We start from the raw sequence: 57671 nt of genomic DNA on the forward strand, positions 1-57671 counted from the left end.
TCTGTGATTTTGCACAGCGTATGGGCTTTAGAGGATTTAATTATAACAATACCGGTGAGGTTTATGATGAGTATGCCTCAATGACCAAAGGAACTAATATTGATGTCTCTTTCTTAAATTACGACAGATTAAAAAGCGAAGGAACCTTCCAGTGGCCGGTACCAGAATACAGACATCAGGGAACACCCAGGCTTTTTGAAGATAAGAAATTCTATACACCATCTCAAAAAGCACAATTTAATGTGCCAACTACTATTGAAAACACTTCTGTTAAACCAAATGCCGATTTCCCACTTATTTTAACAACCGGTCGTGTACGTGACCAATGGCATACCATGACAAAAACCGGTAAAGTATCCCGGTTAAAAACGCATTATCCAACTCCGGTATTAGAAATCAATCCTGTAGATGCCTATTTAAGCAAAATCAAAGACGGAGATATAGCGGAGATTACAAGTGAAAATGGTGTAGTAAGGGTTCGTGCCAGTGTTTCTGAAGCTATTAAAAAAGGCGTTGTGTTTTTACCTATGCATTGGGGTAAACAGCTTCAGAGTAATTTAAATAGGGTAAACAATTTAACCAATACGCATCTTGACCCCACTTCAAAAGAACCTGATTTTAAATTTACCAGGGTGTCAGTTTCAAAATATAAGAAACCGGTTGAAAAAATCATCATTGTTGGTGCCGGAGCTGCAGCATTCAGGTTTGTACAAAACTATAGAGAATATAATGAAGATGATGAAATACACGTATTTTCAAAAGAACCCAACCTCTTTTATAACAGGGTTTTATTACCGGAATATGTTACTGAAGAATTAACCTGGGAGCAACTGCTTAAAATAAAGAAAATAGAGCTTAATAAACTTAATATTCATCTGCACCCGGAAACACAGATTTCAAAAATAAATAAAGAAGGTAGAACAGTAACAGGCAGTAATGAAGAGGAACACTATTTTGATAAACTGATATTAGCCACCGGAAGTCGTGCGTTCATTCCCAAAGATGTTCAAATAGATCTACCAGGACGGTTTACAATGCGGAATAAGTTAGATGCAGATAGATTTAAGGCCTATCTTGATGCTACCGGGCTTCCGCCTGAAGAACAACATGTGGTTATAGTTGGTGGTGGTTTATTAGGTTTAGAGCTGGCAGCTGCAATGAAGTATAAAAATGCTAAAATTACTATAATTCAACGGGCCTCTCGTTTAATGGAACGTCAGCTGGATAAAATATCCAGCAAGTTATTGGCATTAGATGTTCAGGAACGTGGTATCCAAATATATTTTGATAATGAGGTAAGCACCGTGTTTGATGATGAAGATACCGGCGAGTTAAACATTACCCTTAAGAGTGGAAAATTTATCACTGCAAATGCTATTGTTTATGCTATAGGAACCATTCCAAATATAGAAATAGCCAAAGCTAATGGTATAGCCTGTAGCAGAGGGGTTAAAGTAAACCAGCATTTACAATCTTCACACCCGGATATTTTTGCCATTGGTGAGATTGCCGAATTCAATAATCAGTTATTTGGAATTACCTCGGCAGCAGAAGAACAAGCTAATATATTAGCCAATTTTATAGCAGGTGATATTAGCTGTGCATACAATGGCTCGGTATTGATGAATATATTGAAATTCAATGATTTGAATTTGTGTAGTATTGGGGATATCAGTGTCCCTGATAACGATGACAGTTACGAGGAAATTATTTTTACAGATATTAAAAAGCGCTATTATAAAAAATGTATTGTTAAAGATGATTTACTGGTTGGGGCAGTTTTAATGGGTGATAAAAATGAATTTGCCGAATTTAAAACCATGATTGAAAGCAAAATAGAAATGGCTGATAAACGCAATACTTTGCTTAGAGGGGCTTCAAATGATGCACCAGTTTTGGGTAAATTGGTGTGTTCATGTAGTCAGGTAGGAGCGGGTAATCTTGAAGAAGCTATAACCAAAGGTTGTACGGATTTTACCGAACTATGTAATAAAACAGGAGCAGGCTTAGGGTGCGGAAGTTGTAAAACAGAGGTTAGGGAAATACTTCATAATTCAGAAGTATTAGTGTCATGAAACCAGCATATTTAAATATCAAAGGTCACATCTGGCCCAAATAAAATAAAAATGAACAGATGAAAGAGCCATATAGATTGAGAATTAACGGGGGAGTTTTATCACCGGGAGAATTGAAATATATTTGCGAAGCAGCAGAAGGTTTGGGGTTAAATGCAATCTCTTTTGGATCCAGGCAGGACATTATTTTTCCGGAGCAGATTGATGAAAGTAAGTGTAATGAATTTGATAAAATTAAGTTTGTAAAACCTAAAAGGGATGGTATTGAAAACATAGCATCATCTTATGTGTCTGCCGAGATCTTACCCAGTACCTCATGGCTTACCAGCGACAAGTATTTATATGTTTTAGAGCAATTTAAGCATAACCCTATGCTACGTATAAATGTTATTGACCCTAAACAGCGTTTGGTTCCGCTATATACAGGTAATGTGAATTTTATTGCTTCAGAACATGAAGATTATTGGTATTTGTATATAAGACTTCCAGGTTGGGAAAAAACAAAGATGTATCCGGCACTCATTTATAGTTGGGACATGGATAAAATAGAACTGGCTATCGAAAATATTTTGATAGAAGAACCGGAAACCATAGAAATGGTTTTTGAATTGGTAAGCGATGCTATAGATACTAATAACAGGACCGTTGATAAGCCTTTAGAAGTACCGTTTTATCCTTTTCCATACTATGAGGGAATGAATAGAATTGGAACCGATAGGTATTGGTTGGGGTTATATTGGAGAAATAATAGGTATGATATTCCTTTTTTAAAGGCCATGTGTGATTTATGTTCGGAAAATAAAATTGGTAAAATCTCTATCACACCATGGAAATCCTTTATTGTTAAGGGGATTCCACTAAAGTCTAAATTGCAATGGGAAAAATTCCTTGGTAAGTTTGGTATCAATGTGCGTCATTCCATGCTGGAAATGAACTGGCATTTACCTGTAAATGATAAAGAAGCTTTAAGCCTTAAAAAATATTTGGTTACAAATTTTGACCAAAATGATATCAGTACTTACGGGCTAACATTCGGAATTACCAGCTATGAAAGTGATACCTATAATTTTACTTCAATAGTTATAGAGAAGAACAAGCAACCGGAGTTAAAAGGGGATTTTAAAGTTAGAGATACTTACAATCTACTTTATGCAAAAAATTTCGATCCTAATACTCGCGAATATATCATGCATGTACAAGATGTTGATAAAGTAGAGCTACCGGGCTTATTGATGGAATTGAGTCAATTGTATTTTGAGCAATTAGGAACAGAAAGAGAAGAAGACGTTAAAGTTATAGTAAAAGAATGTATTGAAGAAGAAGTTTATCAATGTGCAGAATGTTTAACGGTCTATAATGAGATTTATGGAGATATTACTCAAGATATAGCCCCCCATACACCATTTGACAGTTTACCGGAAACCTATGAGTGTTCACTTTGTGAAGCACCAAAAAGCAGTTTTGATAAAAAAGTCTTGGTTAAGTAATGAATATAAAGACACTCTGAAAAGTGTTATTCAGAGCGCCTTTTTTATTCTAACCCATTTGTTTAAACGTGATGCCATTATACTTTAAAGTCTTAGTGGATTGCCCTTTTTTAATTACAATTATATATAGTTTTTTAAGCGTTTTATTATTGGTATAATTTATCTTAAAGACACTTTTTTCAGTGGACCAATTAGGAAATGACTGTGCGATTGAATTTCTGATTTGATCTGGGATTTTAATATTTTTATAAACCTCTTTTGAAGAAAGAATTTCCCCATTATTGTTGTAATTTACCAGAGCTTTTGCATTTGTGCTTTTAAACCTAACCAGGTAGGATGCAGCTTCAGAATTATCATAAATGGATTTGTTTTTTAAATTGTATTCAAGAATTTGTCTCTCCAGTTTACTTACAATTTCTGATGAGTTAGTGTTTACTACTGCTTTATAGTAAGCACCTGAAAATTTAGTTTCTTTTTTAAGGTGTGTTGGTGAACTATAATATTTAAATGTATTAGTATTTAAATAGGCCAGATCATTGTGTTGTGCATGTATTGTATTTATAATAAATACACTTACTAGAGTTAAAATTACATTTTTCATGACATATTGATTTTTAATGATATGCCAAAAGTATGCTTAAACTAAGCTTAAGGATTTTTTTAAAGGGTCAAAAAGTTTGTTTAAAAGTCCAACCACAAAAAATGTTCTAAAAATGATAGTTATTGAGTTAAATGAAGCTTTCTAAATTGATTGGGAGGGTAATTGTATTTTTGTTTAAAGCTATTATTGAAATGTGAAGTGTTCTTAAAACCACTTTCATAGCAAACCTCATTGACGGTTAAATCAGATTCCTGGAGTAAGGTTTTTGCATATTCAAGGCGTTTGTTTGTTAACCATTTACCAGGAGTTTCTTTGAAGTGTTCCTTAAAGTCTCTTTTAAAGGTAGACAAACTTCGTCCGCATAACTGAGCATAGGCTTCCAATTGTAAATCACAATGAAAATTTTTCATCATAACATCATAAATATTGGCTTTCTCAATTTGGTTAAGAGATTGAAAAAAGGATATCAAATCGTTATTGGCAGGGCTTAATGCTATATTAAAAAGTAATTCATTAAACTTAATCTCTACCAATTCTTTAGGAATCTCACTGCCCATATTGAAGTAATTAAATAGGCTTAAAAATAATGCGTTTAATGTATCAGTTACATGAATTGGGAAAATTTGATTATTACTATGTTTTGTATTCTTTTGAGGAATAATATGTGCATTGTCTTTAATAAATTTTCTAATAAAATCTTCTGTCATAAAAAACAAGATGGTGCAGTAATCTTCTTCATAATATTGTTTGGTATTATAAATACCTTTTCTGATGAACAAAGCATCACCTGAATTAAGAGGATAGGTTTTATGAATAGAGGTCCAGTCTTTTTTGCCGCTAATAACATAGGTTATTAAAGGCGTATGGGTCCAAAGCTTAAATTTTTCAACATCAAGGGGACATTTATATTCAACAAACATATAATCATTCCCTATAAGCTTGTTATATTTTGGGCTATTTTGAAAATATTTATAAACATCAAGTGTCATATAACAAATTTACTAAAATGTAAGCTCAAAACCATTCGTCGACACTTATGCGTTATTCAACTATACTAAAATGGGATTAAACGAACAGTGAATATGTTGTGAACAACCTTTAAAACGATGGATACATGCAGACGGGTCTAAATTATCAATGAAAGATTCTATAAAGATCATAATGCAATTAGGGCAGATTATGTGGGAGTATAGAAAGAAAAATAAAGTGGCTAATAGTAGTATAGGTAAGCTATCATTGGTATACAAGAACCTGTGTGCCTTATTTTAATAATTTATCGTGCAATGTGTGCGCAAATTAACTGTCTTAAAGCTATAGGTAAGATTTAAGGAATATTTTAAGACCGTGGTTTATTAACGCCACGGTCATACATTACTATGCTCCCTGCTACTGAGACATTTAAGCTTAATTGCGATTTGAATTTTACTAAAAAGTGACTTTTTTCAATAGCTTTTTTAGACAAACCATGATCTTCAGCACCCAATAGGTACACGCAGCGCCTTGGATGATGGAATGTTTCTAAGTTTTCAGCTTTATCAGTGAGTTCAACACCTACGAGTCTTGCGCCTTTGGGTAAATTTTTAAAGAATTCCTCAAAAGTCTCATAATGAAAATAAGGCATTGATTTAACAGCATTGTGTGTATCGCAGGCTTGTTTGGCATAACGATTACCTATGGTGAAAATAAAACTGGCCCCTAAATTTTGAGCAGAGCGCCAGAGTACACCCAGGTTTTCAGGGGTTTTTCCATTTTGAATTCCAATACCGAAGAACTCATTTTCAAAATTATCATTCATGTGGTCAAAAATAAAACATCTTTTCACTTGATTGAAAATTTAAATCTCTTTTGTTAAGAAATTACTAAGCCCTAATACGTCGCATTTTTTACTTGTTTGCTTTGGTTTAATGTAATTTGTATGGGCTTACCCTCCAATGGTAGTCATGCTTCTGTTTTTAGAATGCAGTTTAGGTTCTTGTAGTTTTTTGATGGTGTTCATACCTCCTCGGACTTTAAATTTAGCCTGAACTGCTTTTTGAATAATAGGAACAATAGATTTGCCAGACCGGAGTGTTGTAAGTAAGTCTGATTCAGTAGCTGAGAACAAACAATTTTTTAACTGCCCGTTAGCTGTTAAACGTAGTCGGTTACAGGAATCACAAAACGGATTGGTTACTGAGCTAATTATTGCAAAAGATCCTTTATAACCTTTTATTTTATAGTTCTTTGCGGTGTCATTGGGAGCATCCTGTAAGCGTTCAATACTATTTTTAGAAAATGCTTTGTTAACGTATTCCATAACTTCTGCATAGGAAACCATTTTACTCATGTCCCATTTATTGCCATCAAAAGGCATAAACTCTATAAAGCGAATAGAAATGGGTAAATCCTTAGTAAAATTGATAAAGTCAATAATTTCGTTATCGTTAAAACCTTTAATTAAGACAGCATTAACCTTAACTGTAAATCCTTCTTTGACAAGCATTAAAATGTTATTATAGACGCTTTTAAACTCATGCCTTCTGGTAATATGCTTAAATTTATTTTCATTTAAAGAGTCTAAACTCACATTAATCTTGTTGATGCCATTAGCTTTAAATATGTCTACAAATCTATCTATAATGACAGCATTTGAGGTAATAGATAATTCAACCGGAAGTGTTGCTAATTTTTCTAAAATGATAGGGATATCTTTTCTAATGAGTGGCTCACCACCTGTTAATCTGATTTTAGTCACACCATGATCTACAAAGGTTTTTGCTATGTCATAAATCTCTTCATAGGTCATCAAGTGGCTTTTTGGAGATAGCTTTACACCTTCTTCAGGCATACAGTAGGTGCAGCGTAAGTTACACCGTTCAATCAATGAAATACGTAAATAAGCATGATCTCTGCCATGTTGATCCCTTAATATTTTTGATTTATTTATCATGTCTTATTTTTTCAACTAACAACTCATTAATCATGCCTGGCGCCTTTTAATATCCTAAAGCTATGAAGTATGGCCGGAAAAATGGCATCCATAGATTCTTTTGCTCCATTTGTAGAACCCGGTAATGCTAAAACTAAAGTGTCTTCAATGGTTCCGGCTACGCTTCTTGAAAGCATGGAAAAAGGGGTGCGTTCCTGGCCATAGGTTCTAATAGCCTCTTCTATGCCTGGTATTCTTCGGTCTAAAATAGGAGTTAAAGCTTCCGGTGTTACATCTCTTCCAGATAATCCGGTACCACCGGTATAAATGACCATATCTAAGCCTTGTTCCTGATAAGTCTTTGCTTTTTGCTGAATGCTATCTATTTCATCAGGAATAATAACATATTCCGAAACCTTAACCTCACAATCTTCTAGCTTTTTTATAATGGCCTTTCCTGCTTTGTCTTCCTTGTGACCTGCAGAAATAGTATCACTACAGACTACAACAGCAGCTCTTAGATCTTTTCTGAAACGATCTCTAAAATCAGATTTACCACCTTTTTTAGTTAACAGCTTAATGGCATGAATTTCGATGCCCTTATCAATAGGTTTTAACATGTCGTACATATTCAACGCCACTACACTGGCGCCATGCATAGCTTCAACTTCAACGCCTGTTTTGTAAATAGTTTTTACAGTGAATACAACGGTAATTTCTAAATCGTTAATTTTATATTCCACTCCGGTGAACTCAATAGGTAAGGGGTGACAATCCGGTAAAATATCCGGTGTACGTTTTACACCTAACAATCCTGCAGCTTTACTCATAGCAAACACATTGCCTTTTGGAACCGTATTGTTTTCTATGGCCGTAATTGTTTCCGGCTTACTAACTTTTACTATAGCTTGTGCCACTGCTGTTCGTAATGTTGTGCTTTTATGTGTGATGTCTACCATTATGTGTTGATTTGTTTAATCTTTATTTGTTTAATTGTGCTTTCCGTAAAGCATTTTAATCTATTAAATGTTTTTTCTATTTCTGACCTTATTTTTTGATAATCTTTTTCAATAATAAAACCTAACTCTTTTGAAATAATGAGTTGATTTAAAACTTCCATTAGAGAGCTAAAAGCATTGTACTAAAATGCGCTTTATCCTTGTTTGTAATTCTAGATGTACCTTCAGCTATATTTGAGGCAACAGATACAGAAGCTCTTCTCATTTGATTTGTTAACCCAAATTTTTCTTCACTTGGGAATTCCTTTGTGACCATGTAGATCAGTTTTATTAATTCTTTGGAGTCTATCCAAACATTCAGTTTTTCAAATGAAAATGTATATGACATGTTTAAATTACAATTAAACGATTAAACAGTTTTCCAAATAAGCAACCTAAGAATTAACCTTCCATTGATGCGATTGATCTTCAAAAATCTCTTTTCCAAATACAGGGACCTCTGCCTTTATAGCTTCAACAATATATTCTAAAGCTTCAAAAACCACTTTTCGTCGTGGGGATGATACAAAAACAAATAAGCATATTTCTCCGGCCTTTACAGTTCCCAGACTGTGATAAATATGCATACAGGTCAGTTCAAATCTTTCGAAGGCAGATTCTCTGATGTCATGAAATTTTTGATTTGCCATATCTTCATAAGCAGTATACTCAATAGCCGAAACCGGTTTTCCGTCAATTATATCTGCTCTTACTTGCCCTAAAAAAATATTATGGGCTCCAATGCTTGTTTTAGTCTGGTGTTTATAAATGGAGTGTCCTATAAATTCTGAGGATATTGGCCCTTCCTTAAATACATTTTTTGGTTTATTGTCTTTCATTTTTTTTGTTTTTTCAGACCAGCCAGGTTTTTAAAACCTTGATTGGTCTAGTGTGTTAACTAATTCTTGTGCGCCTTCTTTTAAACTAAAGCAGTTTTTGGTATTATGTTTTTTCAGAAGGCTTATAGCTTTCTTACTTCGCATTCCTGACTGGCAAAAAAAGATTTTCTTTTTATCGTTATCAAGTTTGTTGATATTCTTTTCTAATTGACTCAAGGGCATGTAAGTGATATCAAGATGCTCAACTTTGGGGTACTCATGGTCTTCCCTTACATCAATAAATTGAGCATTTTGTTCAGAAATAATATCTTGAATGGAGACTTCTGTGTTTTTGACAGCACATGTCATATTAATATTGATTGATTTGTTCTGAAAATGATCTCGCTCTTTTAAAACTGTTTTAATGATAGTGTTATTTCTATTGACTTTCAAAGTAGATGTTTGAGCCGTTAAAGCATTATAGCAAAGTAATTGCCCTGAGAGTGTATTACCGATACCCAGAATGATTTTCAGGACTTCATTAGCTTGCATACTGCCAATAATTCCAGGGAGCACACCAACAACGCCAATTTCCGAACAATTGGGAACAGCATCTTTTTTAGGCGGTGAAGGAAACAGGCAACGGTAACTTGGTCCGTTGTTAAAATTAAACACAGAGACCTGGCCTTCAAATTTGTAAATGGCTCCAAAGACCAGTGGTTTGTTGGTAAGGATACAGGTATCGTTAACTAAATAGCGTGTTTCAAAATTATCTGAGCCATCAACAATAATATCATAGCTCTCAAACAAATTCAGAGCGTTTTTATAGGTTAGGGGCTCTGGGTAAGCCATTATGGAAATAGTATCATTTAAATCTTCCAAGCGAGCTTTAGCGGCAATAGCTTTATTTTTCCCCAAAGCGGATTTTCCAAAAAGGACCTGGCGTTGCAAATTAGATAACTCTACAACATCAAAATCTATGATACCAATAGTGCCAATTCCTGCTGCGGTCAGGTACTGTAAAACAGGGCAACCCAGACCACCGGCACCAATAACCAATACTTTAGCATTAGATATTTTGTCTTGGCCCTTTTGTCCAATTTCAGATAATATGATATGTCTGTTGTATCTATTCATTATTGTTGAATCGGTTAATTGTTAAACGGTTTAATTATTTATCTCTTCACACATAAACAAATCAACAGTTCAATACTTTAAAATCATCCTCCGGCAAAAGGTGGCAATAAAGCAATTTCATCACCGGTTATTTTGGTGTCTAAAGGCACTAACTCTTGATTTTGGGCTATTTGAAAATCTTTAGTTTTTAATAATTCATATTTAGAATGCAACCGATCTATAAGCTCTGAAATCACTTGATCTGTGACTTCCAGGTTTTCCGTTTCCTTTTGGGTCACTTCAGCTATTTGACCTAAGTATTTAATTGTTACAAGCATTTTCTATTAATTTTAATTCTTCCTTTGTATTCACATTCATGGTAGTGATATGGTCGTTGTCATCTAAGACTATATTTTTAAATTTACAGGATTTTATGGCTATACGTAAACGCCTTTCACCTTGCTCCAATAGTGCTTTGAATTTTGGTACACATGCTTTTTGGTAAAAAGCAATTAAGGGCATTGATTTTCCGTTGCTTTCCACTTGAATAATGGTTGTCTCATTATCAATTTGGGAAACCAGCTTTTCTAATATTCCTGAATTTATCAGCGGAATATCACAACTTAGTACTAAGTTATAATTAGTTTTAGAAGCTTCCAAGCCGGAGCAGATTCCAGCGACAGGCCCGGACTCTTTGATGATATCTGTAACTCTTTTGTAACCAAATTTATCATAATCAGGGCTATCCGAAACAATTATAATATCAGTAACCCACGGTTTTAAAGCCTCTATACTATATTGAATAAATGGTTTTCCATGAAGTTCTATTAGCCCTTTATCAGAGCCCATTCTTGAACTTTTTCCTCCAGCTAAAATAATGCCTGTTATGTTGTTTTTATCTAACATTTATGTAAAAAATAATTTAGCACAAGCTATAACTAAAACAAAGGCTAAAATGTAACGTAAACGCTTATTATTAATTTTTTTGCTTCCATAGTAACCTCCTAAAACACCTCCAATAAGAGCGATAGCTACTAGTAAAAAAGATTCTTTTTCTATGGTTACACCGCTACTTAACTGGCCTATTAATCCAGCAGCAGAGTTCACCCAAATAAATAAAGCCGAAACCGCAGCGGCTTCTTTCATTTTTCCCCAGTGCAGCAGTAAAATTATCGGGCTTAATATGATGCCTCCTCCAATGCCAATCAAACCGGAAAAGAAACCTATAATTCCTCCAACAACTAGTCCCTGCCAAAGTTTAACGTCCTTTATACTGCCATTTTCTTTTCCAAAAACGTTTAACATTTTTAGGATTGCAAATATGAGTAAGACGGCTAATATTTTTTTGTATAGTGAAGCATCAACGTCTATGGTGCCTCCCAAAAAAGCCAGAGGAATTGAGGCTATTGCAAAAGACAAAAATAGTTTCTTGTTAAAAAAACCTTCTTTGTAGTAATAATAAAATGAAATACCGGCAACAAATAAATTAAGGAGCAGGGCAGTGGGTTTCATGCTTTCAGGAGCAAAAGAAAATAAAGCCATTAAGGCTAAATAACCACTGGCTCCTCCGTGTCCTACACTGGAATACAAAAATGATACTAAGGGTAGAATAGTTAGAAAAAGATATATGTTTTCGTTTTGTAACATGATATTTTAAAAATGTCTAAAATATTTAAAGTTTAAAGTTAGCTAGAGTTTGTTTGCTATTGATGTAAAAAGGGCTAAAAGCTCTTTTGTTTCACTAAGAACAGGTTCCAGTTTACTATTTTCCATCCATTCTAAATGTTTAATTATTCCTAACCAATATTCTGTTTCACTCGCTTCACTTTCAGATATCTTAATTTTGTTTTTGAAATCTCTTTTACTACGAGACCGATTTGCTTCACGATAATTAGCACCTATGCTTGTGCCGGATTTTGTGATTTGATTCCTAATTACTTTCCCTTCTATCGTATTTGGTAAAAGAGTAGATAGTTTAATAATTGATATTCCAAATTGCTGTGTTCTATATTCTAGTTTTTTAGCAAAATCTTTATTGTTCATATTATTTCTTTAAGTACTTCACACTTTAGCCACTTTAGCCACTTTAGCCACTTTAGCCACTTTAGCCACTTTAGCCACTTTAGCCACTTTAGCCACTTTAGCCATTTTGAGAGCTTTACAGCATGTTAATCTTTTCCAATTGTTTATCTAAAAATGCCCAGCAGTTTTTATTGATTTCATCAAAAGCGATAACTAAGGACTGTCCGTATTCTGTCAATTCAGCACCACCCCCGCCTTTGCCACCTATGCTATTTATGGTCACTGGTTTTTTAGCAGATTTGTTTACAGAATCTAAAAGTTGCCATGCTTTTTTATAAGATATATTTAAAGACTTTGCGGCTTTAGATAAAGACCCGGTTTCTTGTATGGCTTTGAGTAAATGTACACGTCCTTCACCAAGAAGTACGTTGTTCTTTGACTCGATCCATATTCTGCTTTTGATTTTGTAACTCATTTTCTTTTTAATTTGGAAGTAAAATCACTTCTATTAAATTGTTTGTCTTTATTTTAGAAACCTCTTCAGGAGCATAAACCAAAGCGTTTGAAAGCGCAAAAGTCTGTAGCATTGAAGAGTTTTGGCCGTCAAGAATTTCAACTTTTCCATCACTGTAAATACCTTTTAAAAATTGAGGCCGGCCCCCTTTTTTTTCAAAATTTGATAGGGATAGTGCTTGTGTTCGAGGTAATTCTTCAGCGCTTCTACCCATCATTTTTTGTAATGCGATGAAAACATAAACATAAAAACAGGATAATGCTGCAGCCGGATTTCCCGGTAAGGCAAAAATTTTGGTATGATTTTTCTGCCCAAAAAATAAAGGCTTCCCTGGTTTTTGCTTGACCTTATAAAACAATTCTTCAACGTTTAATGCCTTAAGCGCCTTGCCAACAAAATCATAATCTCCAACTGAAATCCCTCCGGTGATTAGTACCAAGTCATTTGTGCTGATAACAGAATCTAGTTTTTTGACAGTTTTATTATAATCATCAGCAACTTTATGAATGGTCACATCATAAAACTTTAAGCTATAAAGAGCACTCAATAACATTTTAGAGTTGCTTTCATATATTTTTCCATAGCCTAAATCCTGTCCGCCTTCTATCAATTCATTTCCTGTAGTAACAAGGGCTATGTTAGGTTTTTTATAAACGGATACCTCAGTGATCCCCAAAGACGTTAAGTACCCTATAGCAGCAGGTGTTAATTTGGTGTCTTTCTTGAGCGCGATGTCTCCGGCTTTAACCTGTTCACCCAAGGGACGAATATTATGTTCTAATGGAATACTATGTTCCAAAGTAATACTATTTTCATGTAGTTTTACTTGCTCTTGCATCATAACAGCGTTTGCCGAATCTGGAACAGGAGCACCTGTAAAAATTCTTATGGCATCACCTGCTTTTAAAATAGGTTGGTGGTTATCACCGGCTTTCACTTCACCAATTAAATTGTAAGATAAATGGTCATGAAGATTTATAGCATAGCCATCCATAGCAGATTGTCTGAATGGGGGCATGTTTATTGGTGCATAAACATTTTTAAATAGCACATAACCATTAGCCTTTTCAACGGCTTTGATGGTTTCCTTTAAAAGTGGTTTTCCGTTATTTTTAACTATTGAAATAGCTTCTGAAATAGAAATCATAGTTGCTTTTCGTTATGTCTTGTCAAATATAACGAAATCTTGTAATGATAAAGAGATTCTGATGAAATCTTTTTATAATTATTTAGATTAATTTTAAATAGATATGCAATTAATCAAAACATGACATTTGTCAGTTTTTTTGCTTTCAATTGAGATATTTTTGTTTTAAATTGTAAGAGATAAATAGAAAACAATCATGCCTATAAAAAGCTATTTAGCGCATCCTCATGATGGAAAAAAAGCAGAACTTGTAAAGGCTATATCTAAGCTTAATAATTGTGATGTAATTCCCGCTGAAAACAAAGATTTGCTCATCGTGGTAACAGATACCGACAATAAATCAGAAGACGAAAATTTAAAAGAACAAATAGAGGCTATTGAAAGTTTGAAATTACTTGCAATGGTTTCTGGATTTGATACACCTAAAAAGTAATTAAGTATGTACACCTCGTTAACAAACAGACGTAGTTTTATAAAGAAAATGGCAATAATGTCAGCAATGACAGCTGCAGCCTCTATGTTTCCAGGCATATTATTTGCTGATGAGCAAGAAAAGAACCTGCCTAAAGGCGGAAATTTAGATTGGAAAAAGGCACCATGTAGATTTTGTGGTGTAGGTTGTGGCGTTCTAGTTGGTATTGATAAAGGAAAAGCTGTAGCGGTTAAAGGAGATCCAAAGTCGCCTGTAAACAAAGGGCTTTGTTGTGTGAAAGGCTATCATTCTGTAATGGCTTTATATGGCAAAGATCGTTTAACAAAACCGCTGGTTAAGAAAAATGGAAGGTATGTGGAAACTTCTATGGAAGAGGCTTTAGATTTAGTGGCTTCCAAGATGCAGGAAACCATTAAAGACCATGGAAAAGATGCGGTGTCCATTTATGGTTCTGGTCAATGGACCATCCCTGATGGTTATGCGGCTTCAAAATTATTTAAGGGGTGTATAGGAACCAATAATGTAGAGGCTAATGCCCGTTTGTGTATGGCAAGTGCGGTTACAGGTTTTTTAACCTCATTTGGGATAGATGAACCCATGGGCTGCTATGAGGATATTGATCATGCTGATGTATTTGTACTTTGGGGTAATAATATGGCAGAAATGCACCCGGTACTATTTTCAAGACTTTTAGACCAGCGTTTAAAAAGAGGTGTTAAGATTATAGATTTTGCAACCAGAACCACCAGAACAAGTATGGCTGCTGATAAGTCCATATTGTTTTTACCGCAAACCGATTTAGCTGTAGCTAACGCTATCTGTTATGAAATCATTAAAAATGGCTGGGTTAACAAGTCATTTGTTGAGAAGCATTGCAATTTTAATAAAGGGCTGACCAATATGGGGTACGGACTGGAAGACAAGTACAGTTTTACAGACAAACCTGAAAAAATTGACTTTGAAGCCTACAAAACATTTTTAGAAGATTACACGCCGGAAAAAGTTGAAAAAATATCAGGAGTATCAGCCAAAGATATCAAGTACATGGCTGCTTATTATGGAGACCCTAATAAAAAAGTGATGTCGTTATGGTGTATGGGAATGAATCAGCATTCGCGTGGCACCTGGATAAATAATTTGGTTTATAATATACATTTACTTACCGGTAAAATTTCTACCCCAGGTAATAGTCCGTTCTCATTGACCGGGCAACCAAGTGCTTGTGGTACGGTAAGAGAAGTGGGGACTTTAACACATAAATTGCCGCATGGTGTAGTCATGAATAAAGAGCACCGTGAGTTTGCTGCAAAAATCTGGGATGTCCCTGCCGAAAACATTTCACCTAAACCTACCTACCACACTGTTGAAATGTTTAGAGCATTAGACAGGGGAGATATTCGTTTTATGTGGATTCAGGTAACCAATCCTATGGTAACCATGCCAAAGTTAAAGCGTTATAGGGATGCTGCTAAAAAAGAAGACCGCTTTATAGTAGTATCTGATATTTACCCAACACCAACTACAGATATAGCAGATGTTATTTTACCATCAGCCATGTGGGTAGAACGTGAAGGATTGTTTGGAAATTCTGAACGACGTACCCAATATTTTGAGCAAATGGTTGAACCGCCGGGAGAGGCCATGAGTGATACCTGGCAATTGGTAGAAGTGGCTAAACGTATGGGCTTTGAAAAACAATTTTATTACAAGGAAGAAAGCCATATTGAAGAGATTTACACAGAATATCGTAAGCATCACGATAACAAAAAGCATAATATGGCTCCGTTAGAGGTGTTAAAATCACAACCCGGAGCTATGTGGCCTTACGTAGATGGAAAATCAACAAAATGGCGTTTTAATGCCAAATATGATCCGGCTTGTACTAATGGCGAGGCGTTTCATTTTTATGGTAAACCTGATGGAAAAGCTGTGATCTGGCAACGACCTTACGAACCGGCAGCAGAAGAGCCAGATGCCGATTATCCATATTGGTTAAATACCGGAAGGGTTGTAGAACATTGGCATACAGGTTCAATGACCAGAAGGATTCCTGTATTACATAAAGCAGTACCACACGCTTATGTTGAGCTTAATCCGGGTGATGCTAAGCGTTTACAGATAAGAACCGGAGATAAAGTGAAATTAACAACCAGGCGTGGGGAAATTGTGCTGCCCGCATCTGTAAATGAAAGAGGGGTTCCGGCACCTATGCAGGTTTTTGTGCCTTTCTTTGACGAAAATATGCTGATCAATGATATCACATTAGATTCATTCTGCCCGATATCAAAAGAACCAGATTATAAAAAATGTGCTGTAAACATTGAAAAAGTATAGTTATGAAGCGACTTGGTATCATATCTTTATTTGTACTACTTTTTATAGCGTTCATCTTTGTTTGGAACCTCAGTTATGAGTCAGGCCAGGAAGAAGCTTATATCCCTATTGAGACTGAAAGTACTGTAACTTTGATTCCATCTGAAACCGGTGTTTTTGAACGGTCTGAATATGCTTTGGACTATGTGAATATGCCGGTAGATGAAACCCATCAAAGATCTTTAAAGGATTACTATAAAAACCGGGCATTCCATGGAGCGCCCCCAAGTATACCTCACCCGGTGACTAATGAGCGCAGCATGGGAGAAAATACCTGTTTAAAGTGCCATCAAAATGGAGGTTTTGTTGATAAGTTTAAGGCTTATGCACCGGTAACACCACATCCTGAAATGATTAATTGCAGGCAATGTCATGTGCCTCAGCACACAGAGCAGTTATTTAAAGGAACTAATTTTCACAAGGTTGCAGCTCCTGAAGTAGGTGTCAATAATGCTCTTGAAGGAAGCCCACCGGTTATACCACATCAAATTCAAATGCATGAGAATTGTTTGTCATGCCATGCCGGTCCCGGTGCACCTAAGGAAATTAGAGTAACACACCCGGAACGTATTAACTGTCGTCAATGCCACGTACCTAATAATAAAGAGGTAACCGATATAGGAATTTTTAAAAGAATCAATAAGGATGAAGTGCAATAGATGTATTATGAATAGATTAGTTTATGGCTTTATTTTTTTAATCACGCTTTTTTCATGTAAACATGGAGAGCATGAGTATCATGGGGTAACAGATAAGATTGAGGCAGAAAGTGAAAACTACCACGGCACATCTATCTCTTCTGAAAAATATCTTGAAGGTCTTGAAACTATTGAGATTACAGAAGGCGAGCACACATTCTTAATTCCTGAACGCAAAGGTCAAATTAAATCTTATGCATGTACCGAATGCCATTCTAAAGCTTTAGACAAAATGCAAAGTGAGGATGGTAAAAAAGCACATTGGGATATTAAGTTGATGCATGCTAATGAAAATACCATGAATTGCGTAACCTGTCACAATCCTGATAATATGGATAACCTAAAAAGTTTAACAGGTAAAGACATAGATTTTAATAATAGTTATAATTTGTGTAATCAATGCCATACCAAACAATTTGAAGATTGGAAGGGTGGTGCACATGGTAAGCGTATTGGAGGGTGGGCACCGCCAAGAGCGTCTATGACTTGTGTAAACTGTCATAATCCGCATAAGCCTCATTTTGAGTCAAAGTGGCCGGCACGTTTTAATACACAGAAAGTAAAAGAAAGAGAATAATTAAAAACTACATAATTAGGTTTTAATAACATTTAAGGTATGAGTAGCAATAATAAAAAATGGTTTTCTTTAAACCTGGGCAAGAAGAACAATGAATCTTCAGGTTCTTGTGGCTGTGGAAAAACTTCCGGAGGCTGTGGTTCACACTCAAATGAAGCTCAGATGACTGATGAAGAGTTTGCCGCTGCCGCAATTAATGCTTCAATAGGCGAAGAACGGACCAAAGATGGTTTTGAACAGGTCTTTGATGTTAAAATGGACAGGCGTACGGCTTTTAAAAAGTTAACGGCCAGTTTGTTAATTGGAGCCGGAGCCGTAAGTACATCCTGTAGTGTCATTGGGAGTGATGAAAGTAAAGAAAAAGCACAGATAGATTGGGAAGAACAATTTAAAGGAAACTATAAATTGATGACCGATAAGGAAAAAGAGGCTACGGTAGACAGGTTGGTACGGTCTTATCAATTAAGAACAGGAAAAACCATTAATATGTCTTCAAAAAATGCAGAAGAAGATGTGTTGTTTGGTTATGCCTTTAATATTTCAAAGTGTCAGGGGTATATGGACTGTGTTAATGCTTGTGTTGAAGAGAATAATCAGGACAGGGATTCGCAGATGCAGTACATTAGAATTCATGAAATGAAGGATGGTAAAGGGTTTAATTTTAATGAAGCCGATGATAATTACTATCATGAAGTTCCTGCAGAAGGTCATTTTTATATGGGCACCCAATGTTTTCATTGTGATAACCCACCCTGTGTTGAGGTTTGTCCGGTACAAGCTACATGGAGAGAAGATGATGGTTTGGTAGTTGTAGATTATGATTGGTGTGTAGGGTGTAGATATTGTATGGCGGCCTGCCCTTATGATGGTAGGCGCTTTAACTGGAAAAAACCGGAAGTACCGGAAGCAGAGGTTAACAAAAACCAGCATTATTTAGGAAACCGTATGCGAAAGAAAGGTGTTATGGAGAAATGTACTTTCTGTGTACAACGTTCAAGAGCCGGTAAAAATCCGGCGTGTGTTGAAGCTTGCCCTACGGGAGCCAGAATATTTGGTAATCTGTTAGATCCTAATAGCACCATTAGATGGGTTTTAGAGAATAAAAAAGTATTTAGATTAAAAGAAGATTTGGGTACTGAGCCTAAGTTCTGGTATTTTATGGATTAGATAAAAGATTGTTGAATTGTTTAGATGGAGCGGACGATTAAACAAATCAGCATATAAGCGATTAACGTAATAAGCGTTAGGGATTGAAAAGATACAGTGTAAAGCCCATCTCTATTTCGGAGGTAACCTGCCTATCGGCAGGCAGACGCCCAAATAAAAAATAAAGGTTAGAGTATAAGAATAATATCTAACCAGATTAACAAAATAAGTGAAAACAAATGAAACGATTAAAAGTTTTAGGAAGTTTAGTTAAAGACAGTTTGGATACCATAACTCATGGTTCTAAAAAATATCACATTTGGATGGCGGTATTAACCTTTATCATGCTGATAGGTATGTATTGCTATTCTATACAGTTACGGGAAGGTTTACAGGTTACGGGAATGACAGATAGGGTAAGTTGGGGGCTATACATTTCAAATTTTACATTTTTAGTTGGTGTTGCTGCTGCTGCAGTAATGTTGGTTATGCCCACTTATGTATTAAAGGATATTGATTTTAAACAAGCTGTCCTTATTGGAGAAGGGCTAGCAGTTGCAGCTTTAATTATGTGTTTGGCTTTTGTGATAGCAGATATGGGAGGACCATCTGTATTATGGCATATGATACCGGGCATAGGGGTATTTAATTTCCCTAACTCCATGCTAACCTGGGATGTACTGGTTTTAAATGGTTACTTGTTTTTAAATATTACTATTCCGTTTTACATATTATTCAGACATTATCAGGGGAAAGAATCAAAGAAGAGTGTTTATGTTCCAGGAGCAATTTTATCTGTTTTTTGGGCTGTAGGGATTCATTTGGTCACTGCATTTTTATACCAGGGTTTACAGGCAAGACCATTTTGGAATAATGCTTTGTTAGGACCTCGTTTTTTAGCTTCTGCCTTTGCTGCCGGTCCTGCCTTGATTATCCTGGTTCTTGCTATTATAAGAAGTTTTACTGAATTCAAAATTGAGAACAAAACCATAAGAAAAATTGCCATGGTGGTTACCGTTGCGGCACAGATAAACCTTATTATGTTAATTTCTGAGTTGTTTAAAGAGTTTTATGCACCCACTCATCATAGTGAGAGTGCCTATTATTTGTTCTTTGGACTTCATGGAAAAAATGCGTTGTTGCCCTGGATATGGACCGCTATACCCTTAAATGTACTGGCGACTGTATTGTTGACCTTCCATAAGCTTAGAAATAATCCTAAAATACTGTATTTCTGTTGCTTTATTTTGTTTGTTGCCATTTGGATTGAAAAAGGTTTTGGCCTTATTGTACCGGGGTTTATTCCCGGGCCCTATGGTAAAATAGCAGAATACACTCCTACAGGTATTGAAATAGGTGTCACACTGGGTATTTGGGCGTTAGGCGCTTTTGTATTTACCATATTAGCTAAAACCGCTATTGGTATTGAATTAGGTAAACTGCGTTATAAAAAATAGGATTACTTTATAATTTTGACATTTAAAGTGCTTAAAAACATCAATTGATTAATTTCAATTGGTGTTTTTTATTAGACCCTTAAAAGTAAGCTCTAAAATTTAAAAACTAAGTATTATTACGTAATTTTGTTTAAGCAGAATAAGTAATGTATACTTCCGTAGCAAATAACAATTTAGAAATTAAAGTGTCTATGGACACTATTTGTTCTATCTGTAAAAGCTCTGATTGCCTGATTCATAATAATGCAGAGGCTTTATTTAGCTCCAAATTGCCTCAAAGTAATACAGTACTTAAATGTAAAAAGGGGCAGCAATTTATTATGGAAGGCGCTCCGGTTAACGGTCTTTTCTTTATAAAAAGTGGCACTGTTAAAGTCTTTAGAACCGGCATAAACGGACGGGAACAAATTGTACGGTTTGCTAAACCCTGTGAGATTATAGGACATAGAGGGTTTGGTACCCAGGAGTATTATTCTATTGGAGCAGTGGCCTTACAAGCTACAGAATTGCATTATTTTTCAAAGGAACATTTACAGGATGCACTGTTTGAGAATCCAAAGTTTGCCTATGATATGATGTTGTTCTATGCCAATGAATTGAACAGAAGTGAGAATAAAGTCAAGTCTATTTCTCAGATGACCGTTCGTGAACGTGTTATTGATACCTTATTATATATACACAGAAAATTTGGTGACCTGAGAGGGTTTTTAAATTTGCCGTTAAGCCGTAAGGAATATGCTGATTATGCCGGTACTACTGAGGAGCAGGTTATTAGAATATTCTCAACCCTTAAAAAAGAAGGTTTAATAACTTCGGAGGGAAAAAAAATTGGAATTACCAAGCTTAAGCTTTTAAAGAAAGAGATTAGTGAACATAATTATTTCCTGGATACTTAAAAAGTTGTCCTTTATTGATAATCCAAAACAATGATCAGCAATTCAATATCATAATAAGATAATCAAAAGAACAAATACTAACTTTGAGGAACTAGGCTAGGGGTTTTCATAGGATGCGTTGTTGTTATTAGTTTTTTTATATTTCATAAAAATCTCCATCCTCCCATTTTTTAGTTCCGAGATATTTTCCGCAAAAATTATAGCGTTTAATACTTCCGTTTGTATTAAATATTTTCCCATAACTAAATAACCAAATTTCATCGTTTATCAATTTAATTCGCCGAAATCTTCTGTCGCTACTGGCGTCCATTGAGGAGATAAATACTGATTTCTTTTCAAAAACTATATGTCCGTTTGAGTCTATAATTCGATCAGTTACTATAACTTTTTTATGCTTTAATGCCCAAAATAGAAACTTACGCTTTTTGTCAATCGACTCTGTTTTTAAAGTAACACTTTCAATTTTGCAACTATCATTTTCAATGATATCGATGTCCTGTATTTTAGCCGCCTTTATTCCGCTATTCAGGTTAAAGAATAAGGGAGCCAAACTTAAGGGTATTGAAAATATTAGGTTTATGAAGAGCATTTTTAATTAATGGTAACGGTATCGGCTATGAGTAGTTGCGTGGATTGGCACTCAACTTTGCAAGTACGCACCAAACTGAAAATCTGCGAGGATTTTCAGAAGTAGACAAGAACAAGCAATTACTTATAGCCATTGTTGGCAATAGTATTTAAAATCCAGAAATAATTTCATCAAGTAAATCATCAACTCCATAAATTTTTGATTTTACAATTTGATACAATTCATTAAATGTTTCAAATGCTTCTTGAGTTTTGAAATCTGATACTTTATAAGTTACAAAATTGTGAGCTTGCCAATCTTGTACTTGTGATAATTCCTCAATTGACATATTTTTATCTGGATATAAATGTAAAAATATCTCGTTTTGTTCATTTGGGCTTTCACTTATTGACCATTTGTATTTGTCATTATATACAAAAAACATTTCCTCTTTAGTTTGTATGACATTCGTGATTTTTGATTGATTTTCAATCATCGAATTTATTGCTTGTATAATTTTCATTTTTTTATAATTTTATTGTAAGAGTCAAAATCTAAATTTCTGATACTTTCTCTTAATTCGTGAACTAAACTTCTTTTTCTTGGTTCGGTTAGGTTTTTTGGTTTTTCAATGAACCCTTCTATCTTCTCAATTATATTATTTAAATTTTCTTTTAAAAATAGATTACCTGTGGTTTGACCTTGAATTTCGTGTAATATATTAATGACCTCTTCTTTTTGTTTGGTGTCATTTGCGTTAAAATGATTGAGTCTATCCAATTTTGATTTTAATTCAGAAAGTGTTAATTGAGTCGAATAATTTAAGAGTAAATTAAAAGCATTTGAAATTTTTCCTCTTTGAAAGAAAAAAAGATATAATGCAATACCTGACGCACCAATAGTAAAGAGGTTTGCGACTAGGCTTATTATTTCACTAATTTTTTCCATATAGTGTATTTCATATTATTGCAACAAATATATATAGTTACCAGTAACTATATATATTTTATATGCACACTAATATAAAACGTTTTTATAAAATAAAACACGATTAATCCTACAAATTTAATAATTGCTAAAAAAAGGAAGTGATTTTAAAATTTACGTAGGCATACGTAAAGTTTTTTTTGTGATGTAATACTCATAAGTTGAGAAACTTATAATAAAAACCTGTGTCTTTACAGGTTTTTTTATGTTTTAAAAAGAGGTTTTGATATGGTTATAATCATAAAATAGAACTCGATCTGCTTATATATTTGCCATGAATAAGTATTAATACTTAGATTAATTTAAAACCATATAATATGAAATCTTTAATTAAAACATCAACTTGGATCTTGCCGATAGCAGTGTTACTGTTTTCTTGCGGTAATAAGGAAAAAAAACAAACTTTAGCTGAAAATGTAACTATAGAAACTTCAAAAACAAAAACCTTAGATATTGAAAAGCCACAGTTAACCTTTGGATTTATCAAATTGACGGATATGGCGCCTTTAGCTATTGCTAAAGAAAAAGGGTTCTTTGAAGATGAAGGGTTATTTGTTTCGGTAGAAGCACAATCCAACTGGAAAAATGTATTAGACCGCGTTATTGATGGGCAATTAGACGGATCACACATGTTAGCAGGCCAGCCTATAGCAGCAGGTGCCGGTTTTGGTCGCCAAGCACAATTAGTAACCCCATTTTCTATGGATTTAAATGGGAATGGTATTACGGTATCCAATGATGTTTGGTCTAAAATGAAACCCAATGTACCAAAAGGCTCAGATGGTAAGCCTGTACATCCTATAAAAGCTGAGGCTTTGAAGCCTGTAATAGCGGATTATAAAAACTCAGGAAAAGCCTTTAAAATGGGCATGGTATTCCCGGTATCTACACATAATTACGAAATTAGATATTGGTTGGCCGCAGCAGGTATTCACCCTGGTATGTATACGGCAGATAATGTACAAGGTCAAATTGATGCAGAGGTTTTATTATCAGTTACCCCACCACCGCAAATGCCGGCCACTCTTGAAGCAGGTACTATTTATGGGTACTGTGTTGGAGAACCGTGGAATCAGCAAGCTGTATTTAAAGGTATAGGTGTACCGGTAACCACAAATTATGATATCTGGAAGAACAACCCAGAGAAAGTGTTTGTAATGACTAAAAAGTTTGTAGAAGAAAACCCAAATACAGCCATAGCAGTTACCAAAGCTTTAATTAGAGCAGGTAAATGGTTAGATGCACCGGAAAACAGGGCAGAAGCGGTGAAAATATTATCAATGTCCCAATATGTAGGCGCAGACGAAGCGGTGTTGGCAAATTCTATGACCGGTACGTTTGAGTTTGAAAAAGGAGATAAGCGGGAGATGCCGGATTTTAATGTGTTCTATAAGTATAATGCCACCTATCCGTTTTACTCTGATGGGATCTGGTTCTTAACTCAAATGAGACGATGGGGGCAAATTCCTGAAGCTAAACCAGCAGATTGGTATGCGAGTACTATTAAAGATATCTACAGACCAGATATCTGGACAAAAGCAGCAAAGCTTCTAGTAGAAGAAGGATATATTCCAGCAGGAGACATTCCGGTAACCGACGGATATAAGGCACCAACAGCAGACTTTATAGATGGTACTACTTATGATGCCAAAGATCCTATTTCATACATCAATAGTTTTGCTATAGGCAACAAGGACAAGGCTGTACAATAACTGGTTTTGTCATTCCGAACACGGTGAGGAATCTCATCACTTTTAAGATCTCTCGTCACTCGTTCCTCACTCTGTAGAAATGATAAAAAGATAATAAAATAAAGAACAAGTTATGAAGCAAAGTATAACATTAGAAAAAGTAACTAAATTTATGGGACTGGGTTTTTTAAGTACTTTTAAAGACCTGTTTACCGGTAAGCTGGAAAAGGAAGATTTTAAAAGTTTTCTGAGAAAAGTAATTGTACCCCTTGCTTCTGTTTTATTATTTATAGGATTGTGGCACCTAGGCGCTAAGTCATTATACAACACCGAAGCAGCATTTAAAATTGAAAAGGCTCTTAATGATCAGGGGCCTGAAGCAGCAGAAGCTATGCGTGAATGTATTGCTTCGGGAGATATTAGCTGCCAGCCTAATACATTGCCATCTCCAACTCAGGTGTGGGACTCTTACAGGTCTTTATTAAAAGATCACCAGATTATTAATGCTGATAAGGCCGCGTTTAAAGAGAAAACAACTGCATTAAATAAAAAGCGCATTGCTGAAGGTAAGGCTCCAATTACCTATACAGGTCGTCCGTCGTTTGTAGATCAAATATTCAGAAGCTTAAAAACCGTATTTGCCGGGTTCTTTCTGGCATTTTTAATCGCTGTACCATTAGGGATCTTTATAGGGTTAAGTCCAACTTTAAAAAGTGCGTTCAATTGGTTTATCCAAATATTTAAACCCGTATCACCGGTAGTTTGGTACCTGCTGGTTTTTATGATTGTAAAAACAGTGCTGATAGGTTCCAATGAGGATAGTTCGTTTACCATTTCCTTTATAAGTGTTGGTTTGTGTTCCATGTGGGCCACTTTGATGAATACGGCTATGGGGGTATCATCTGTAGATAAAGACTATATTAACGTTGCTAAGGTCTTAAAGCTGGGATCATTTCAAAAGATATTCAAAGTGGTGTTACCATCATCATTACCATTAATCTTTACAGGATTGAAAATTACATTGTCAGTGGCATGGATGGTACTGATAGCTATCGAACTATTGGCCCAAAGTCCCGGATTAGGGTTATTTGTTTGGGAAGAATTCCAGAATGGAGCTAATGACTCTAATGCGAAAATCATTGTAGCCATGTTTATAATAGGTATCATTGGTTTCCTATTGGATAGATTGATGTTGACCGTACAGAATTGGGTGTCTTTTGATAAAACAGATGCTATATAAATCATGTGAATTTACTTGAAATGTTTAATCGTGTAATCGAGCAAACACATCAACAAATCAATAGTTAAACAAGAAAAAATGGCCTATTTAGAATTAAATAATATATATAAAACATACGGACAAGGAGATCATGCTACCGAAGTATTGTCTAATATCAATTTATCAATTGAAGAAGGTGAGTTTGTAGCTATAGTTGGGTTTACCGGTAGTGGAAAAACAACCTTGGTCAATTTAATTAATGGTTTGTTAGAGCCAACAAAAGGAGAGATTTTGTTTAAAGGAGAACCTATTCAGGGATCAAGCCATGAACGCGGTGTCATATTTCAAAACTATTCATTATTACCATGGTTAACAGTAGGGCAGAATGTTTTTATGGCGGTTAAGGAAGCCTTCCCGAAGAAAAGTAAAGAGGAACTAAATGAACTAGTTGCAGAGTACATAGAAATGGTAAGTTTAACGCCGGCAATCAATAAATACCCAAAGGAATTATCTGGAGGTATGCGCCAACGTGTTGCTGTGGCCAGAGCTTTGGCAATGAAACCTGAAATGATCATTATGGATGAACCACTTGGTGCTTTAGATGCTTTGACCCGGGGAAATCTTCAGGACGAAATATTAAACATTTGGGGAAAAGATAAGCGTACGGCCTTATTAATTACCAATGATATGGATGAAGGGATTTATATGGCAGATCGTATTATTCCATTACGCCCCGGGCCAAATGCAACCCTGGCCCCTGAATTTAAAATTGATATTGAACGTCCGCGGGATAAGACAAAAATGAACGACAATCTAAATTTTAAAGAAACCAGAAATGCCATTATTGAATATTTAATGGATATAGGAAATGAGAGAAAATCTGAGGCAAAGGAAGCTTTTGTGCTTCCGGATATAAGGCCTAAAGATTTTGTTTATCAATTTAAATAATAGCATCAAATGAGTACACTAACGGCAAATAAAAAATCGACACGTTTTACCGAGAATGGAATTTTTCCTTCAAATGAGGTTATGCTGGATTTAAAGCAATTGAAAAAAGTATATCCAACACCAAAAGGAGATTATGTGGTATTGGAAGACTTAAATCTTCAAATCAAAAAGGAGGAGTTTGTAACTATCATTGGGCATTCGGGGTGTGGTAAAACTACTATGCTATCTATGATTGCGGGATTAAATTCCATTTCGGGTGGTAATATATCGGTATTGGGAAAACATATCAAAGGCCCCGGGCCGGATAGAGGGGGTATTTTTCAGGCTCCTAGTTTAATGCCGTGGATGACTTCACTGCAAAACGTAATGCTGGGGGTAAACCAGGTTTTTCCGCATGCCACAAAAGCACAACGATATGATATAGCTAAATATTATTTACAGAAAGTAGGGCTGGAAGATGCGTTTCATAAAAAGGCCGGTGATTTATCACAGGGTATGCAACAACGTGTAGGTATTGCAAGAGCGTTTGCTATAAAGCCAAAGGTATTATTGTTGGATGAACCATTTGGAATGTTGGATTCTTTAACCCGGGGAGAACTTCAGGATACGCTAATTGAGATCTGGAATAAAGAAAAGATTACAGCGGTTATGATCACTCATGATGTAGATGAAGCCATATTTTTGGCAGATAGGGTAATCATGATGACCAGTGGGCCTAAGGCTAAGATAGGGGATGTGTTGCAGATTGATTTTGAAAGACCAAGAACACGAAAAGCCGTTTTGGAGCATGATGACTATTATGAATACAGAAAACACCTGATAGATTTTTTGGAACACTAAAAGTGAAGGGTCACATAATTAAGCATGCTAAATAAATATGAGAAATATCATAAATAAGATATTTTTGTCTCAATATATTTGTAAAACTTTAATTAAGAATAAATTTTATTAAAACTTAAAAACAAACATAAAACAAAGAAAATATGAAAAAACAATATGTAATATTAGGATTATTACTGGTATGCCTGCAACTTGCTCAAGCCCAGTTTACATTGGACGGAGAGTTTAAGCCTCGTACAGAATACCGTAACGGATTTGGAAGCTTGATACCAAAAGATGCTGAGCCCGGTTTTGGAATATCAACAAGAGTACGTTTAAATGCAGGGTATGCCACAGAGTCATATAAAGTATATATTAGTTTTCAGGATGTTATGGTTTGGGGTGAAAACAGACAAATTTTACCTTATGACATGAATAATTCTTTTGCCGTATTCCAGGCATGGGCAGAGCTTAATTTAGGATCAGGATGGTCAACTAAATTAGGACGCCAGGTATTATCATATGATGATCAACGTATACTAGGTGGTTTAGATTGGGCACAACAAGCACGTAACCATGATGCCGGCCTTATAAAATATAAGAAAGACAAGTTTGCTTTGGATGTAGCCATAGCGTTTAACCAGGATTATTCTGACCCTACAGGATTTATTTCTGAAGGGAATGCTTATAACACTTCAGGGTTCTTTTCCTATAAAACTATGCAAATGGCACACTTAAGCCAAGCTTGGGAAAACTTTTCAGGAAGCTTGTTATTAATGAATACAGGATTTCAGGATGATGATGCCGGTTTAGAAGATGTGGTTAACTTACAAACAATTGGAGCGCATTTAAAATATGGAAAAGGTGCCTTTTCTTTAGCGGGTAATGCTTATTTCCAAGCTGGAAAAGCCATTTATGGTCCAGCCTACAAAGATGTTAAGGGTGCTTATTTATTAGGGGTGGATGCAGGATATAAAGTATCTTCAAAAGTGAGTTTAGGTGCCGGTGTAGAAATTATTAGTGGTAATGATTCCACCAACCCAGATGAAACCGGAGCGTTCTTCCCATTATACGGAACAAACCACAAGTTCAACGGTTTTATGGATTACTTTTATGTGGGCAATCATGCTAATAGTATTGGTTTGGTAGATATTCATGTAAGTGCTAACTTCAAGCTTGGAGAAACATCAAGCTTAATGGCAAAAGTATTGAACTTTAGTGGAGAGCAGGCTTTAGCTTCAGGAGAAAAATCTTTGGGTACTGAATTGGATCTGGTATTCTCAAAGAAGTTTAAAGGCTATGGTATAAATATAGGATACTCTCAAATGTTTGCCAGTGATGGTATGTATGAGTTAAAAAATGTAGCTGAAGCTGATGCGGCAGACATTCAAAATTGGGCATGGGTTCAGTTATTGATTAAGCCTAAATTCTTAAACACAGCAAAATAATAACAGTATATTTTTTTAATTAAAGAGTCCCCGTTTACGGGGATTCTTTTTTTTATTCTATTTTTAAATCAAATACATTTCTTACATTTAAGCTATAAACAAAATATATGCTTAAAAAAGTTTATGGAAGTGCTGTTTTTGGTGTTGAAGCTACAACTATTACGGTAGAGGTCAACGTTGATTCAGGAATAGGTTACCACTTGGTTGGATTGCCTGATAACGCTATTAAGGAAAGTAATTATAGAATAGCTGCCGCACTTCAAAATAACGGCTATAAAATCCCCGGAAAAAAGATCACCATAAATATGGCGCCTGCAGATCTCCGTAAGGAAGGCAGTGCCTATGATCTTACGTTAGCTATAGGTGTACTTGCTGCTTCTAAACAAATTCAGGCTGAAAACCTGGAGGACTATTTAATTATGGGGGAACTTTCTTTAGATGGAAGTTTACAACCCATAAAAGGAGCGTTACCTATTGCCGTTAAAGCAAGAGCAGAAGGGTTTAAAGGGTTCATTTTACCAAAGACTAATGCCAAAGAAGCAGCTATTGTTGATGGGTTAGAAGTTTATGGAGTAGATAATATTAAACAGCTTATAAACTATTTTGATAAGGGGGAGCCTTTAGAACAAACCATTATCAATACACGTGAGGAATTTTATAAAGGTTTAGATTTTCCTGAGTTTGATTTTTCGGATGTAAAAGGGCAGGAAGGTATTAAGCGCTGTATGGAAATAGCAGCAGCCGGAGGGCATAATATTATTTTAATTGGGCCACCGGGGGCTGGTAAAACCATGTTAGCAAAACGTTTACCAAGTATATTACCTCCTATGACCTTACATGAAGCTTTAGAAACTACCAAAATACATTCGGTGGTAGGTAAAATAAAAGATACAGGATTGATGGCACAGCGTCCGTTCAGAAGTCCCCATCATACTATTAGTGATGTGGCGCTTGTCGGTGGAGGCCAATATCCACAACCAGGAGAAATTTCATTATCCCACAACGGGATATTGTTTTTAGATGAGTTGCCGGAATTTAAGCGTAGCGTTTTAGAAGTATTACGCCAACCTTTGGAAGACCGGGAAGTTACAATTTCAAGGGCAAAATTTACGGTAACTTACCCCTCGTCATTTATGTTGGTAGCCAGTATGAATCCGAGCCCGGGAGGTTATTTTAACGATCCCGATGCTCCGGTAACTTCCAGTCCGGCAGAAATGCAACGCTATTTGAGTAAGATTTCAGGGCCTTTATTAGATAGAATTGATATCCATATAGAAGTTACACCAGTACCTTTTGAGAAATTGTCAGATGACCGAAAAGGAGAATCTTCTGTAGAGATTAGAAAGCGGGTTACTAAAGCCAGGGAAATTCAAACCCAACGATTTATGGCTTCAGAATCTGTACACTATAATGCACAGATGAACACTAAACAAATCCGAAAGTATTGTGTTCTTGACGAGGCTTCCAAGCAATTATTAAAAGCGGCTATGGAGCAGCTAAACCTATCAGCCCGTGCTTATGACAGAATCCTTAAGGTAGCAAGAACCATTAGTGATTTAGAAGGAGCTGAGCATATCAACGGTTCACATATAAGTGAAGCCATTCAGTATAGAAGCCTGGATAGGGAAGGCTGGTTGGGCTAATAAATCATGACTTATGTATCATTTGTTACTAAACTTAAAATAGTTGAACTTTAAATTTATCACATGAAAAAATATATTGCTTTACTACTAACAACATTTCTTTTAAGTTGTAATACATCAAAGGAAAAGATTCAACAAAAGAAATCCGCGACTCAAACCGTTACCAATTCAAGTCATCCTATTTATGGTATTCCAAAACTGGATTTAAAAGGCGCACAAGCTTTGGCTGAATTACCATTACATTGTATAAATATAGAATATCCCAATAAGTTATCCCAGACTTTGGGAGGTGATGATGATATTAAAACACCGGAAACCCTGCATCCGGCATTTTATGGTTGTTTTGACTGGCATTCGGCAGTTCACGGGCATTGGAGCCTAGTGAGTTTGCTAAAGTCATTTCCAAATATTGATAATGCCGAAAGTATAAAGGAGCGATTGCTTAATAATATATCCAAGCAAAATATTGAGATTGAAGTCCAATATTTTAAAGGCAAGCATAACAAGTCCTTTGAGCGAACTTATGGTTGGGCATGGTTATTAAAACTGGCAGAGGAGTTACATACCTGGAATGCACCCGTAGCCAGAAAGCTTGAAGTAAACCTTCAACCATTGACTAACTTAATTATAGAAAAATATATTGAATTTTTACCAAAGCTTAATTATCCGTTACGGGTAGGAACCCATACCAATACAGCTTTTGGTCTGTCTTTTGCCTATGATTACGCAGAAGCCTTAAAAAATGAAGCCTTGAAAAAAGCAATAAAGGATCGAGCGCTTTATTTCTATTTAAATGATAAAGGGTGTCCTATGTCATGGGAACCAAGCGGGAGTGATTTTTTATCGCCTTGTTTAGAAGAAGCTGCTTTAATGAAACGTTTATTGCCCATGGAAGCATACAAACTTTGGTTAAAAGACTTTTTACCAGAGTTGAAAAATAAAAACTATAGACTGGCAGTAGGTGTGGTTTCTGATAGAACAGACGGGCATTTGGTGCATTTGGATGGTGTGAACTTTTCCAGAGCATGGAATTTATACAAAATAGCGGATGGGCTACCGGAATATAATCATTTAAAATATATTGCAAATGAGCATATTAACTATTCTTTACCTAGTATTTTTAATGATGATTATATGGGAGGGCATTGGCTGGGAAGTTTTGCTATTTATGCCTTAAATACGGTGAATATAAATTGAATGACAAATGTTAAAGAACAATTAATTTTTCATTTTATTCATAAAATTAGGTCTAATTTTGGATTATAAATAACGAACTACCAAAAAAATGAAATTATCTTCAAAGTTAATTGCAGTCTTTACTTTGGCTGTAACCACAAGTTTTGCCCAAAACCTCCTAATAAATTTTCCTTCAATCAGCCCAGACGGACAAACCATTGCTTTTAATTATCAGGGTGATATTTGGACATCAAATATAAATGGAAAAAACGCAAAGCGTATTACCATACATGAAGCTTATGACACTAAACCGGTTTGGAGCCCAGATGGAAAATCCATTGCATTTCAAAGTGACAGATATGGTAATAATGATATTTATGTAATACCATCAGATGGAGGCTTACCAAAACGATTGACCTTTCATTCTGCTACAGATATTATTACGGACTATACTGCAAATGGAGACATTCTGTTTTCAACAAGGCGAAATTTTGTACAGGTAGAACGGGAATATGAAACGCATAAAGTCAATGAAAAAGGAGGCACTCCAAGCAGGTATTTATCTGCAGTAGGTTTTGATGCTACTTTGTCACCAAACGGAAAATATGTAGCCTTTACACGGGGTACTTGTAGGTTGGAAAGAGAAGCATATAATGGTCCTGCAAATAGAGATTTGTGGCTGTATATTATAGAAAGTGATAAGTATGTTCAACTTACAGATTTTGGAGGAAACGATTTCTATCCGCAATGGGGAGATGATAGTACTATTTACTTTCAATCTTCAAGAAGTGGGAAGTATAATGTACATAAACTTAAAATTAATAAAGTAGGAGAGATTCAAGGAAACGTTTCTCAAGTAAGTTCTTTTAAGGATATGGGCATTTTTTCATTTCAGATTAGTAGAAATGGAAAAGACATTATTTTGGCTAAGGGTGACCAGGTTTTTACTATTGATACAGCTACAAAGTCACAAAAAGAAATTAAAATTGAAATAGCCTCAGATTATAGATTTGACCCTGTAGTTCATAAAACCTATAGTAGTAACGCCAGTGATATAGCCGTATCACCTAACGGGAAGCAAATGGCGATAACTATAAGAGGAGAGATTTTTATAAGGAATACAGATAAAGATAAAAAGCGAACAGTGAACGTGTCTAAGTCTGCATTTAGAGACAGAATGCCAACCTGGCTAAATGACAGTACACTTGTTTTTATTTCGGATAGAGAAGGGCAAAACGATATGTTTTTGGTGAAATCTGATGATGGTAAAGAATCAGATGTATTAAAAACGTTAAAACATAAAATAGTAAGACTGACCAAAACAGAAGAACAAGAAAGTAACCCAGTGCTTTCCCCTGATGGTAAATCTATTGCTTTTAACAGAGGGCGAGGAAAATTGATTGTAGCTAGTATTGATGAGAAAGGAAAACTATCAAACGAAAAAATATTATTAGATGGCTGGGATTTACCAAGAGGTGTGGCATGGTCACCGGATTCTAAATGGTTGGCCTATAGTTTAAATGACTTAGATTTTAATGGAGAAATATATGTTCATAAAGCAGATAATTCCCGTAAACCGGCAAATATTTCAATGCATCCAAAACAAGACAGAAATCCGGTTTGGAGTCCCGATGGGAAAAAATTAATGTTTTCATCAAATAGAAATAATGGAGATTATGATGTTTGGTTTACCTGGCTGAAAAAAACAGATTGGGAAAAGACAACACAAGACTGGGATGAAGAATCAGATGATAAGAAGAAAGAGTCTAAATCAGATAAAAAAGATAAGAACGATAAGAAAAATAAGGAAGAAAAGGATAAGATTGAAGATGTGGTCATTGATTTTCAGGATATTCATGAACGTCAGGTTCAGGTAACATCATTTGTAGGAGGTGAATTTGGTCAGCTATTATCAAAAGATTCAAAAACCATTTACTATACAACAGGTAATGGTAGTAGAGGCGATGCTGATGTGGAGTCCGATTTGTTCAAAATAAAATGGAATGGTAAGGATAGAAAGGCCATTACCTCTAAAAATAGCAGGCCTTCAAATATTACATCAGATAAGAAGCTATCTAAAATATACTTAACTAAGAGCCGTGGAAGCTTGTCTTATATAAGTTTATCTAATGATAAGTCTGAACCATTATCCTTTACGGCTAAAATGGATATAGATTATCACAATGAGTCTAAGCAAATATTTAATGAAGCTTGGAGTGCCATCAATGAAGGGTTTTATGATCCGGATTTCCATGGTCAGAATTGGAAAAACCTTAGAAAAAAATATGAACCATTAGCTTTAAAAGCCTCTACACGTACAGATTTTCAAATGATGTTTAACTGGATGTTAGGGCAAATTAATGCGAGTCATATGGGACTTTATGGAACAGAAACCAGAGAAACGGTTCAAAGAGAAAGAACAGGATTGTTAGGCGTTGAATTTGATGTGATGCCAAACGGTCAATTGAAAGTAGTTTCAGTGGTTCCTAATATGCCCGGGGATAGAAGCACAAGTAAATTATTTTTAGGAGATGTTGTAATGGGAGTTAATGGCACAAAACTTGGAAAAACCACAAATATGTATAGCCTGCTGGAAGGTACATCAGATGATAAAATTTATTTAGAAGTAAATAGAGGAGGAAATACTCTGGATGTTGTTATGAGGCCCAAAAGTAGTAATCGTGTAGAGAACTATAATGCTTGGGTAAAAACGCGTAAACAGTTAACGAATAAATTTTCTAATGGTAGATTAGGATATATTCATATTCAAGGCATGAACTGGACCAGTTTTGAGCGCTTTGAAAGAGAACTTACAGCAGCAGGACTTGGCAAGGAAGGGATTGTTATTGACGTTCGTTATAATGGCGGTGGATGGACAACTGATTATCTAATGGCAGTACTTAATGTTAAGCAGCATGCTTATACCGTTCCCAGAGGAGCAGCAAAAAACTTGAAAACAGAGCATACCAAATTTAAAAACCACTATCCGTTTAGTGAGCGTTTACCTTTGGCATCATGGACAAAACCTTCCATAGCATTGTGTAATCAAAATAGTTATTCAAACGCTGAAATTTTTTCACATGCGTATAAAGCTTTAGGATTGGGAACATTAGTTGGTGTGCCAACTTTTGGGGCGGTTATCTCTACAGGAGGAACAGGATTAATAGATGGATCTTATGTCCGTATGCCTTTTAGGGGGTGGTACGTAAAGGAAACAAGTCAAAATATGGAATTAGGCCCCGCTCAACCGGATATTGAAGTATTTAATAAACCTGATGATAAAGCAAAAAATAAAGATACACAGTTAAAAAGAGCTGTTGACGAGTTGTTAAGTCAGTTATAAAAATCCTTTTTGAAACACATATTTAAAAATATAGGCCCGGGCCCACTGGTAGCTGCTGCTTTTATAGGCCCGGGAACGGTTACCGTTTGTACCTTGGCTGGTGTAGGTTTTGGGTATGCTTTACTTTGGGCCATGGTTTTATCTGTGGTAGCCACTATTGTTCTACAGGAAATGACGGCCAGACTGGGTATTATATCACAAAAAGGCTTGTCTCGGATTATTAGAGAGGAAATTAAACACCCCGTTTTAAAAATTATAGCTATAGTTTTGATATTATCGGCTATTGTTCTTGGTAATGCTGCCTATGAAGCAGGAAATATTAGCGGCGGTGTACTGGGGCTGGAAGCTATTATTGGGGTTCAAAGTATTAATTTTAATGGATTTTCATTTAATCTGTTGAGCTTTTTAATTGGAGCAATTGCATTTGGGTTATTGTATATTGGGAATTATAAAATACTTGAAAAGGTTTTAGTATCATTGGTTATTTTGATGAGCCTTGCATTTTTATTGACCGCCATAATTACCAAACCAAATATTTCTGAAATTTTAAAGGGCGCTTTTGTACCCAATATTTCAAAAGGTAATTTGCTTACCGTTATAGCAATAATAGGTACTACGGTTGTACCCTATAATCTTTTTTTACATGCTTCATTAGTAAAGGAAAAATGGAAAAATGTAAATGATTTACAACTGGCCAGAAAAGACACCTTTATAGCGATTGTTCTTGGTGGTTTGGTTTCTATGTGCATAATTATTTCTGCAGCTTCTATTCAAACTACAGACATTCAAAGTGTAACAGATTTGGCCCAGGGCTTAGAACCTCTGTTTGGAAGTTTTGCCAAGTATTTTTTGGCTGTTGGATTATTTGCTGCGGGAATAACCAGCGCTATTACAGCGCCTTTGGCAGCGGCATATGTAGCTAATGGATGTTTAGGTTGGACCACTAATATGAAGTCAGCGAGATTTAGATTTGTTTGGGCATTTATTATAATTTTAGGAATCTTAGTGTCATCTTTAGGAATTAAACCAATCAAAATTATAAAATTTGCACAAGTAGCAAATGGAATTTTGTTACCGGTAATAGCTGCCTTTTTGATTTGGGTTATGAATAAATCCTCTGTTTTGGGGAGTCATAAAAACACTTTAAAGCAGAATATTTTTGGCTTTATTATTTTATTAATTAGTATATTGTTATCACTTGCTACCTTAAATAAAGTATTTGAGCTGAACATATTTTAATAATGCCGGAAAGTATTGATATAAATGTAGATGTGGGAGAAGGAATAGGGAATGAATCCTTATTAATGCCTTATATTTCTTCATGTAATATAGCTTGTGGTGGTCATGCGGGAGATTTTGAAACCATGAAAACTGTAGTGGGGTTAGCCAAGCAGCATCGTGTAAAAATAGGAGCACATCCTTCATTTCCTGATAAAGTACATTTTGGAAGAAAAAAAATGGATATGCCTTGTGTGGCTTTGTATACTTCGATAAAAAATCAGATTACGGATTTAGTCACAGTATTAAAAGAAGCGCATATACAACTTCATCATGTAAAACCTCATGGTGCTTTATATAATTTAGCGGCAGTTGACGAAAAAGTAGCCAATGTTGTTGTGGAAGTGATGAAAGGGTTAATGCTTCGTGCAAAACTTTATGTGCCTTATAACTCTGTGATTGCAGAAGTGGCCAAAAAGAACAATATTCCCATCACCTATGAAGCTTTTGCTGATAGAAATTATAATGAGGATTTGACCTTGGTTTCAAGAACAGAAAAAAAAGCTTTAATAGAAGATGTAGAAGTTATGTTTGAGCATGTTTACTCTGTACTCTCATCTGAAAAAATAAAAACAATATCCGGCAAATTAATTAATATAAAAGCAGAAACATTTTGTGTTCATGGAGATAATCCCAAAGCAGTTAGTTTGATTTCGGGGTTATCAAAACGACTTGAATCAAAGGGTGTGAAAATTAGATAGTCCAATGCGTTTTAATCTTTCATACAAACCTTTTGGTGAACGTGCTATTTTGATTGAATGGCCTTCAGAAATTAGTAAAACTGTCTTATCTGATATTCTTTTTTTTAAAGAAAACATCAAGAAACATAAGCTTGGTTCAATTGTTGAAATACGATCAGCGTATAATTCATTGTTGGTTATTTATAATGACGATACGTTCTCTTTTGAAGAAGAGATCAGCTTGCTGGAGATTATATATAGTTCCAATAAGTTATCAAAAGAGAGTCCGTCAAAACTATGGAAGATTCCGGTTTGCTACGAGGATCATTTTGCTTTGGATTTAGATGTTATGTCCGAAGCAAAGCAAATGTCAAAAGCGAAAATAGTTAAGCTACATTCAGAAACTGTATATACCGTTTACTTCATTGGTTTTTTACCGGGTTTTTTGTATTTGGGCGGATTGGATGAACGCTTAGTTGCTCCAAGAAAAGGAACACCCAGAATGAAAATAAAAAAAGGGGCTGTAGCTATAGGAGGAAGCCAAACGGGTGTGTATCCAAATGAAAGCCCCGGAGGTTGGAATATTATAGGTAATTCTCCAATAGATTTTTTTAACTCTAAAAATGAAATACCATGTTTTGCTAAAGCAGGAGATAGTATTCAATTTTATGAGATTTCATTTGAAGAATATAATACGATCAAAACCTTGGTTGATGCAGGAGTTTACCAAATAGAAAATGAGGTCTTAAATGATTAAAGTGCTACATTCCGGATTTTATTCAACCATTCAAGATTTAGGAAGGAATGGCTATCAGGAGTATGGCGTACCATATTCTGGTGCAATGGATCAATATGCAGCTTCTATGGCTAATGCTTTACTTGGGAATACATTGGATTCTGCAGTCATTGAGGTGACCATGACCGGGGCAACATTGCAATTTCAAAATGAGACATGTATTTGCTTAACCGGTGCGGATATGAACCCCAAAGTAAATGATATAAATGTATTGAATTATAAGGTAATAAGTATCAAAACTGGTGATGTTTTAAGTTTTGGACGGTTAAAAAGTGGTTTTCGTACTTACATAGCCGTATTAGGAGGCTTTAATACTGAAACTGTTATGAATAGCAGAAGTATGTATAAAGGTATAACCAGTCAACATAAATTAAATAAAGGCGATGAATTAAGTATAGCTATTAATGATATTGTTTTTGACAACAAGCATGCAGTTTTGAAAGTGAATAAGGCGTATTTATCTAAATTTGAAATAACGGTATTTAAAGGCCCGGAGTTTAATTTTCTAACCCAAACACAACAACATAAATTACTAACATCAAGCTTCACTATTTCTAATAATAACAATAGAATGGCATACCAACTTGAAGAGGTTATTGAGAATACCTTAGACGCCATTATTACGGCTCCTGTATTACCTGGAACCGTTCAATTAACCCCTTCAGGTAAACTTATTGTTTTAATGCGGGATTGTCAAACAACAGGAGGTTACCCAAGAGTATTACAACTTAAAGAATCTGCTTTAGATGTATTAGCGCAAAAACATACGGGTAAGTCCATTAATTTTACTTTAAACTCTAAAATTTAGTTAATGTTTAAAGATTTAGGTTAAGAATCCTTTAGTTTTCCGACAGATTTTAAAATTTTATATATGACCAAGCCATTACTTGTGTTTTCTGTGCTTTCTGTTTTGATATTTAATTGTAAACAAAGCCCTGTTCAAAATGCAAACCATATCACAGATAAATCTATTGAAATATCAGGAGGAGAACTACTTAAAAGATCTGCTGTCAAATTTGATTTTAGAGATAAGCACTATACAGCAATTAGAGACAACGGAAGCTTTGTTTTAGAGAGGACTTTTATAAATGATTCTGTTATAGTAGCAGATAAATTAAGTAATAATGGATTTGAAAGATTGGTTGACAATAAGCCTGCAAAAATCCCGGACAGTATGATTCCAAGGTATTCTGCATCTGTGAATTCCGTACATTATTTTTCAGTATTGCCATACGGGTTAAATGATGCTGCTGTTAATAAAGATTATATAGGGAAGGCTACGGTAAAAAATGAAAACTATCATAAAATAAAAGTGACTTTTAACCAGGAAGGCGGTGGTGAAGATTTTGAAGATGTTTTTGTTTATTGGGTTAATTCTAAAAATTACAAAGTAGATTATCTGGCGTATTCATATAGTGAAAGTCATGGTATTGGTTTGCGTTTCAGGGAAGCCTATAACGAACGTTTTGTTAAAGGAATAAGATTTGTTGATTATAATAATTTTAGATCGGCTGACACTAATATTAAGTTGGAAGAATTGGATATGTTTTTTGAAAAAGGACAATTGGAATTGCTTTCCAAGATAGAACTTAAAAATATTGAAGTCAATCTATTGTCAGTACCTGATGCGTGATTGTATTATTAATAGTCACTATGTATAAATTTCCGTTGTTGTTATCATTTTAGGCTAATGATAGAGCTATTTTAATCATATTATTAAATGTGGTTTCCCGCTCTTTGGCAGAAGTACGTTTGCCGGTAACCAATGAATCTGAAATAGTTAAAACAGAGAGCGCCTTTACGTTATGTTTAGCAGCAATTGTATATAATCCGGCTGATTCCATTTCAACGCAAAGTACTCCAAATTTTGACCATTTTTTATAAGACTCAAAATCATCAGCATAGAACTCGTCAGAGGTAAAAACGTTACCGGCTTTTATGGGGATATTCTTTGATTTTGCAGCGTCAACCGCTTTTTGAAATAATTCAAAGTTAGCAGTAGGGGCATAATCTGCACCGTTAAAGCGAAGCTCATTAAGCCCAGAGTTTGATGAAGCTGCCATGGCTAGAACAATGTCTCTAATTTTGATATGTTCCTGATAGGAACCTGCACTACCTACCCGAATTAAGTTTTTAACATTATAGTCTGTGATGAGTTCATGAGCATATATTGAAATTGATGGTACTCCCATACCTGTACCCATAACAGAAACCGGCTTACCCTGATAGGTCCCCGTATACCCAAACATATTTCTAACTTTATTAAAACAAAATGGGTTTTCTAAATAGGTTTCAGCTATCCATTTTGCTCGTAACGGATCACCCGGAAGTAGAATAGTTTCAGCTATGTCTCCTTTTTTTGCTTCAATATGTACACTCATAGAATCTTTAATAATTTGAATTAGAAGCAGCTGTTCCTGTAACTATAGCAATGCCTGATGATGTGCCTAATCGGTCAACTCCCATATTGATATATTCTAAAGCTGTTTTGGTATCCCTAATACCACCTGATGCTTTTATTTTAATACATTTCTGACAAACACTTTTCATAAGTTTAATGTCATTTTTTGTAGCGCCTTCAGTTCCAAATCCGGTTGAGGTCTTAATAAAATCGGCTCCACTTTGAACAGCCAATTCGCTGGCTTTAATGATTTCAATTTCTTCAAGATAACAGGTTTCTAAAATAACTTTTAATATGTTATTAGGCATGATCTGTTTTACCGCTTCAATATCTTTCCAGACGCCATCAAAGTCTTTGCTTTTCAATAAACCAATGTTGATAACCATATCAATTTCATCAGCACCATTTTTTAAAGCATCAGAAGCTTCTGCTACCTTGGCTGCAGTACTCATTGCCCCTAAAGGAAAACCAATAACTGTACAAACTTTTACATTGGAATTCTTTAAAGTGTCTTTAGCCAGGGAAACATAACTGCTATTTACACATACTGAGAAAAAGTTATATTGTTTGGCTTCTTCACAGAGCTGAATAATATCATTTTTTGTAGCCGTGGCTTTTAAAAGCGTGTGGTCAATAAAATTATTAAAAGGACTCATATTATGTTAAACCTTTGAGTTTTGTGAATAATAACAAAGCGAATATCTGAATATCTGACAGCAGGTCTTTCAAAGGTATTAACAAATATCTGTTTTTACTACTTTTTAGGATGTAAAAAATAGATTGTTACAATATGCTATAAACTATTTAGGAACTTCAGAACTTATGTGTTCAATAATATCACATTCAGGCCTTTTAACGGTTTCTAAATAGTGCTTATAGATTTTGTTGTTTCTATCCAGTTGAGTATTGATTGATGGGGCAATAGCTGTTGAAGTTCCGATTCTGTCTGCTCCTGCTTCCAGGTACTTAATAACACTGTCCGGGTCATTAATATCTCCGGTTGCTTTTATTTTTGCAAAATCCCTGATAGTTTTCTTAATGATTTTTACGGCAGTTAATGTTGCACCACTTTTAGAAAACCCTGTAGAGGTTTCAATAAAATCAGCTTTTCCATCCAGGCAAATTTCACTGGCTTTAATGATCTCATTTTTGTTCAGTTCTGAGATCTCAATAATAACTTTTAAAGGCGTTTTACCTATAGCTAATTTAACATCGGTGATATCTTTTAAAATAGATAAATAATTCTTGCTTTTTAGTAAACCTAAATTAATAACCATACCAATTTCATCTGCACCGTCATTAATGGCTTGTTCTGCCTCATAAACTTTTACTTTTGTAGGAACGGCACCCAGAGGAAAACCTACTACGGTAGCTATTTTAATTTTAGATTCTGGAAGTATATGCTTTGCCAGAGCCACGTAAGAACTGTTTACACAGATACTGTGATAATTGTTTTCATTTGCTTTTTCACAAAGTTGAATTATATCGCGCTCTGTAGCCTTAGATTCTAATAAAGTATAGTCTATGTATGAAGTAATGTTCATAGTTATAAGTAGGTTTTTTAGATGTTATTGTATTTTTTGGTCTAAATACTGAAACTTGATTAAAATTTATGTAGTGTTTGGGACAACTTACATTATAGCTAAGCTATAAATAAAAAAAAGCATATAACTGCATCTTTGATATTTTTAGATTAACGGTATGTGATGTATGTAAATCATAGAATTCTTACGGAAATATTTTATTATGTAATCTTTTTTTATTAAATACTTAGAGAGTGAACCCTAAAACTAAAGAAAAAGCAATAATCACCTCAAAAAGAGATTCATATTGCTTTTTCAACTAACCAACCAATTAATAGACTATCTGTAAATTGTTTTGTTACAAATAATCGTATTTATTTTAAAATTCTTCGGCAACCAGGTCACTTTGGTTTCTAAAAACCAGTTTATCGTCAAATGCATCTAATAAAATGATGCTGTCTGTAGTTATTTTACCGGCTAATATTTCCTTACTCAGAGCGTTTAAAACCTCTTTTTGAATCACACGCTTTACAGGCCTTGCACCATATTCCGGATTATAGCCTTTATCAGCCAGATAACTAATGGCTTCAGGAGTGGCATCAAAGGTAATGCCTTGTTGAGCTATCATTTTAGTCACGTTTTTTAATTGTAAGCCAACTATGTCTACAATATTTTCTTTGCTTAGAGGAGTAAACATTACAGTATCATCAATTCGGTTTAAAAACTCCGGACGAACACTTTGTTTTAATAAGCCTAAAACCTCAATTTTTGCGGTTTCAATAGCCGTATCCATATCTTTAGTAGCTTCAAAGCGTTCCTGAATTATGGAACTTCCTATGTTTGAAGTCATAATTATAATGGTATTTTTAAAATTAGCCGTACGTCCTTTGTTATCTGTTAAATGCCCTTCGTCCAAAACTTGTAATAAGACATTAAAGGTATCGGGATGTGCTTTTTCAATTTCATCTAATAAAACAACAGAGTAGGGTTTGCGTCTCACGGCTTCGGTAAGTTGTCCACCTTCATCATAGCCCACATATCCCGGAGGGGCTCCAACCAATCTGCTCACTGCATGACGCTCCTGGTATTCACTCATATCTATTCTGGTCATGGCACTTTCGTCATCAAACAAATATTCAGCTAACGCTTTTGCAAGTTCAGTTTTACCTACCCCTGTGGTTCCTAAAAATAAAAAGGTTCCAATAGGTTTTTGTGGGTTTTGCAGACCGGCACGACTTCTCCTAACAGCATCACTTACAGCTTCAATAGCTTCTTCCTGGCCAACTACACGTTTGTGCAACTCACTTTCTAACTTCAAAAGTTTTTCACGTTCACTTTGTATCATTTTAGTAACCGGAATACCGGTCCATTTAGCTACAACTTCAGCAATATCATCATAAGTTACTTCTTCTTTTATTAAAGCGTTTTCAGATTGTTCTTGTAATTTTTGCTGAAATATTTCCAGTTGCTCTTGTGCCTCTTTGATTTTTCCATAACGTAATTCAGCTACTTTTCCGTAGTCCCCTTCACGTTCTGCTTTTTCAGCCTCCAGTTTATAGTTTTCAATGTTTTGTTTTGTGTTTTGAATATTGTCAACAACCTCCTTTTCACTTTTCCATTTCGCATTAATCTCGTTTCTGGTGTCCTTAATATTCGCCAAATCAGATCGAAGTGATTTTAGTTTGCTTTCATCCTTTTCCCGTTTAATGGCCTCAATTTCAATTTCCAGTTGCATGATTTTTCTATCAAAAACATCCAGTTCCTCAGGTTTTGAATTGATTTCCATTCTCAATTTAGATGCGGCTTCGTCCATAAGGTCAATAGCCTTATCCGGTAAAAACCTGTTGGTGATATATCTTGTAGAAAGCTCCACAGCCCCTATAATGGCTTCATCTTTTATACGAACCTTGTGGTGGGTTTCATATTTTTCTTTAATGCCTCTAAGGATAGAGATAGCACTTTCATTATCAGGTTCATCAACCATTACTTTTTGGAAACGACGCTCTAAAGCTTTGTCTTTTTCAAAGTACTTTTGATATTCATCCAGTGTTGTAGCGCCTACGGCTCTTAGTTCACCACGTGCTAAAGCAGGTTTAAGAATATTGGCGGCATCCATAGCCCCTTGTCCACCACCGGCACCAACAAGCGTGTGAATTTCATCAATAAACAGAACAATATCACCATCGCTGGTAGTTACCTCTTTGATTACGGCTTTTAGACGTTCTTCAAACTCACCTTTGTATTTGGCGCCCGCAATAAGCGCTCCCATATCCAGGGCAAAAATTTGTTTGTCCTTTAGATTTTCAGGAATATCACCATCAATTATTCTATGAGCTAAGCCTTCAGCTATAGCTGTTTTACCGGTTCCGGGTTCACCTACTAAAATGGGGTTGTTTTTAGTTCTTCTGGATAAAATTTGAAGAATCCTTCTTATTTCTTCATCTCTTCCAATCACCGGATCCAGCTTACCGTCTTTTGCTAACTGATTTAAGTTCTTAGCGTATTTGTTTAAGGAATTATAAGTGTCTTCCTGGCTTTGTAAAGTGACATTTTCACCTTTGCGAAGTTCATTAATTGCTAAGGTCAATCCTTTTTCAGTAACACCCTGATCTTTTAGCATTTGGGCTATTTTACTTTTAGATTTAAAAACAGCTAAAATTAAATGCTCAATAGATACATAATCATCTTTCATTTTTTTTGCAATGATTGATGCTTCGTTTAAGCTTTTTCCGGCTTCACGGGAAAGCATAAGATCTGTTCCAGAAACCTTAGAAAAACTTTCAATTTGTTTGTCTAATGCCTGCTCTAAAATAGCAACATTTACATGTAACTTTTTAAGGATGAATGGTAATACGTTTTCATCAACTTTAAAAATACCTTTAAAAAGATGTTCGTTTTCTATTTGTTGGTGGCCATAACCCTGGGCAATCTGTTGAGCTTGCTGTATGGCCTCTTGTGATTTAATTGTATAATTATTTAAGTTCATTTATTTTCTTTTTCTATTCCTATGTTTAAATTAGGACGTTATTAGTTTACATTTACAGTCAGATTAAGTCAATAATCTTACCAATAAGAATAGTAAGACAAAATGTCGCGTAGCCCTTTGTTTTTGGTGACTTTTTGTCTGTATGTAAGATTCAGGATTAGTTTCGACTTAGTTATAGTTACATAGTAATGAACAACTTTTCAGAAATGAAAACTATTAAAAGAACATGGGATTATTAAATAAAATATTTGGGGGTTCATCTGAACCAAAAGAAGAAAAAGTACTGCCTTGGATTGCTCTAAATGATTTGAATCAATTAGAGGAAATTAACGTTAAATCTAAAGCAAAGACACAGGTTATCTTTAAACATTCTACCCGTTGTGGGATAAGTAGAATGGTAATAAATCATTTTATAGAGGCTTATAATTTTTCAGAAGATGATTTAGATCTGTATTTTTTAGATATTCTAAATTACAGGAATATATCTAATGAGGTTAGTTATAAGTTTCAGGTTATACATGAATCTCCGCAATTGTTAGTTATAAGTAATGGGGAAGTAGTTGAGCATGCTTCTCATGGAGCTATTAACGATGTGAGCTTAGAAGAGTATATTTAAAATATAAAATTGTAAGTAAGAAATAAAGAAAAAAGAAATTTATATATTTATCTCTTTATTTAAATTAATGTTTGAAATGAAAAACGTACTATTCTCTGTTATTTTATTACTATCCGTTACAGCTTGTAAACAAGACACACAAAAAGAAAAAGTTAAATCTAATAAGCCCGATATTGGTTTTGAAAAGCTTCTAAAAAACTATAATAAGGAAGGCTTGGCCTTTGATGTTATGAAGGCAACTAATGCCGGCGACTCAAGATTTAATGATAAATTTCCTGATTTTTTATCAAAAGCGTTTAAAGAAGAAAAAAGGACATATTATACACAATTCAAAAATGCTTTACAGAATATTGATGACTCTCAGTTAACTGAAACCGAAAAGATGAGTAAAGCGGTTTTGGCTTGGGATATAGATATTAATTTGGAGGCAATGAGTTTTAAAAAAGATTTAATGCCTATTGACCAAATGTGGTCAAAAAATTTAGATTTTAATCAATATGCAGGGGGGACAAATGCACAGCCTTTTAAAACAGTTCAGGATTATAAAAACTGGTTAAAACGTGTTGATGACTATTTAGTATGGCTGGAATCTGCTAAAAAAAATATGACGCAAGGAGTAGAGGAGGGCTATGTTTTACCGGCATCACTTATAGTAAAGGTTATTCCACAATTTGAAGGTTTGTCAAAAGGAAAGACTGCTGAACATTTGTATTATTCGCCAATTGATATTATGCCAGATACCTTTTCAAAAGAAGACCGTGACATGCTTACAAAAGCTTATACAGATATGGTAGAAAATAAGGTAATGCCCGTACATAAACGTATGGCTGAGTTTTTAAACACTAAGTATTTACCGGAAGGAAGAGCAACAAGCGGGATATCTGAAACACCGCTAGGTGAAGCTTATTATACGCACCAGATAAAGAAGTATACCACCACTACCATGACGGCCAATGAGATTCATGAATTAGGCTTAAGTGAGGTTGCCAGAATTCGCTCTGAAATGGAATCAGTAAAGAAAGAGGTTGGGTTTGAAGGCGACTTAAATGCCTTTTTTAATCACGTAAGAACCAATAAAGATTTAATGCCTTTTACTGAGCGTTCTCAGGTGATTGCTTATTATGATAGTATACATAATGTGATGAAGCCACAGATTAATAAATTGTTTGGTAAGCAACCCAAAACACCGTTTGAAGTGAGACGCACAGAACCATTCAGAGAAAAGTCAGCGGCTGCCAATTATAGTGCGGGATCTTTAGACGGAACACGTCCGGGAATTTTTTATACCCCAATTCCTGATGTATTAAAATATAATGTTTTTGACAAGGAAGACTTGTTTTTACATGAAGCTATTCCCGGGCATCATTTTCAAATTTCTTTAGCACAGGAAAGCAAAGAACTACCGGATTTTAGAAAAACATTATGGTATAGTGCTTATGGTGAAGGTTGGGCACTTTACACTGAGTCTATGGGGAAAGAATTAGGTTTGTATAAAGATCCATATCAGTATTTCGGAATGTTAAGTTCTGAAATGCACAGAGCTATTAGATTGGTTGTAGATACAGGTATTCACGCCAAAGGATGGACAAGAGAGCAAGCTATTCAATATTCTTTGGAAAATGAGGCCGAGTCAGAAGAAGATATTATTAGCGAAATAGAACGCTATATGGCAAATCCGGGGCAGGCATTATCTTATAAAATTGGTCAATTAAAAATTATTGAACTTCGCAAAAGGGCAGAGGAGCAATTAAGTGATAAATTTGATATTAAAGAGTTCCATAATCAGGTGTTGGAAACGGGTTGTATTCCTTTGCAATTATTAGAAGAAAAAATAGAGTCATGGATTGCATCTTATCAAGGTTAAGCTATATGGTGGCTGGAACATAGAATTGTTAGGCCTGTATTTATTAGGAGCACTGACTCTCTTTTTTACCGGAGCAGGTAAATATGCCATTTCAAGGAATTCATTCTGAGATTAATTTAAAATAAAGTGTGCTTATCGTTATGATAACATTTACTTTATTGATTTTTTGACTAAAAAGAACTATTTTTAAGTTTCCTGATTTAAAATTACGAACCATTGAAGATTCACAGGAGATCATCATTCAAAAATTTAAATAATATGAAAAAACTGGTACCACTATGTTTACTGGCATTTTGTTTATTAACTAATGCCAATGCCCAAAAAAATGAAAAACCGAATATTGTAGTTATGATGGTTGATAATCTGGGTTGGGGAGAACTAGGTTGCTATGGAGGGGGGATCTTACGGGGAACCGAAACACCGCAATTAGATAAGCTTGCTTCTGAAGGCATTCGTTTTTTGAATTTTAATGCCGAAACACAATGTACTCCCAGCAGGTCTGCTTTTATGACCGGTAGGCATCCTATTAGGTCAGGGACAACTAAAGTAGTTTGGGGAATTCTATATGGATTAACCCAATGGGAAATAACTATGGCTGAATTGCTATCAGATCAAGGGTATAAAACAGGTATGTTTGGTAAATGGCATTTAGGGGATGTAGAAGGCAGGTTTCCAACAGACCAGGGTTTTGATGAGTGGTATGGTATAGCAAATACTACTGATGAATCTCAATATAGCAGTCATTATTGGTTTGACCCTGAAGTGGCCGAAGTTCCTGTTGTTCAGGAAAGTACTAAAGGAAAGAAACCTATAACAGTAAAGAATTATGATATTCCTGCAAGGAAGGTCATTGATGAAGAACTTACTTTGAAGTCTATTGACTTTATGAAGCGTAGTGTAAAGGCTAAAAAACCGTTTTTTGCATTTATTCCATTTACCCAACCCCATCAGCCGGTTATTCCTCATCCGGATTTTGAAGGAAAAACAGGTAATGGAAATTATGCTGATGTTATGGCAGAAATAGATTATAGAGCCGGGCAAATCCTTCAATCTATAGACGATCTTAAAATTAGAGACAATACCATTGTTATCTGGTTAAGTGATAACGGGCCGGAACAGGCTACCGGGCATCATGGAACAGCTGGCTTTTGGAGAGGTTTTTATTTTACTGCTTTAGAAGGGTCCCTACGGGTACCGGCTATGATAAGATGGCCTGGTAAAGTTAAGACAGGCCAGGTTACCAATGAGATTATGCATATTACCGACCTGATGCCTACCTTGGCGGCAGTATCCGGAGCACAAATGCCAAAGGACCGTATGATAGATGGAGTTAACCAATTAGATTTTCTTTTGGGAAAACAAGAAAAGTCTAATCGGGAAGGTTTTCCGGTTTATAACGGAGACGATCTGTTCGCCTATAAATGGAGAAATTGGAAAATTCACTTTAAATGGTTGGAAAATGGATACTTTGAACAGGCCCAGACACTTAATGTGCCTAAACTTTTTAATTTGATTGAAGATCCGAAAGAATTATATTCCATTGAAATAGGTGATTTGTCAGGGGCTTGGATGGCACCGGTTGTCATGAAAAAAATTGTAGCTTTTCAGGGGTCTTTAATGAAAGAACCTCCTATAAAAACAGGAACACCAGATCCATATGTTCCAAATAATTAATAAACAAAAAAGCCTCCGATAATCCGGAGGCCTTTTTGTTTATTGCTGTAATGAATAAGAATTTATAATATTCTTTAACTGTAGTTTTAGGTCTTCACCGGTATCATAAACCATTTGTTCATTATTGGGGAATGGTATGCGTCTATGTTCCAGGAAGCCTAAATCATCTTGAAGTAAAGCACGTTTGTCTCCTCTGGAAGTGGCATAAATATATTCAAAGATAAATTCACTATTCACCGGGAATCTATCCAATACTTGATTTGATCTTAGGTCTTTATAAATAACATCAGCAATAACTTGAGAAGATTTGGTTTGAATAGTCTCAAGATAACGACATTTCACCCTAACAATTTTGTCCACTTTAATATCGTTGCCTAAACTGTCTTTAGCAACATTGCCTGCTTCATCTAAAGCATATTTCCAGCCATCAATAACATCTTTTTCTCTTATAAACTCACGTTCTTTAATACGCTCAGGAGACACATTGATTTGTTTTAAATTGAGTTGCATGGTATAATCATAATTGAGGCCTTTTATTTTATTGACATGGTAGGTGCTCCAAAACTTATTCAAACCATAGGTGTCCATGCTTAATAAATCATTTTCTAAACGCCTTGGAATGATTTGATCGGTTTCATTGTTTATAGACACCAAAATATAATCCGTTCCACGTTGATGGGCTTCATCCAATAACTCAGTCGTGTTCTCATAATTTGGGTTTATACTTTGAACATAATCTAAGATATTGTATGCATCCCTAATGTTGCTCTTATTGTCAGATTCTAAAAGCGCTAAACCTTTTTCATACATGTAATTAGATACATTTTCTTTTGCTTCTAATATATCATTACTGTAATTGTTGAATTTAAAGGAGATTTGCTTGCCATTAATATAAAGCGGTAAAATAGGTTTAATAGCTTCCTGTCTGGCATCTAAATCCAGATAAAATTCATAGATGTTTCTGTAAGCCTCTGGGTTATTATCTTTTTTAAGATGAGCTAAGGTGCTTAAGTCGCGTTCTACAACTTTATAATAGGCATCTTGTAGCATAATGACATAATCGTAATTTCGTTTTTTGTCCTTATTTATCCTTAGCTTCTTAAGAGCTGTTTGTATAGCCTGATCATAATTACCAGTATTTACGGCCTTTTCAACTTGTTTACGTGTGCTACAAGCTACTAAAAAGAAAACCAAGCCTGGTACGAGTAGTAGTTTTTTCATAGGTTAAAAGTTTAGGTTATTGGGGTAACCTTTTCAATAGTGGTGCCAAAATACTAAAATATCAGATAAAATACTAATAAATCCGATGAAATGAATTTTGTTTTATAAAAAGTATGGTAATTCCTATTTTTTATTGTAAACAGGAAGTAATTTAGTAGTGACTTCTCCAAAACCAATTCTAGTACCATCTTTCTCACAATGTCCGCGCATAATAACAGTATCATTATCATTTATGAATTTACGTTCTGAACCATCCTTCATCTTAAGCGGTTTTTCACCTTTCCAGGTCAACTCTAACATAGAGCCATAACTATCTTCGGTAGGCCCGGAAATAGTTCCGCTTCCCATCATGTCGCCGGAATTAACGGGGCAACCATTAATAGTATGATGAGCCAATTGCTGAACCATATTCCAATACATGTATTTAAAGTTAGATTTACTGACTATGGTTTCTTTAGCTCCTTTGGGTTGGATGGCAACTTCCAGTTGGATATCGTAGCTCTTTTTGCCTTTATATTGCAAATACTCCAATTGCGGCTTAACAGGTTTTGGGCTTTCAACTCTATAGGGTTCCAGTGCATCAAGAGTAACAATCCAGGGCGAGATAGAAGATGCAAAATTCTTAGCTAAAAACGGTCCTAAAGGAACATACTCCCACTTTTGAATATCTCTGGCACTCCAATCATTTAAAAGCACTAATCCAAAGATATATTCCTCGGCTTCCTCAACAGGAATTGGTTCTCCCAGATCATTGGCATCTGTAGTGATAAAGGCCATTTCTAATTCAAAATCAACTAATTTACTTGGACCAAAAACAGGTTCGGTAGCTCCATTTGGAAGTGTTTGCCCCTGAGGCCTATGTACAGGAATACCTGAAGGAATTATAGAGGAACTTCTGCCGTGGTATCCAACCGGAATATGCAACCAGTTTGGCAACAAGGCGTTATCAGGATCTCTAAACATGGTTCCTACATTGGTGGCATGTTCTATGCTGGAATAAAAATCTGTATAATCACCTATTTGAACCGGTAATTGCATTTCAATTTCATCCAATCTAAATAAGATGGTCTCTTTATGCTTTGAGTTGTTTTTAAGTGTGTTATTTTCAGCATCAAAAATTTCAGCAATTCTATTTCTAACCAATCGCCAGGTTTTTCTACCGTCTGCAATAAAATCGTTTAAAGAATCTTGTAAAAAAATATCATCAGTTAAAGGAATACCTTCAAAGTAACCTAGCTGATGTAAAGCTCCTAAATCTATTGCTGTATCTCCAATACGTGTTCCAATGGTAATAATATCATCACGTGTTAAAAATACACCAAAAGGAATATTTTGAATGGGGAAATCTGAATTTTTATCTACGTGTAACCACGATGTTCTATCTGGGTTGTTAGCTGCTATTGGCATAACTCTAAATTTTGTGTTATTGTATTCTCATCAAACGTACACATTTTTTTTATTTTAAATGAAAAAAACGAGTAAAATATAGATTAATATTAACCGTTAATAAATCGGTTAAAAACTTGGGTGTAAATCTTTGGTTTTTGATGTTTTTAAATAATGTATTTGCTATTTTTGCCGAATATTTAATCAGAATTTAATTTTATGCAACGCGACGAACAAATTTTTGAACTTATTCAAGCTGAAAATGAACGCCAGCTTCATGGTATTGAACTTATTGCTTCAGAGAATTTTGTAAGCCCACAAGTTATGGAAGCTGCAGGCTCTGTATTAACAAATAAATATGCTGAAGGGTACCCTGGAAAGCGTTATTATGGGGGATGTGAAGTAGTTGATGAAGTTGAGCAAATAGCTATTGATAGGGCAAAGGCTTTGTTTGGAGCAGAATATGTAAATGTGCAGCCGCATTCAGGAAGCCAGGCTAATACTGCAGTATACCATGCTTGTTTGAAACCGGGTGATAAGATTTTAGGTTTTGATTTATCTCATGGTGGGCATTTAACGCATGGGTCTCCTGTAAACTTTTCAGGAAAGCTTTACAATCCGGTATTTTATGGCGTAGAGCAGAAAACAGGTGTTTTAAATTATGATAAAATACAGGAGGTAGCCACAAAAGAACAACCAAAATTAATTATTGCCGGAGCCTCTGCATACTCACGTGATATTGATTTTAAGCGTTTTAGAGTTATTGCCGATAGTGTTGGTGCCATATTAATGGCAGATATTTCGCATCCTGCAGGGTTGATTGCCAAAGGTATTTTAAATGACCCGCTTCCACACTGTCACATAGTAACAACAACTACACATAAAACCTTAAGAGGACCAAGAGGAGGGCTGATTATGATGGGTAAAGATTTTGAAAACCCATTTGGCATCAAACTCAAAAACGGTAATCTACGTAAAATGTCATCATTGTTGGATTCTGCTGTTTTTCCGGGTAACCAAGGAGGGCCGTTAGAACATATTATTGCAGCAAAAGCTATTGCTTTTGGAGAAGCATTAACAGATGAGTTTTTACATTACCAGTTACAGGTTAAGCAAAATGCAGCAGCTATGGCTGAAGCTTTAGTAGCAAAAGGTTATAATATCATTTCAGGAGGAACAGATAATCACTGTATGTTAATTGATTTGCGTAATAAAAACCTGTCTGGTAAAGATGCAGAACAGGCTTTAGTAAAAGCGGATATTACAGTCAACAAAAATATGGTACCGTTTGATGATAAGTCACCATTTGTAACATCAGGTATCCGTTTAGGTGTGGCTGCGGTAACTACCAGAGGCTTGAAAGAAGAAGATATGGTAGCTATTGTAGAGTTAATTGACGAAGTGATTGCCAACTTTGAAGATGAAGCTATTTTAGAAGCCGTAAAAGGTAAAGTAAATGCAATGATGGCAGATAGGCCTTTATTTGTATAAGGGTACTGTCATTCAAAACGAAGTGAAGAATCTCTCATTTTAGATTTTTTTACTATTATTATAAAACAAGAATCCTGCTGTATTAAGCAGGATTTTTTTGTTTGTACATATTCATTATAACTTTATAATGAGAAGTTTCTTTTTAATCATACTGCTTTTAAGATGATTTCTCTCTAAATCCCAGAAATAATAGTAATCCTAAAGTTACTATCAGCCCTATAATTGAAGCCATAAGGTCATTGAAATCATAAGTGTTATTACCACCAATATTATGAAATTTAAGCTCTTGAGAGATTACATATATTGAAGAAATACATGTTGAAATTACATAGGCCCAAGCGTCATTAATTTTTATTTGAAAACGGTCCTTCAGTCTTAAAATTATACCTGTTAAGGCTATAGTTCCCATAATGGCTTCAATCAGGTTTGGTATTGAATAGGTAATTACTTCAAGAGCAGGAGTTGGTTTATTTTTCAGAATCCAAGACCTTAGGTATAATTTGTTTAAGACAAATACAAGAAAAACAATTCCGAATAAATACCTAATGTATTTTTTTATTCTCATCAATTATTCTTCAGGAAACGTAATATGTTGATAAGCGCCCAGATCTGGTGAAGTTGTTCGATTAACGCTTAAAATGTCTAAAGGCACCTGCGAAGCAAAACCAGCATTACCTTGGTTAATTCCAGCAGATTTATCACCTACCATTAATTGATTTTGGTCAGGGTTTTTAAAGTCTGGATCTTCATTAAAAATGATGTTCTCGTATATATTGGGGTCTTCAAAGTCGTAATTAGGCCCCGTAAATTCGTTATTACTATCTCTGAATTGTATTAAACAATTGGTGAATTTAAAATTGAATGCTACAGCATCATCTTCAATTTCATCCAACAGAATTTCGGTAGTTTCATTGCCATAAATTATACAATTGTTAAAATTAGCTTCGGTTAAATTTGCGATAGGAACATTGTTGTCTTCGTTTACAACAAAATTATTTAGTAAAAGCGCCGGAAACTGCCTGAAACTATTATTCCAGTAATTAGTAATAGTGCTATGTGTAAAATTGTATTTCCCTCCAAATGTCCCGGCAAAAGACGATAAACCGGAATTATTTATAATCACATTTTCTCCAGTTATAGAGGTGTTTCTTCCCAAAATACCAAAACTACTTGAATTGTATATTTGTGAATTGGTAATGGTCAGCTTATCATTAGTTTCATTAGGGTTACCGTCACATAAAACTCCAATGGTTGAATTTTTTATAGTGGCATAATTTATAGTATTATTAATACTGCCATCAAAAAGCCATATGGCTCCCCATTGTCCGGGGACATCAGAAAAACCGGGTTCCAGGCGGTCGCCTTCAAAAATCACTTCGTTTTCTAATACTTCCTGATCATTACTGTAGGCGCCATTAACATTAATTGAAGCCTGATTTAGTACCATTAAACCGGAATTTTCATGAAAATGCAGTCGGGCACCGGCTTCAATAGTTAGGGTTTGGTTTTCAGGTACAGCAGCAAAACCATAAATAACATAAGGTTTATCTTTAGTAAGCGTTAATTCATCGGGCAGTAATTCACGTCCCTGTAAATTGGTTTCAACAAGTTCACCATCAATATTGATCTTTAAAGTCTCAATGATTTTGGTAGTTTTGTCTCTGTCAGGATAAATAAAAACAGCATCCTGTACTAAGGTTACTAGTTCTACTTTTTGAAGGTTAGATCCGGCATCAAATTCTATCTGGTCAGTATATAAATACTTTCCATCATCAGGATTAATGTTGATAGTCGATTCAACAAATATATACAGGCTGTCTTTTGCCAGTATTTCTATATTTTCAAATACTTTTCCGGCAATGCCATCAACGCTTAGTCTGTAATTTGAAGTTTCACCTAAAGCGAGTTTTACTGAAGGGATAAAGATATCATTATTACTATTGTTATATACTTTCAGGTTATAGGTGCTTGAGCTAATATTTGTAAAGATGGTATCTAAATAAACGGTGTCTTTAGAAAATTGCAGGTTTCCGGTGCTGGGGGAAAACTCAAAATCATTTCTGCATGAACTCCATAGCATTAAAAACCCTATGATAAATAAAAAGTAAAAGTAACGTGTCATGATTGGGTAATGTTGGTTTTATTACCAAGTTATTGGCTAAAATATAACTTTTGAAAGAATGATTTAGTATGAATGTTACTATTTAATTAAAAAAGTATACTAAGGTTTTTCAGAATTCTCAATATATTCTAAATAAGTTTGACTCAAAACCACAAGGCGTTCTAATAGTATAATTTGATGCTCTTTGTTGAGGAGCTTTTTATCTATGCCCTGTGACTCACAATACTCATAAAAGAGTTGTTTGTATGCTACGGGAATACTTAAATTATTGTTCAAGAGATCATCATTGAAAAAAGCATTATGTTGAAACAGGGAGTCTAATGTTTTAGCTTTAGTCAGTTCAACAGGTTTGTCTTTTATTTTTTTAGATTTAAGTGCTTTGCCCAGTAAACCTATTAACCTTACAATATCCAAACCGTATTGAGATGAAGTTTGGTATAAATGCGGATTTACTTTTGAATCTTCAGCAATGGTTTCTATAATTTTTTGTTCTTCTTTAGCATCGTCAAAATCTTTTGGCTGGATATCATTTTGAATTAATATTTCTTTAAGCCGGTTAACTGTTTTACGTAACTCAACAATCATAATAGCATCAAAATCTTGTTTTGTGAGTCTTATGATTTTAGGATTGTGAAAGGTAGAGTGGAAGGAGAGTGTATCATTTATTGAGGCTTCAATGGTAAAGTTACCATTGTCATCTGTATGGGTCCGGGTTTTTTTGCTGATGTTAAAAACATCAATACCTTTTACTGTTGTTTCGTTATCATAAACCTTTCCGGTAATATTTTGTGTAAAAACGGAAATGGGAAGTAACAAAAAAATAAAGTGTTTCACTTTGATTGTATGGCTGATTAGTAATTTCAAAGTAAAAGGTTTTGGCTTTTAAAGTATCTTCGGTTAAGATATTTTAACACGGGTTTTAATGAAGTCTTAACATTTTGAATAAAAAAACCTGAAAAAGCAAAACGCTTCATCAGGTCTTTATTTAACCGTTTATTAATATTGTATATCAGTAATTAAAGTAGGGATTTAATCATTTTTACTGCGGTTTCTGCAGTAATATCTCTTTGTGGTGAGCCAAACATTTCATAACCGACCATAAATTTTTTAACCGTGGCACTTCGCAACAATGGCGGATAGAAACTCATATGCCAGTGCCAGTGTTTATTAGCATTACCATCTGTTGGCGCCTGATGAATACCACTGGAATAAGGGAATGAGGTGTTAAATAATTTATCGTAGGCTTTCGTAATTACTGCAATGGCTTCAGCGTATTGTAAGGATTGGGTTTCGTCCAATGCTAAAATGCTGGTCTGTTGGTTTTTGGGGACAATCATAGTTTCAAAAGGCCAGACAGCCCAAAATGGTATCAGGACAACAAACCCGTCGTTTTCAAAAATAATGCGTTCTTGCTTTTCCAGTTCCTGAGCTAAATAATCTCCTAAAAGGCTACTGTTATTAGTATTGTAATAATTTAATTGCTGTGTGTTTTTTTTATCAACTTCATTAGGTAAGGTGGACTGACTCCATATTTGTCCATGCGGATGTGGATTGCTACACCCCATTACAGCACCTTTATTTTCAAATATTTGAACGTAGTTGATATCGGGATTTTCTGAAAGTTCCTGGTACTCTTTTTGCCATTGAAACACTACTTTTTGGATCTCAGCAGGAGTCATATCTGCTAAGCTTTTTGAGTGATCCGGACTAAAGCAAATGACTTTACAAATTCCGGTTTCACTTTGGGCAACTAGTAACCCATCATTAAGTGAGAACGATTTGGAATCACTTTGAAGCGCAGCAAAGTCATTTGTAAATACAAATACATCTTCATATTTAGGGTTTACTTCTCCGTTAATTCTGGTGTTTCCTGCACAGAGGTAACATTTTTCATCGTAAGTCGGGCGTTTTTCATTTGATACGGCCTCGTTTTGACCTTGCCAGGGCCTTTTAGCACGATGTGGAGACACTAAAACCCATTCACCTGTTAGTATATTAAATCGTTTATGCGAATAATCTTGTAGATCTGTATTTTTCATTTTATAGTATAATTATCCTATTTATTTTACAACATGAGTGCCTTCCGAAAGTTCAATAAAGTACACTGAACAGGCTTTATCAAATTTATTTTTATAGGCCTCAGATGCTGCCTCAGCAAAAGCCTTTGCTTCGGTTTTTGCTATCAAATTGATGGTGCAGCCTCCAAAACCACCACCCATCATTCTTGCTCCTAGTACATGTTTGTTGGTCTTAGCCTGATCAACCAGAAAATCCAGTTCATCACAACTTACTTTGTATTGATGTTGTAGTCCATCATGAGATGCGTAAATCAAAGTCCCCAGAGTTTCCAGATCATTATCTTCAATAGCTTTAGCCGCTTTTTCCGTTCTTTTATTCTCCTGGATAACATATAAGGCTTTTTGATAATTTTCAGGAGTTACTTTTTCTGTTATGATTTCCAGATCAGCTTCCGTAGCATCTCTTAGAGCTTTAATACCTAACAATGCCGCAATACTTTCACAAGC

The 57671-nt window shown here is 35.1% G+C and carries 53 protein-coding genes and 2 pseudogenes (2 of these 55 only partly in view); 27 read left to right on the top strand and 28 right to left on the bottom strand.

Annotated elements, in window-relative coordinates; translation table 11 throughout:
* Together VOI54_RS12140 and VOI54_RS12145 are read left to right on the top strand one after the other, a co-directional pair.
* Positions 1–2075 carry the 3' portion of a molybdopterin-dependent oxidoreductase gene (locus tag VOI54_RS12140; protein ID WP_326283060.1) on the top strand. It extends 1450 nt beyond the left edge of the window, so only the last 2075 of its 3525 coding nucleotides appear in the window; the start codon falls outside the window, past its left edge; its stop codon occupies positions 2073–2075.
* A gap of 59 nt (positions 2076–2134) precedes the next feature.
* Positions 2135–3562, top strand: coding sequence for a rubredoxin (locus tag VOI54_RS12145; RefSeq protein WP_326283061.1), 1428 nt, complete (start codon positions 2135–2137; stop codon positions 3560–3562).
* Between the two features lie 49 nt (positions 3563–3611).
* Here VOI54_RS12145 and VOI54_RS12150 read toward each other — a convergent pair whose 3' ends face one another.
* Together VOI54_RS12150 and VOI54_RS12155 are read right to left on the bottom strand one after the other, a co-directional pair.
* Positions 3612–4163, bottom strand: a complete 552-nt coding sequence (locus tag VOI54_RS12150; RefSeq protein ID WP_326283062.1) for a hypothetical protein — start codon at positions 4161–4163, stop codon at positions 3612–3614.
* Positions 4164–4282: 119 nt separating this feature from the next.
* Positions 4283–5152 carry a helix-turn-helix domain-containing protein gene (locus VOI54_RS12155; protein WP_326283063.1) on the bottom strand — a complete coding sequence of 290 codons (870 nt, stop codon included), beginning with the start codon at positions 5150–5152 and terminating at the stop codon, positions 4283–4285.
* A gap of 97 nt (positions 5153–5249) precedes the next feature.
* On the opposite strand from VOI54_RS12155, the pseudogene VOI54_RS12160 reads away from it, so the two are divergent.
* A pseudogene (locus VOI54_RS12160) lies at positions 5250–5432 on the top strand (hypothetical protein); the annotation flags it as partial.
* Between the two features lie 67 nt (positions 5433–5499).
* Here VOI54_RS12160 and VOI54_RS12165 read toward each other — a convergent pair.
* The 12 genes and pseudogenes from VOI54_RS12165 to VOI54_RS12220 all read right to left on the bottom strand — a co-directional run bounded on the left by VOI54_RS12165 (position 5500) and on the right by VOI54_RS12220 (position 13686).
* A complete protein-coding gene (locus VOI54_RS12165) occupies positions 5500–5958 on the bottom strand; it encodes an RNA methyltransferase (RefSeq protein ID WP_326283160.1) in 459 nt (152 codons plus the stop codon).
* Positions 5959–6084: 126 nt separating this feature from the next.
* Entirely contained in the window at positions 6085–7092 is a 1008-nt protein-coding gene (moaA, locus tag VOI54_RS12170; protein WP_326283064.1) for a GTP 3',8-cyclase MoaA, read from the bottom strand.
* A 26-nt stretch (positions 7093–7118) separates the two neighbouring features.
* Positions 7119–8030: a bifunctional molybdenum cofactor biosynthesis protein MoaC/MoaB gene (moaCB, locus tag VOI54_RS12175; RefSeq protein WP_326283065.1), complete on the bottom strand. Its 912-nt coding sequence runs from the start codon at positions 8028–8030 to the stop codon at positions 7119–7121.
* Positions 8030–8418 (bottom strand): annotated as a pseudogene (locus VOI54_RS12180) (four helix bundle protein). The gene moaCB and the pseudogene VOI54_RS12180 overlap by 1 nt, the downstream one beginning before the upstream one ends.
* 46 nt (positions 8419–8464) lie before the next feature.
* On the bottom strand, positions 8465–8908 hold the full coding sequence (locus tag VOI54_RS12185; protein ID WP_326283066.1) for a molybdenum cofactor biosynthesis protein MoaE: 444 nt from the start codon (positions 8906–8908) through the stop codon (positions 8465–8467).
* 30 nt (positions 8909–8938) lie between these two features.
* Entirely contained in the window at positions 8939–10024 is a 1086-nt protein-coding gene (moeB, locus tag VOI54_RS12190) for a molybdopterin-synthase adenylyltransferase MoeB (protein ID WP_326283067.1), read from the bottom strand.
* 83 nt (positions 10025–10107) lie between these two features.
* The gene (locus VOI54_RS12195; protein WP_326283068.1) at positions 10108–10341 is read right to left on the bottom strand and encodes a MoaD/ThiS family protein; all 234 of its coding nucleotides are present in this window, start codon (positions 10339–10341) and stop codon (positions 10108–10110) included.
* Positions 10325–10909 carry a molybdenum cofactor guanylyltransferase gene (gene mobA / locus VOI54_RS12200; protein WP_326283069.1) on the bottom strand — a complete coding sequence of 195 codons (585 nt, stop codon included), beginning with the start codon at positions 10907–10909 and terminating at the stop codon, positions 10325–10327. The genes VOI54_RS12195 and mobA overlap by 17 nt, the downstream gene beginning before the upstream one ends.
* Positions 10910–11650 (bottom strand): sulfite exporter TauE/SafE family protein, encoded by a 741-nt coding sequence (locus VOI54_RS12205; RefSeq protein ID WP_326283070.1) that lies wholly within the window; start codon positions 11648–11650, stop codon positions 10910–10912.
* A gap of 42 nt (positions 11651–11692) precedes the next feature.
* On the bottom strand, positions 11693–12046 hold the full coding sequence (locus VOI54_RS12210; protein WP_326283071.1) for a four helix bundle protein: 354 nt from the start codon (positions 12044–12046) through the stop codon (positions 11693–11695).
* A gap of 115 nt (positions 12047–12161) precedes the next feature.
* Positions 12162–12500 (bottom strand): winged helix-turn-helix domain-containing protein, encoded by a 339-nt coding sequence (locus VOI54_RS12215; RefSeq protein WP_326283072.1) that lies wholly within the window; start codon positions 12498–12500, stop codon positions 12162–12164.
* A 7-nt stretch (positions 12501–12507) separates the two neighbouring features.
* The gene (locus VOI54_RS12220; RefSeq protein ID WP_326283073.1) at positions 12508–13686 is read right to left on the bottom strand and encodes a molybdopterin molybdotransferase MoeA; all 1179 of its coding nucleotides are present in this window, start codon (positions 13684–13686) and stop codon (positions 12508–12510) included.
* Between the two features lie 196 nt (positions 13687–13882).
* On the opposite strand from VOI54_RS12220, the gene VOI54_RS12225 reads away from it, so the two are divergent.
* The 7 genes from VOI54_RS12225 to VOI54_RS12255 all read left to right on the top strand — a co-directional run bounded on the left by VOI54_RS12225 (position 13883) and on the right by VOI54_RS12255 (position 21266).
* Positions 13883–14119: a hypothetical protein gene (locus VOI54_RS12225; RefSeq protein ID WP_326283074.1), complete on the top strand. Its 237-nt coding sequence runs from the start codon at positions 13883–13885 to the stop codon at positions 14117–14119.
* Between the two features lie 6 nt (positions 14120–14125).
* Positions 14126–16453, top strand: a complete 2328-nt coding sequence (locus VOI54_RS12230; RefSeq protein WP_326283075.1) for a molybdopterin-dependent oxidoreductase — start codon at positions 14126–14128, stop codon at positions 16451–16453.
* Between the two features lie 2 nt (positions 16454–16455).
* Positions 16456–17151: a nitrate reductase cytochrome c-type subunit gene (locus VOI54_RS12235; RefSeq protein WP_326283076.1), complete on the top strand. Its 696-nt coding sequence runs from the start codon at positions 16456–16458 to the stop codon at positions 17149–17151.
* A gap of 7 nt (positions 17152–17158) precedes the next feature.
* Positions 17159–17767, top strand: coding sequence for a cytochrome c3 family protein (locus VOI54_RS12240; protein WP_326283077.1), 609 nt, complete (start codon positions 17159–17161; stop codon positions 17765–17767).
* A gap of 39 nt (positions 17768–17806) precedes the next feature.
* Positions 17807–18934: a 4Fe-4S dicluster domain-containing protein gene (locus VOI54_RS12245; RefSeq protein WP_326283078.1), complete on the top strand. Its 1128-nt coding sequence runs from the start codon at positions 17807–17809 to the stop codon at positions 18932–18934.
* A 218-nt stretch (positions 18935–19152) separates the two neighbouring features.
* Positions 19153–20370: a sulfate reduction electron transfer complex DsrMKJOP subunit DsrP gene (dsrP, locus tag VOI54_RS12250; RefSeq protein WP_326283079.1), complete on the top strand. Its 1218-nt coding sequence runs from the start codon at positions 19153–19155 to the stop codon at positions 20368–20370.
* A gap of 146 nt (positions 20371–20516) precedes the next feature.
* Positions 20517–21266, top strand: a complete 750-nt coding sequence (locus VOI54_RS12255) for a Crp/Fnr family transcriptional regulator (RefSeq protein WP_326283080.1) — start codon at positions 20517–20519, stop codon at positions 21264–21266.
* Between the two features lie 136 nt (positions 21267–21402).
* On the opposite strand, the gene VOI54_RS12260 is transcribed toward VOI54_RS12255, so the two are convergent.
* The 3 genes from VOI54_RS12260 to VOI54_RS12270 all read right to left on the bottom strand — a co-directional run bounded on the left by VOI54_RS12260 (position 21403) and on the right by VOI54_RS12270 (position 22782).
* On the bottom strand, positions 21403–21816 hold the full coding sequence (locus VOI54_RS12260; RefSeq protein ID WP_326283081.1) for a hypothetical protein: 414 nt from the start codon (positions 21814–21816) through the stop codon (positions 21403–21405).
* Between the two features lie 187 nt (positions 21817–22003).
* On the bottom strand, positions 22004–22357 hold the full coding sequence (locus VOI54_RS12265; RefSeq protein ID WP_326283082.1) for a hypothetical protein: 354 nt from the start codon (positions 22355–22357) through the stop codon (positions 22004–22006).
* Positions 22354–22782, bottom strand: coding sequence for a hypothetical protein (locus tag VOI54_RS12270; protein WP_326283083.1), 429 nt, complete (start codon positions 22780–22782; stop codon positions 22354–22356). Before VOI54_RS12270 ends, VOI54_RS12265 begins: the two co-directional genes overlap by 4 nt.
* 356 nt (positions 22783–23138) lie before the next feature.
* On the opposite strand from VOI54_RS12270, the gene VOI54_RS12275 reads away from it, so the two are divergent.
* The 13 genes from VOI54_RS12275 to VOI54_RS12335 all read left to right on the top strand — a co-directional run bounded on the left by VOI54_RS12275 (position 23139) and on the right by VOI54_RS12335 (position 39495).
* Positions 23139–24533, top strand: a complete 1395-nt coding sequence (locus VOI54_RS12275; RefSeq protein ID WP_326283084.1) for a CmpA/NrtA family ABC transporter substrate-binding protein — start codon at positions 23139–23141, stop codon at positions 24531–24533.
* A 112-nt stretch (positions 24534–24645) separates the two neighbouring features.
* Positions 24646–25752 carry an ABC transporter permease gene (locus tag VOI54_RS12280; protein WP_326283085.1) on the top strand — a complete coding sequence of 369 codons (1107 nt, stop codon included), beginning with the start codon at positions 24646–24648 and terminating at the stop codon, positions 25750–25752.
* Between the two features lie 78 nt (positions 25753–25830).
* On the top strand, positions 25831–26679 hold the full coding sequence (locus tag VOI54_RS12285; protein WP_326283086.1) for an ABC transporter ATP-binding protein: 849 nt from the start codon (positions 25831–25833) through the stop codon (positions 26677–26679).
* Positions 26680–26688: 9 nt separating this feature from the next.
* Complete coding sequence (locus VOI54_RS12290) at positions 26689–27519, top strand: ABC transporter ATP-binding protein (RefSeq protein WP_326283087.1); 831 nt, start codon at positions 26689–26691, stop codon at positions 27517–27519.
* 143 nt (positions 27520–27662) lie between these two features.
* Positions 27663–28946 carry an alginate export family protein gene (locus tag VOI54_RS12295; protein WP_326283088.1) on the top strand — a complete coding sequence of 428 codons (1284 nt, stop codon included), beginning with the start codon at positions 27663–27665 and terminating at the stop codon, positions 28944–28946.
* A gap of 107 nt (positions 28947–29053) precedes the next feature.
* Complete coding sequence (locus VOI54_RS12300) at positions 29054–30589, top strand: YifB family Mg chelatase-like AAA ATPase (protein WP_326283089.1); 1536 nt, start codon at positions 29054–29056, stop codon at positions 30587–30589.
* A gap of 63 nt (positions 30590–30652) precedes the next feature.
* Positions 30653–31786, top strand: coding sequence for a DUF2891 domain-containing protein (locus VOI54_RS12305; RefSeq protein ID WP_326283090.1), 1134 nt, complete (start codon positions 30653–30655; stop codon positions 31784–31786).
* Positions 31787–31874: 88 nt separating this feature from the next.
* Positions 31875–35108: a S41 family peptidase gene (locus tag VOI54_RS12310; protein ID WP_326283091.1), complete on the top strand. Its 3234-nt coding sequence runs from the start codon at positions 31875–31877 to the stop codon at positions 35106–35108.
* A gap of 9 nt (positions 35109–35117) precedes the next feature.
* Positions 35118–36347, top strand: a complete 1230-nt coding sequence (locus tag VOI54_RS12315) for an Nramp family divalent metal transporter (protein WP_326283092.1) — start codon at positions 35118–35120, stop codon at positions 36345–36347.
* 2 nt (positions 36348–36349) lie between these two features.
* A complete protein-coding gene (gene pxpA, locus VOI54_RS12320) occupies positions 36350–37087 on the top strand; it encodes a 5-oxoprolinase subunit PxpA (protein WP_326283093.1) in 738 nt (245 codons plus the stop codon).
* 4 nt (positions 37088–37091) lie between these two features.
* On the top strand, positions 37092–37823 hold the full coding sequence (gene pxpB, locus VOI54_RS12325; RefSeq protein ID WP_326283094.1) for a 5-oxoprolinase subunit PxpB: 732 nt from the start codon (positions 37092–37094) through the stop codon (positions 37821–37823).
* Entirely contained in the window at positions 37816–38670 is an 855-nt protein-coding gene (locus VOI54_RS12330) for a 5-oxoprolinase subunit C family protein (RefSeq protein ID WP_326283095.1), read from the top strand. The genes pxpB and VOI54_RS12330 overlap by 8 nt, the downstream gene beginning before the upstream one ends.
* A gap of 63 nt (positions 38671–38733) precedes the next feature.
* The gene (locus VOI54_RS12335) at positions 38734–39495 is read left to right on the top strand and encodes a DUF6503 family protein (protein WP_326283096.1); all 762 of its coding nucleotides are present in this window, start codon (positions 38734–38736) and stop codon (positions 39493–39495) included.
* Positions 39496–39544: 49 nt separating this feature from the next.
* Here the strand turns inward: VOI54_RS12335 and deoD are convergent, their stop codons facing one another.
* The 4 genes from deoD to clpB all read right to left on the bottom strand — a co-directional run bounded on the left by deoD (position 39545) and on the right by clpB (position 44772).
* Complete coding sequence (gene deoD / locus VOI54_RS12340) at positions 39545–40243, bottom strand: purine-nucleoside phosphorylase (protein WP_326283097.1); 699 nt, start codon at positions 40241–40243, stop codon at positions 39545–39547.
* Positions 40244–40250: 7 nt separating this feature from the next.
* A complete protein-coding gene (gene deoC / locus VOI54_RS12345; RefSeq protein ID WP_326283098.1) occupies positions 40251–40919 on the bottom strand; it encodes a deoxyribose-phosphate aldolase in 669 nt (222 codons plus the stop codon).
* Between the two features lie 144 nt (positions 40920–41063).
* Positions 41064–41807, bottom strand: a complete 744-nt coding sequence (gene deoC, locus VOI54_RS12350; protein WP_326283099.1) for a deoxyribose-phosphate aldolase — start codon at positions 41805–41807, stop codon at positions 41064–41066.
* Between the two features lie 358 nt (positions 41808–42165).
* Positions 42166–44772 (bottom strand): ATP-dependent chaperone ClpB, encoded by a 2607-nt coding sequence (gene clpB / locus VOI54_RS12355; protein WP_326283100.1) that lies wholly within the window; start codon positions 44770–44772, stop codon positions 42166–42168.
* Between the two features lie 226 nt (positions 44773–44998).
* On the opposite strand from clpB, the gene ytxJ reads away from it, so the two are divergent.
* The 3 genes from ytxJ to VOI54_RS12375 all read left to right on the top strand — a co-directional run bounded on the left by ytxJ (position 44999) and on the right by VOI54_RS12375 (position 48926).
* On the top strand, positions 44999–45388 hold the full coding sequence (ytxJ, locus tag VOI54_RS12360) for a bacillithiol system redox-active protein YtxJ (protein ID WP_326283101.1): 390 nt from the start codon (positions 44999–45001) through the stop codon (positions 45386–45388).
* Between the two features lie 76 nt (positions 45389–45464).
* Entirely contained in the window at positions 45465–47252 is a 1788-nt protein-coding gene (locus VOI54_RS12365) for a DUF885 domain-containing protein (protein ID WP_326283102.1), read from the top strand.
* 258 nt (positions 47253–47510) lie between these two features.
* Positions 47511–48926 (top strand): arylsulfatase, encoded by a 1416-nt coding sequence (locus VOI54_RS12375; protein WP_326283103.1) that lies wholly within the window; start codon positions 47511–47513, stop codon positions 48924–48926.
* A 39-nt stretch (positions 48927–48965) separates the two neighbouring features.
* On the opposite strand, the gene VOI54_RS12380 is transcribed toward VOI54_RS12375, so the two are convergent.
* Together VOI54_RS12380 and fahA are read right to left on the bottom strand one after the other, a co-directional pair.
* Positions 48966–50147: a hypothetical protein gene (locus VOI54_RS12380; protein WP_326283104.1), complete on the bottom strand. Its 1182-nt coding sequence runs from the start codon at positions 50145–50147 to the stop codon at positions 48966–48968.
* A 123-nt stretch (positions 50148–50270) separates the two neighbouring features.
* Entirely contained in the window at positions 50271–51554 is a 1284-nt protein-coding gene (gene fahA / locus VOI54_RS12385; protein WP_326283105.1) for a fumarylacetoacetase, read from the bottom strand.
* Between the two features lie 198 nt (positions 51555–51752).
* Between fahA and glyA the strand changes: the two genes are divergently transcribed.
* Positions 51753–53024, top strand: coding sequence for a serine hydroxymethyltransferase (glyA, locus tag VOI54_RS12390; protein ID WP_326283106.1), 1272 nt, complete (start codon positions 51753–51755; stop codon positions 53022–53024).
* A gap of 157 nt (positions 53025–53181) precedes the next feature.
* Here glyA and VOI54_RS12395 read toward each other — a convergent pair whose 3' ends face one another.
* The 5 genes from VOI54_RS12395 to galK form a co-directional block, all read right to left on the bottom strand.
* Positions 53182–53589, bottom strand: a complete 408-nt coding sequence (locus tag VOI54_RS12395) for a hypothetical protein (RefSeq protein WP_326283107.1) — start codon at positions 53587–53589, stop codon at positions 53182–53184.
* A 3-nt stretch (positions 53590–53592) separates the two neighbouring features.
* Positions 53593–55146: a right-handed parallel beta-helix repeat-containing protein gene (locus VOI54_RS12400; RefSeq protein WP_326283108.1), complete on the bottom strand. Its 1554-nt coding sequence runs from the start codon at positions 55144–55146 to the stop codon at positions 53593–53595.
* Positions 55147–55245: 99 nt separating this feature from the next.
* Positions 55246–56010, bottom strand: coding sequence for a hypothetical protein (locus VOI54_RS12405; protein WP_326283109.1), 765 nt, complete (start codon positions 56008–56010; stop codon positions 55246–55248).
* Between the two features lie 152 nt (positions 56011–56162).
* Positions 56163–57185: a UDP-glucose--hexose-1-phosphate uridylyltransferase gene (locus VOI54_RS12410; RefSeq protein WP_326283110.1), complete on the bottom strand. Its 1023-nt coding sequence runs from the start codon at positions 57183–57185 to the stop codon at positions 56163–56165.
* Between the two features lie 21 nt (positions 57186–57206).
* Positions 57207–57671, bottom strand: partial view of a galactokinase gene (gene galK / locus VOI54_RS12415; RefSeq protein ID WP_326283111.1) — the final stretch only. It continues 684 nt past the right edge of the window; 465 of the gene's 1149 nt are visible here — the last part of the coding sequence; its start codon lies off the right edge, out of view — the gene reads right to left on this strand; its stop codon occupies positions 57207–57209.

Source organism: Alterotamlana spongicola, from assembly GCF_035818475.1.
GTDB lineage: Bacteria > Bacteroidota > Bacteroidia > Flavobacteriales > Flavobacteriaceae > Cognatitamlana.

Excerpts from the sequence above, each read along its gene's own strand:
- VOI54_RS12295 (WP_326283088.1), top strand. The coding sequence starts at position 27,663 with ATGAAAAAACAATATGTAATATTAGGATTATTACTGGTATGCCTGCAA.
- VOI54_RS12240 (WP_326283077.1), top strand. The coding sequence starts at position 17,159 with ATGAATAGATTAGTTTATGGCTTTATTTTTTTAATCACGCTTTTTTCA.
- VOI54_RS12220 (WP_326283073.1), bottom strand. The coding sequence starts at position 13,686 with ATGATTTCTATTTCAGAAGCTATTTCAATAGTTAAAAATAACGGAAAA.
- VOI54_RS12335 (WP_326283096.1), top strand. The coding sequence starts at position 38,734 with ATGACCAAGCCATTACTTGTGTTTTCTGTGCTTTCTGTTTTGATATTT.
- VOI54_RS12365 (WP_326283102.1), top strand. The coding sequence starts at position 45,465 with ATGAAAAACGTACTATTCTCTGTTATTTTATTACTATCCGTTACAGCT.
- VOI54_RS12400 (WP_326283108.1), bottom strand. The coding sequence starts at position 55,146 with ATGACACGTTACTTTTACTTTTTATTTATCATAGGGTTTTTAATGCTA.
- VOI54_RS12265 (WP_326283082.1), bottom strand. The coding sequence starts at position 22,357 with ATGAAAATTATACAAGCAATAAATTCGATGATTGAAAATCAATCAAAA.
- VOI54_RS12380 (WP_326283104.1), bottom strand. The coding sequence starts at position 50,147 with ATGAAAAAACTACTACTCGTACCAGGCTTGGTTTTCTTTTTAGTAGCT.
- fahA (WP_326283105.1), bottom strand. The coding sequence starts at position 51,554 with ATGCCAATAGCAGCTAACAACCCAGATAGAACATCGTGGTTACACGTA.
- VOI54_RS12215 (WP_326283072.1), bottom strand. The coding sequence starts at position 12,500 with ATGAGTTACAAAATCAAAAGCAGAATATGGATCGAGTCAAAGAACAAC.
- VOI54_RS12230 (WP_326283075.1), top strand. The coding sequence starts at position 14,126 with ATGTACACCTCGTTAACAAACAGACGTAGTTTTATAAAGAAAATGGCA.
- deoC (WP_326283098.1), bottom strand. The coding sequence starts at position 40,919 with ATGAGTCCTTTTAATAATTTTATTGACCACACGCTTTTAAAAGCCACG.
- VOI54_RS12205 (WP_326283070.1), bottom strand. The coding sequence starts at position 11,650 with ATGTTACAAAACGAAAACATATATCTTTTTCTAACTATTCTACCCTTA.
- VOI54_RS12280 (WP_326283085.1), top strand. The coding sequence starts at position 24,646 with ATGAAGCAAAGTATAACATTAGAAAAAGTAACTAAATTTATGGGACTG.
- VOI54_RS12155 (WP_326283063.1), bottom strand. The coding sequence starts at position 5,152 with ATGACACTTGATGTTTATAAATATTTTCAAAATAGCCCAAAATATAAC.
- pxpA (WP_326283093.1), top strand. The coding sequence starts at position 36,350 with ATGCCGGAAAGTATTGATATAAATGTAGATGTGGGAGAAGGAATAGGG.
- VOI54_RS12195 (WP_326283068.1), bottom strand. The coding sequence starts at position 10,341 with ATGCTTGTAACAATTAAATACTTAGGTCAAATAGCTGAAGTGACCCAA.
- VOI54_RS12165 (WP_326283160.1), bottom strand. The coding sequence starts at position 5,958 with ATGAATGATAATTTTGAAAATGAGTTCTTCGGTATTGGAATTCAAAAT.
- deoD (WP_326283097.1), bottom strand. The coding sequence starts at position 40,243 with ATGAGTGTACATATTGAAGCAAAAAAAGGAGACATAGCTGAAACTATT.
- VOI54_RS12285 (WP_326283086.1), top strand. The coding sequence starts at position 25,831 with ATGGCCTATTTAGAATTAAATAATATATATAAAACATACGGACAAGGA.
- VOI54_RS12300 (WP_326283089.1), top strand. The coding sequence starts at position 29,054 with ATGCTTAAAAAAGTTTATGGAAGTGCTGTTTTTGGTGTTGAAGCTACA.
- VOI54_RS12290 (WP_326283087.1), top strand. The coding sequence starts at position 26,689 with ATGAGTACACTAACGGCAAATAAAAAATCGACACGTTTTACCGAGAAT.
- moaCB (WP_326283065.1), bottom strand. The coding sequence starts at position 8,030 with ATGGTAGACATCACACATAAAAGCACAACATTACGAACAGCAGTGGCA.
- VOI54_RS12245 (WP_326283078.1), top strand. The coding sequence starts at position 17,807 with ATGAGTAGCAATAATAAAAAATGGTTTTCTTTAAACCTGGGCAAGAAG.
- VOI54_RS12235 (WP_326283076.1), top strand. The coding sequence starts at position 16,456 with ATGAAGCGACTTGGTATCATATCTTTATTTGTACTACTTTTTATAGCG.
- dsrP (WP_326283079.1), top strand. The coding sequence starts at position 19,153 with ATGAAACGATTAAAAGTTTTAGGAAGTTTAGTTAAAGACAGTTTGGAT.
- VOI54_RS12410 (WP_326283110.1), bottom strand. The coding sequence starts at position 57,185 with ATGAAAAATACAGATCTACAAGATTATTCGCATAAACGATTTAATATA.
- clpB (WP_326283100.1), bottom strand. The coding sequence starts at position 44,772 with ATGAACTTAAATAATTATACAATTAAATCACAAGAGGCCATACAGCAA.
- VOI54_RS12225 (WP_326283074.1), top strand. The coding sequence starts at position 13,883 with ATGCCTATAAAAAGCTATTTAGCGCATCCTCATGATGGAAAAAAAGCA.
- VOI54_RS12330 (WP_326283095.1), top strand. The coding sequence starts at position 37,816 with ATGATTAAAGTGCTACATTCCGGATTTTATTCAACCATTCAAGATTTA.
- glyA (WP_326283106.1), top strand. The coding sequence starts at position 51,753 with ATGCAACGCGACGAACAAATTTTTGAACTTATTCAAGCTGAAAATGAA.
- VOI54_RS12305 (WP_326283090.1), top strand. The coding sequence starts at position 30,653 with ATGAAAAAATATATTGCTTTACTACTAACAACATTTCTTTTAAGTTGT.
- VOI54_RS12270 (WP_326283083.1), bottom strand. The coding sequence starts at position 22,782 with ATGGAAAAAATTAGTGAAATAATAAGCCTAGTCGCAAACCTCTTTACT.
- VOI54_RS12395 (WP_326283107.1), bottom strand. The coding sequence starts at position 53,589 with ATGAGAATAAAAAAATACATTAGGTATTTATTCGGAATTGTTTTTCTT.
- VOI54_RS12145 (WP_326283061.1), top strand. The coding sequence starts at position 2,135 with ATGAAAGAGCCATATAGATTGAGAATTAACGGGGGAGTTTTATCACCG.
- moaA (WP_326283064.1), bottom strand. The coding sequence starts at position 7,092 with ATGATAAATAAATCAAAAATATTAAGGGATCAACATGGCAGAGATCAT.
- VOI54_RS12185 (WP_326283066.1), bottom strand. The coding sequence starts at position 8,908 with ATGAAAGACAATAAACCAAAAAATGTATTTAAGGAAGGGCCAATATCC.
- VOI54_RS12210 (WP_326283071.1), bottom strand. The coding sequence starts at position 12,046 with ATGAACAATAAAGATTTTGCTAAAAAACTAGAATATAGAACACAGCAA.
- mobA (WP_326283069.1), bottom strand. The coding sequence starts at position 10,909 with ATGTTAGATAAAAACAACATAACAGGCATTATTTTAGCTGGAGGAAAA.
- VOI54_RS12310 (WP_326283091.1), top strand. The coding sequence starts at position 31,875 with ATGAAATTATCTTCAAAGTTAATTGCAGTCTTTACTTTGGCTGTAACC.
- deoC (WP_326283099.1), bottom strand. The coding sequence starts at position 41,807 with ATGAACATTACTTCATACATAGACTATACTTTATTAGAATCTAAGGCT.
- VOI54_RS12375 (WP_326283103.1), top strand. The coding sequence starts at position 47,511 with ATGAAAAAACTGGTACCACTATGTTTACTGGCATTTTGTTTATTAACT.
- ytxJ (WP_326283101.1), top strand. The coding sequence starts at position 44,999 with ATGGGATTATTAAATAAAATATTTGGGGGTTCATCTGAACCAAAAGAA.
- moeB (WP_326283067.1), bottom strand. The coding sequence starts at position 10,024 with ATGAATAGATACAACAGACATATCATATTATCTGAAATTGGACAAAAG.
- VOI54_RS12275 (WP_326283084.1), top strand. The coding sequence starts at position 23,139 with ATGAAATCTTTAATTAAAACATCAACTTGGATCTTGCCGATAGCAGTG.
- pxpB (WP_326283094.1), top strand. The coding sequence starts at position 37,092 with ATGCGTTTTAATCTTTCATACAAACCTTTTGGTGAACGTGCTATTTTG.
- VOI54_RS12150 (WP_326283062.1), bottom strand. The coding sequence starts at position 4,163 with ATGAAAAATGTAATTTTAACTCTAGTAAGTGTATTTATTATAAATACA.
- VOI54_RS12255 (WP_326283080.1), top strand. The coding sequence starts at position 20,517 with ATGTATACTTCCGTAGCAAATAACAATTTAGAAATTAAAGTGTCTATG.